The sequence below is a fragment of the Mycolicibacterium sichuanense genome (assembly GCF_033741125.1).
In the GTDB taxonomy this organism is placed as follows: Bacteria; Actinomycetota; Actinomycetes; order Mycobacteriales; family Mycobacteriaceae; genus Mycobacterium.
In genome coordinates this window covers 57,672-114,824 of record NZ_JAWQPU010000005.1, presented here as the reverse complement: position 1 = coordinate 114,824, position 57,153 = coordinate 57,672, and the positions used below count along the sequence as shown (strand labels likewise).

The window sequence follows — 57,153 nt, the reverse complement described above, 5'->3', positions numbered from 1 at the left end:
GAAGTCGCCGATGCCGATTCGCGAGCGCAATCGGGCCGCTACCTGACGACCGCGCAGGGTTTGCGACTGCCCGACACCGACCACTCCCTCAAGGCGGGTTCGCGCGGGCCGACCCTGCTCGAGGACTTCCACCTCCGCGAGAAGATCACCCACTTCGACCACGAGCGGATTCCGGAGCGGGTCGTGCACGCACGCGGCGCGGCGGCGCACGGCGTATTCGAGTCGTATGGCGCCGCGGCGTCGGTGACGAAGGCCGGGTTCCTCGCCAAGGGCGTCACGACGGAGGTGTTCTGCCGGTTCTCCACCGTCCTCGGGTCCCGTGGTTCGGCTGACACCGTCCGCGACACCCGCGGGTTTGCGGTGAAGTTCTACACCGACGAGGGCAACTTCGACCTCGTCGGCAACAACATGCCGGTGTTCTTCATCCAGGACGGCATCAAGTTCCCCGACGTCATCCACGCCTCGAAACCCCAGCCCGACCGCGAGATTCCGCAGGCGCAATCCGCACACGACACCTTCTGGGACTTCGTCTCATTGCATACCGAGGCCACCCACCACGTCTTCTGGAACATGAGTGACCGCGGCATTCCCCGCTCCTTGCGGACGATGGAAGGCTTTGGCGTACACACCTTCCGGCTGGCAAATGCGCGCGGTGAGACCAGCCTGGTGAAGTTCCACTGGAAGCCGATCGCCGGAGTGCATTCGCTGGTATGGGAGGAAGCCCAGATCGCCGCGGGCGTCGACCCGGACTTCCATCGCCGCGACATGGCCGACGGCATCGAGGCGGGCGCACCGCTGGAGTACGAACTCGGGCTTCAGGTGATGCCCGACGACGGCAGCGACACCTACGAAGGCATCGATCTGCTCGACCCCACCAAACTGGTTCCCGAGGAATTGGTGCCCGTTCAGTTGGTCGGCCGACTCACCCTGAACCGCAATCCCACCAACTACTTCGCCGAGACCGAACAGGTCGCGTTTCACACCGGCAATCTGGTTCCCGGAATCGAACCGACCAACGACCCCCTGATGCAGGCCAGGCTGTTCTCCTACCTGGACACTCAGCTGACTCGTCTGGGAGGACCGAACTTCACGCAGCTGCCGATCAACCGGCCACACTGCCCGGTCAACGACATGCTGCGCGACGGCATGCACCAGAGTGCCATCCACACCGGGGTCGCCCCATATCGGCCCAACGGCATCGACGGCGGTGAGCCGCTGGTGGCCTCCGCCGAAGAGGGTGGCTACGTGCCCACGCCTCGCCAGGTCGACGGACCGGTGGCCCGCGAACAGCCCGTCTCGTTCGAGGACCACTTCACCCAGCCGGCGATGTTCTACCGCAGTCTCAGTGCCATCGAGAAGGCACACATCGTCGAGGCGTTCACCTTCGAGCTCGGCAAATGCTACGAGAAGTCGGTCAAGGAACGCGAGCTCGAGGTGCTGGCCAACGTCGACACCGAGCTGTGCCGCCAGGTGGCCGATGGACTGGGACTGCCTGCACCGCAGGGCAACCCACCGACGGGAGATACGGTGTCGGCGGCGCTGTCGCAGGTCGTCACCACGCCGGGGCCGGTCGCCGGGCGCAAGGTGGCCGTGATCGCCGACGCCGGTTCCGATCTCGCCGGCATCTCGGCGCTGACCAAGGCGCTGGAGCGCAAGGGTGTGACGGTGCTGGTCACCGCACCCGTCGGCGGCACGTTGCGGGCTGGACGGCGCGCCGTGGTGGTCGATCGCACCTTCGCCACCGCGCGGTCGATCGAGTTCGACGCCGTCGTCGTCGCCGCGGGCACTACGCCAACTCCCGACATCAAACTGGTGGTGCTGCTGCAGGAGACGTTTCGGCACTGCAAGGCAGTTGGCGCCTGGGGAGACGGCGTCTCGCTCCTCGACGCTGCCGGCATCGACCGGGCTGCTGCCGGGGTGCTCATCGCCAGCGACGCCGACAAGGCGTTCGGCAGCGACCTGACCACCGCGCTGGGCCTGCACCGGGCGTGGGCCCGCGCCGACGCCGTGATGGCCTCGGCGGTGCCGCCGGCCAAGGTGCCCGTGAAGTCGGCAGCGCCGGTCACGCACACCGTCGCGAAGAAGAAGGCGGCCCGCCGCGCTCGCCGTCCCTCTGCGTGATGAACGTGGTGTAGCCCGGTGGCAACCGGGTACGTGTTCGGCAGGGGGCCAACCAATGGAGGATGAAGTGGCTAAAGGTGTTGCGACGGTATGGATGCCGGTCGAGGACATGGGTCGCGCGGTCAAGTTCTACGGTGAGACCCTTGGCCTGAAGGTCAAGGACGAGGGTGACGACTGGTCGGAATTGGATGCCAACGGCGTCTCGATCGGTCTGAATGCCCGCGAGCAGACCCACGGCCAAAGCGGTGGGGGCGCGATCCTCACCCTGCAGCCCGAAGGCAGCCTGTACGACGAGATCGTCCGGCTGACCGACGCCGGAGTGACGTTCGTCGGAGAGGTCAGTGAGCACCCGTGGGGTCGCATCGCCTGCTTCAAGGACTCCGAGGGCAACGATCTGCAACTGTTCGAGTCGCCGTCCAGCGAATAGGGCTCGACGACGGTGAAATGCCCTGGGAGACAGTCGATCGACTGTCTCCCAGGGCAGTTCCGTCCGTCGGTGACTACTGGCGTTGCGCCCGCGCCTCGGCACCCGACTCGCCGGAGCCGAAGTCGTCGTCGCTGCTGGACCTGCCGACGTAGCTGCCGTCACCCTGGCCGTGCTTGCCGTCCCGCGCTCCGGCGACGCCCGGATCGGACTCGATGTCCGACTCGGCCTTCTGGTCCTCGGCCGCCCTGTCGTCGTTGGCTGTGGTCATCGCTGCTCCTGTCGAATTCCGTTGTATGCCAACACCTACCCGTGCCTACCCGCCCGAAACGCGTTCTGGTGTTTCGTCGGCCCGTTGCGGGGTAATGGCACGAGGTGACGTCCCTCTGGCTCGCTGACCGCGTCGTACAACCCATGCCCTTCCGAAGTGGGCTGTCCGGGGACACCTCGGCCGACGTCGTCGTCGTGGGCGCCGGCATCACCGGACTGATCACGGCGGTGCTGCTGGCGCGCTCGGGCAAGGACGTCCTCGTCCTCGAGGCGCGCACCGTGGGTGCGTGCGCCACCGGGAACACCACCGGCAAGATCAGCCTGCTGCAGGGCAGCAAGCTGTCGAAGATCGCCGCCAAGCACGACACCGCCACGGCCACGGCGTACGTGGAGGGAAACCGCGAGGGTCAGGCCTGGCTGCTGCGCCACTGCGAGAGCCGGGGCGTCGCCGTCCAGCACGAAGACGCCTACACCTACGCACAATCCAGCACCGGACTCGACACCGCCCGCGCCGAGCTGAGCGCCGCCCGCGATGTCGGCCTTGGCGTCGAATGGGTGGACCAGGCCGACGTGCCCTTTCCCTTCCGCGGCGGCGTTCGCCTGCGCGAACAAGCCCAGTTCGACCCGATGACGCTGTTGGAGAGCCTGGTCGCCGAACTCGTCGAACATGGCGGGCGCCTCGCGCAGGGGGCCCGCGTGCACCACGTCTCCCTCCTCGGGGGCACGCCGCGCATTGCCGTTCGGACCGCCGACGCCGGTGAGATCACCGTTCATGCCCAGCAGCTCGTCCTGGCCACCGGAACCCCGATCCTCGACCGCGGCGGGTTCTTCGCCCGGCTCAAGGCCCAGCGGTCATACTGCCTGGCGTTCGACGTTCCTGGTGACGTGACCCGGGGGATGTTCCTCTCCACGGACTCGCCGACGCGTTCGGTGCGCTACGCCCCGACGGCCGCCGGTGACGTGCTCGTAGTCGGTGGAGCCGGCCACCCCGTCGGCCGGAAGTCACCGTCGAAGGCGCTCGACGAGTTGAGCGGGTGGGCCAAGCTGCACTATCCCGGGGCCGAGCAGACGCACTCGTGGTCCGCCCAGGACTACTCACCCGTCGATGAATTGCCCTACGTCGGACCGATCCTGCCCGGTCTCGACGACATCTACGTGGCAACGGGTTTCGACAAGTGGGGCATGACCAACGGCGCCGCGGCCGGGCTGGCCCTGTCCAGTCGAATCCTGGGTGGCCGGATGGACTGGGCGAGCGCCTTCGCGAGTTGGAGCCCGCACGAACTGGCCGGGCTCGGCACGCTGGCGCAGTGCAACCTCGAGGTCGGGTTCAACCTCGCCAAGGGGTGGGTGACGCCGATGGCCGCGCCACGGGGGACCCCGGCGTGCGGTGGCGTGGTCCAGGGCCCGCCGTGGCACCTGCGTGCCCGAAGCACCGTCGACGGCGTCGAGCACGTCGTGTCGCCCGTGTGCCCGCACCTCGGAGGGATCGTCACGTGGAATGACGCCGACGAGGCGTGGGAATGTCCATTGCACGGATCGCGGTTCGCGCCCGACGGCACGCTGCTCGAGGGACCCGCGACCAATGACCTGGCGCGTTCGGCCGAACCGATGGGAGAGACGCGATGACCGTGACGCGAGACATCGACGCACCGCGCGAGCGGGTGTGGAAGGTGCTGGCCGACGGCTGGAGCTATTCGGGGTGGGTAGTCGGCAATAGCCGGATCCGCGCCGTGGACCCGCAGTGGCCTGCGCCGGGCTCTCGGATACTGCACTCGATCGGCGCCTGGCCGGCCGTCATCGATGACGAGACCGTCGTCGAACAGTGCGTGCCGGGGGAGCAGCTGGTGCTGCTGGCCAAGACTCGGCCGGCCGCCGAGGCCCGAATCACCATGGAGCTCAGCGATACTGCGAGTGGTGGCTGTCGGGTGTCGATGACCGAGGTCGCGGTGACGGTGCCGCTGCGGTGGGTACCCGACGCCGTGCAGCTGCTCGGTGTAGCGCCCCGGAACCGGGAGTGCACCTGGCGGTTGAAGATGATCGCCGAACGCAACGCGCCCCCGGCCGAGGGCACCTAGGCGCGGGGGCGCCCCTGGCGGCACGTGGTTGGAACCGCCAGGGGCTGGAACGCGCGCATTCCGGACTGCACGACGTCCTTCCCTTGCAGCTACCCGGATCTGCGCCGGCTATGCACCGGAAACCTGTTGCTTCGCGACGACGGGCCGGCCGTCGGGGCACCGGGTGATCAGGCCCAGGTCTTCGAAGGCGTCGAGCCAGCCCTGCATCGGCCACCACTGCCACCGGTCGTGGAAGATCGCAGCGTTGCGCACCACGTCCTCGACGTGTTCGATGGGCGGATCGGACACGGGGTGGTACTGGTGGAAGGCGTCGGCACCGCCGACCCAGCGCATCGGCACTCCGAGGGCTCCCGCGGTCTGACCGAAGTCGGTGTCCTCGGCGCCATAGCCCCGATAACGGGTGCAGAAGCCGCCGATCCGCTCCCAGGTGCTGGCGGCGAGTGCGAAGGACAGCGACCAGAACAGGTGACGATCGTCGGTGGTGATCACGTCTGAAGGCGGCGGTGCCGGTCGCGCGGGGTGCGGATCCGTCAGCGGGGCGAGGTCGGTCGGATATCCCCGCGGCCCGGGCGGCGGCAGATAGGTCACCGCACCGCACAGCAGGGCATCTCGATGGTTGGGGTGTGCGGCCGTAGTGCGGTAGCGCGCGACGAGGGAGGTGCCCGGGATGCAATCCACGTCGAGGAAGATCAATAGTTCGGCGCCAGCCGTGATCGCCGCGGCGGCACCGGCATTCCTGGCCGCGGCGATCGGCAGCGGCCCCTCGGGGTTGTCGAACGGCACGACGACCGCGGAACTGCCTGCGGCAGCGACGATGTCGGCGACGGCAGGGTCGTCGATCGCGACCACCACGTGCTGGTCGGGCACCGTCGTGCCCCCGGCGAGTCCGTCCAGTTGACGCCGCAGGTGGGCGTCGCGACCGTGGACGATCGTGACCACTGCGGTCCTCACGCGGCCGGCTCCGGGGCATACCGACGGGCAGTCGAGGCGATCGCCTCGGCAGCGCGGTCGGCGGCGCCGCGCGTCTGCCAACGTTCCCATGCCGCAGGGTTCAGTGCGAGCGCCTGGTCGATCACCCGCGGCCACGCACCCGGCGACGGCCATGCGTCGAGCACCTGCGCCATGCGGTGGCTGCGCAGCGTCTGGGCCGTCGCGCGCTGTTCGTCGAAGGGCCGGTGTTCCGGCAGGATCACCGCGCGCCGCTGGGCGGTCGCCACGTCGGCCACCAGACCCTGACCGGCATGGGTCACCACCACGTCGGCCGCGCAGATGTCCTGCCACGGGTCGGCGCGCCACGGCCGGCCCGGCAAGCCGATCGTCGACCACTCGAACTGGGGTGTCGCGGCGGCGGAGGCATCGACCATCGATTGGTCGACGTCGCCGCCACCGGCGCCACCGACGACCAGGATCCTCGGCGCTTCGCCGGACGAACGGTCACGCATCGGCTCGCGCCCGTCGAAGCGGCTGATGCCACCCACGTAGGTGGTCTTGTCGGCGTGGCAGCGCAGCCAGTCCGGTTCGTACAGATCGCGCGGCCAGGCTGCGATGATGTGGTCGGCCAGCTGGTGTACCAGCCGGTGGGGCGTGTCGGTGCGCTCACCGGGCAGTGCCATCACGATCACCGGAACGCCGAGAAGCCTTGCCAATGACGCAATCTCGACCGACACGTCGACGATGATCGCGTGTGGCCGGACCTCGGCGATCCAGCGGGCGACCAGCGCCATCCGCTGGCTGAGCCCGGTGTGGTGATGCGGCGCCCAGTGCAGCGCCCCGTGTGCGGTCGGCTCCGGCGCCGATGCGGGGTCGTCATCGCGGGGTAGCGTCAGGATGGCGTCGAACGGATGCGGCCCCGGGACGTCCAGTGACGTCAGGGCGGTGACCGGCTGACGCAGTCGGGTGGTGATGCTGACGGCCCGATTGAGGTGTCCGCGGCCGCAATGATGGATGTAGTAGCCGATCACGAGATCCCTCGCCTGCCTCTTCGATCATGTGGTAGTAGATGGCCTCATAGGCCGCGACCATGGCGCCCGCCGAGCAGCGGGTGACCGCGTGGCGGTGCACCGCGGTTCGCGACAGGCCCTCGGCAGAGGCGATTGCGTCTGCCATCGCGTCGACGTCGCCCGGTTCGACCAGCCGGCCCCCGGCGTCGGTGACGACCTCGGGGATCCCGCCGCGTGCGAAGGCGACGACCGGCGTCCCGCAGGACATCGCCTCGGCGACGACCAACCCGTACGGCTCGTCCCACACCGGGGTCACCAGGGCCACGGCCGAGCGCCCGACGAGCTCGGCCAACTCGTCATGGCGAAGGTGGCCGACATGGCGGATGCGATCGGAGAGCCGTGGTGCGATCTGGTCGCGGTAGTACTCGTCGTGGTGCACGGGACCCGCCAGCACCAGGCTCCGGCCGGCGCGCTGGGCGGCGTCGATGGCCAGGTGGGGTGCCTTCTCTGGAGTGATGCGCCCGAACCAGACCAGATCGTCACCACCGGGGCCCAATGGCCAGAGCCTGCTGTCGACGCCGTTGGGGACCAGGCTCATGGTGGGCACCGCGTGCTGCCACGACTTCGCCGTGTGGCGGCTCACCGCGGCGAAGTGGGTGCCCGAGCCGCCGGTCACGTGCAGCGCGGATTCCAACCACGGCGTCGGGGGAGTGTGCACGGTCGTCAGCATCGGCGTGCTCAGCAGGGGAGCCATCGCGACGGGCAGATGGTGCAGGCTGTGATTGTGGATCAGGTCGAACGGTTCGGCCGAGCCAGTCGCCAAGTGCATCATCAGCGTCAGATAGGCGTGATGGTCGGCCATGAACGCGGGTGCCGACGCCGAGGGGTCGGCCGCCGCCGCCGATGACAGCGTCAGGTCGCGCACGCTGAGCGAGTCGCATCCGAGTTCGGAATCCGAGCCCGTCGCAGCGAACAGCGCGACATGATGTCCCAGCGCAGTCAGCGACCGCGCGAGATGCCAGACATGGGCCTCCAAGCCGCCGGCGAACGGCTGGCTGATCGGAAAGCGGTTCGAGGCAATCAAGGCCACCCGCAACGGGGTGTTCACACCCACGCCTGGGCGCAGACCGCCGGAACAGAGGCGACACGCAACACATTGGACTCCTGCAAACGGGCACGCGAGGACGTGACCGCTGCGGATCCCGCCGACGTCGCGACGACCCGGATGTAGCCAGTCCCCGCAATGCTTGAGGCAACTTCGGAGTCGCAGATACCCGTCCTGGGGCGGCGGAAACCCCCGGTGTCCCAACTCTCCTCGGGGGCCGGACGGCGCGGGGCGACGGGCGTCGCGTCACCCAGGGTCGACGACGACCTCGTCGGCGGATTCGTCTGGCGCGGAGCCGGTTTGGTGGGCGAGCGCAGTCTTGGGCATCGCCACCACCGCCGCCGCGGTCGCCACGGCGACGACCAGGACGCCGAGGAACACCGCGGCGGTGCCCGCCTGGATCGCCGTCGGGCCGACCGACCGGATGTCACCGGCGCCAAAGATCGCATTGGCGATCGCGCCGAACACGGCGACCCCGACCGCGCTGCCCAGTGACCGCGCGAACATGTTGCTGCCCGTCACCACGCCCCGTTCGCTCCAGTCGACGCTCGACTGCGCGGCGATCAGGGTCGGCACCGCGAGAAGGCCCATGCCGCCGCCGATGACGAAGCAGACCGTGGCGACGACGGCGACGTTTGGTCGGTGCGCAAGCGCCACCAGTACCGATGCTCCGGCGATCACCAGCACGACGCCGGCGATCGCCGTGCTCTTGAACCCCCAGCGCAAGTAGAACCGGCCCGCGATGCTGGCGGTCGCCGGCCAGCCGATCGTCAGCGCAGCCAGCGCGAGGCCGGCGACCAGCGGTGCCGTACCCAGGGCACCCTCGAGGTAGGTCGGCACGTAGGACGTCAACCCCATGAGGATGGCGCCAACGCCGAACGCGACCAACGTCGTCGCGCACAGCAACCGGCGGGAGAAGACCCACAGGGGCAGGACCGGTTCGACGGCCCGGCGTTCCACCACCACGAACACCACCAACAGCACCGCGCCCGCCGTGAAGGCGCCGATGCTGGGGGTCGACGACCACGCCCAGCTCTGCCCGCCGCCGAGGATGGCCAGGATCAGCGACGTCATCGCCAGCGCCAGCAACAGCGCGCCCAGGGTGTCGACCGTCCGACGGCGACGGGTGATGGTCTCGTGGAAGTGCCGGTGGAACATCCAGGCCGCTACCAGGCACAGCGGGATGTTGATCAGGAAGACGCCGCGCCAGATGCCCAGCTGGGAGAACACGCCCCCGAGCATCGGGCCGACGACCGAGGAGATGGCCCAGACGCTGGCCAGATATCCCTGCACCCTGGCGCGCTCGGCGACGGTGTACACGTCGCCGACGATCGTCATGGCAGTCGGCTGGACGGCGCCTGCCCCGAGCCCTTGAACCGCCCGGAACACGATCAACGCCAGCATGTTCCACGCCGCCGCGCAGGCAATCGACCCGATGAGGAACAGTGCGATACCGGTCAGCAGGATCGGCTTGCGACCGAAGACGTCGGAGAGCTTGGCGAAGATCGGCGTCGTGACGGCCTGGCCGAGCAGGTAGGCGGAGAAAAGCCACGGGAATTGGTGGAACCCGCCGAGCTCGCCGACGATCGAGGGCACGGCAGTGGCCAGCACCGTGGAATCGATGGCGACCAGTCCGGTGCTCAGCATCACCGAGATGAGGACCGGGCCGCGCTCGGACCGGAAGCCGACCGCCGTCGTCGAAGTCACTGCCGTTCACTCCGATCGTTGGACACCGAGACGAAGGTACGCCGCACCGGCAGCCGCCCGATTCCGCACGAACCGCCCGGCCGGGATCCGGGGTGTGCTTTGTCACCTGCCGGCGCCCGGTCGGTGGCACCGCCGGTGAGCCCGCTGAGACCGCGATCACCCTGTCCCACAAGGTGTCTCGAGCATCGTCGGGCAGCCTCGTGACACGGCTGCGCATGGTTGGCGGACACGCCGGCACGAGTTGACGAACTGGTGAACACAGGGCAACCTCTTGGTGTGATCGAGTCGAGCGAGCGGACGGTCATCGACCAGGTGGTCGACAGACTTTCCCAGAAGTACCCAGGCGTCCCTGGCGAGAAGGTCGTCGACGTCGTCAACGACTGCTACGCCCGCTTCGACGGGCGGCCAATACGCGATTACGTCCCGTTGTTCGTCGAACGCGGCGCACGCGCCAGGCTGGCTCAGCTGTCCGTTTAGCCGCGGGTCACTTCCGAAACCGCGCAGCAAATGATAGAAGTATTTCTACGCTGCGCGGCAGGGAGGACACCCATGAAGACTCTGATCATGGTCGCCACCGCGATCTGCGTTGCCGTTGGCGCCGCGCCGTGCGCTGCCGCCGACGAGGCCAGCTATTTGGATCAGCTCCAACCGCGATTCGCCACCCTGACCGGTCATCAGTTGGTGAGCGAGGGTTACAAGGTCTGCCGCTACGTCGGGGTGGGGCGGCCAGCCGGCGATGCCATTCCGATGGTCACCAAGGACCTGGAAGTGGGTGTATCTCCCGCGCTGGACATCATCGCCGCAGCGCTGGTGCAGTTGGACTGCTGACCGCCGCGCTAGCGAACAACCGAGTCAGCGTCATGATCAACCTCGAGTGGCACGTGGCCGCCCTCCGACGGCCCTCCTCGAACCTCCTTGGCAGCCCCACCCAGGGTCGCGATGTCGTAGACACGTGCAGCTGAATCGTGGTGCGAGGAGGCCCGCGGGACGCGCGGGAGCGGAGAGGTAACGATTCGCAACCCGAACGATTGCGAAACGATCGTGAGGTCGGAACCCCCCTTTCAGGCAAATTAGGGTGGCTTAGTGCGTCGCCGAACCGCCCTCAAGCTCCCATTGTTGATGGCGGCGGGTGCTGCGTTGACGCGGGTCTCGCCGGCGTCGGCCGACGTGGGGCGGTGGTCGGCCGACCGCGCCAACAGTTGGTACCGGGGGCAGGGCTGGCTGGTCGGGGCGAACTACCTCCCGGCGACCGTCACCAACCAGATCGAGATGTTCCAGCAGGGCACCTACGACCCACGGCGAATCGACGCCGAACTGGCCATCGCGCGGTCGATCGGGTTCAACACCATGCGGGTGTTCCTGCACGATCTGCTCTGGGTCCAGGACCAGGGGGCGTTCCAACGCCGGCTCGCCCAGTTCGTCGCCATCGCGGCCAGCCATGGCATCAAGCCGCTGTTCGTCCTGTTCGACTCGTGCTGGGACCCCCACCCCAAGCTGGGTGCCCAACACGCCCCGGTGCCCGGCGTGCACAATTCCGGCTGGGTACAGAGCCCAGGTGCCGACCGTCTCGACGACCCTCGCTACAGGGTGACCCTGCAGCAGTACGTCACCGGCGTGATCAGCCAATTCCGCAGCGATCCAAGGGTTTTGGGCTGGGATCTGTGGAACGAACCGGACAATCCTGCGAAGGTCTACCGCAAGGTGGAACGCAGCGACAAGTTGGACGCGGTCACCGCGCTGCTACCGCAGGTGTTCCAATGGGCCCGTGCCGTCGACCCGGCGCAACCCCTGACCAGCGGGGTGTGGCAGGGCAGCTGGGGTGCGGGCAACCGCAGCACCATTGCCGGCATCCAGCTCGACAACTCCGACGTGGTGACCTTTCACTCATATGCCAAACCCGCCGACTTCGAGGCGCGGATCGCCGAGCTCGCGCCCCTCGGGCGACCCATCATCTGTACCGAGTACCTGGCCCGCACGATGGGCAGCACCATCGAGGGAATCTTGCCAATCGCCAAGCAGCACAACGTAGGCGCGTACAACTGGGGACTGGTGGCCGGCCGGAGCCAAACCTATCTGCCGTGGGACTCGTGGGATCACCCCTACGCCGACGTGCCCAAGGTCTGGTTCAGTGATCTGCTGCAGCCCGACGGCCGGGCCTACCGGGACGGCGAGATCCAGACGATTCGACAGCTGACCGGGGTGGCGGGCCAAGCCACCGGATCCTGACCGCCGACCAAGGATCGCGCTGAGCAATACCCTGGCACGCGACCGGCAGGTGTTCGTACTCTCGGCACCCGTGAACTCCGCCGCCATCTCCCGTCGCCGTGCATTGCAGCTTTTCGGCCTGGCCGGGGGTGCCGCGATGCTCGCCCCCGCCCTGGCCGCTTGTGGCTCCTCCGACAACGGTCACGCGCTGGCCGGAAACGCGCCGCTGACGGGCAAGTTCGACGGCGTGACCCTCAAGGCGCTGGTGAACCAGCCGCACGTCACGTCCTTCCGCGACATCCTGGCGCCCGCCTGGGCGAAGGCCACCGGTGGCACCCTCGAGGTGACCGCTGCTCCCTACGATCAGCTCACCAGCAAGCAGATCCTCGACGTGCAGAGCGGCACTGGCGAATTCGACGTCTTCGACTACTTCTACTTTGGCCTGGGTGACCTGGTCGACGCGGGCGCGCTGGTCGACCTCACCTCGTGGATCAACGACAACAAGACGGGCATCGGGGTCGACGGCTACCTCCCGTCGATCTACGATCCGTACACGCTGTTGAACGACAAGCGCTACGGGTTGCCCTACGACGGCGACGTCCACATCCTGTTCTACAACGCCGAACTGCTGGACCGATACCACGTGCAGCCGCCCACGACGTGGGATGAATACGACGAGATCGCCGCCAAGATCACCAAGGACGCGCGGGGCGCGGCCTACGGTGCCATCGTGTCGGGTCAACAGGTTCCGATGATCCTGGGCTGCTCCTACATCAACCGGCTCACCGGGTACGGCGGTGAGCTGGTCGGCGCGGACGGCAAGCCCGCGCTGACATCGGGTGCGTCCATCGCGGCGCTTCAGCATCTCGTCGACGTCGCACCCGCCGCGCTGCCCACGCCGTTGCAGGTGGGATTCGATCAGGCCAACACCGCGTTCCTGACGGGCCAGGGTGCGCTGCTGGACACGTGGACCGACATGGCGCTGCGCGCCGAGGATCCTACCGCCTCGAAGATCACCGGCCGCTGGGGTGCGGTGTCGCTGCCCGTGGGGGGTGCGAACAAGACCCCGCGTACCGCGCTGGATGCCGGTTTCGGCCTGGGCATCTCGACGGCGTCGAAGCACCAGGACGCCGCGGCGGCCTTCATCAACTGGGCCACCGCCGCCCCGCAGAATCTCACCGTCTCGTCGACCGCCGGGGCCGGCATCGACCCCGTGCGCGGCGAGGTGCTCGGCTCGGACGGCTACGCCAAGGTCGTCACCAAGGCGATCGGCCCGATCCGCGAGGGCCTGAACGGACATCCGCTGGTGTGGCCCAAGCAGGCCGGTGCACCGAAGGCGTTGCAGGATCTCGTCGATCAGCTCGCGCTGGCGATCGCGGGCACCCAGACGGTGCACCAGTCACTCGAGAACGCCCAGAAGAGCTGGGAGAGCGCTGCGACATGACGCGACGCGTCCCGCTGTGGCTGGCCCTGCCCGCCATCGCCGGACTGGTGTTGTTCCTCGTGTACCCGACGGCGTACCTGGTGGCCCTGGCGCTGACCCACTCGTCACTGGCCCACCCGTTGCGTGCGTTCTCGGGCGCGAACAACTTTCAGTCCGCGCTCGCCGCACCGGCGTTCACGCCGTCGCTGTGGCGGTCCACGTTGTTCGCCGTGGTGGCCACCGTCGCCACGACGGGGTTCGGCCTCGTCACCGCTCTGCTTCTGCGGGTGCGTGGAGCGCGTTTCGGCGTCGTCGGGGCCTTGCTCCTGCTGCCGCTCGTCACCGCGCCCGTCCTGATCGGGGTGGCCTGGAAGCTGCTGTTGGCACCGGTCGGTGGCGGGTTGGCAGGCGCGTTCGCGGCACTGGGACTGCCCGGGTTCAATCCGCTGGGGTCGGGTGCCGGCGCGTTCGTGGTGCTGCTCGTCATCCACGTGTGGCAGTGGACCCCGTTCGCCGTGCTGATCCTGTTCGCCGCACTGGGGGTCGTGCGACCCGAACTCGTCGAATCCGCACGCATCGACGGCGCCGGGCCATGGCGTGCGTTCACCACGGTGACCTGGCCGGCGATCGCCCCCACCGTGTGGGCGGTGGCGGTCCTGGAACTGGTCATCGGGTACAAGGTCTTCGATCTGATCGTCGTCATCACCTCGGGTGGGCCGGGGTTTGCGACGACGCTGGCGCCCTTCGTGATCTACCAGACCGGGTTGCGCGGCAGCTTCGACATGGGCACCGCCGCAGCGCAAACGCTCATCTTCGCGATGATCGTCGGGGTGGTGGCCACGGCGCTGACGGCGGCGCGGGCGCGCGTGGTCGAGGGCGAACGATGACGCAGACGCGGCCCGGACCGCGTCGCTGGGCGTGGGCGGCGTTGACCGTGATCACGGCCGTCGTACTCGTCCCGATCGCCTACCTGGTGTCGCTGTCGCTGCGGTCTCCCAACGACGTGCTGAATTCGTCCCTGCTGCCCACGCAGCCGACCACCTCGAACTTCCTCAAGGTGTTCGACACGATCGCCCTTGGCACGATGTTGCAGAATTCGTGGGTCTCGGCGGTGGGCGCAGCGCTGTTGGCGGTCGTGATCGCCGTTCCGGCAGCGTATTTCACGGCCCGTCGGTTCGGCGGCGAGCGATTGCTGACGGTGCTGCTGGCCAGTTACTGTGCGCCCCCGATCGTGGCGATCATCCCGTTGTTCTTCCTGCTGCGCCGCCTTGGCCTGACCAACGACGTGATCGGGCTGATCGTGGTCAACGGCGTGGCCAACGTCCCGGTGGCCGCATGGTTGCTCGACGGATTCGTGCGCCGCATCCCCGTGGAGATCGACGAGGCCGCCGTCGTCGACGGGTTGTCGGTGGCTGGCGCATTCCGCAAGGCGATCCTGCCGTTGCTCTGGCCGGGGATCGTCGCGGCCCTGCTGGTGGTGTTCTTCCTGAGCTACAACGACTTCCTGTTCGCCGTGTACCTGGCGGTGACGAAGGAAAGCCAGACCCTGACGGTTGGCCTCTCGCTGTTCCAAGGCGATCGCAACGTTCAGTTCGGCCAGCAGGCCGCGGCAGGTCTGCTGGGCATCCTGCCCGTCTACGCACTGGCGCTGTTGGCACAGCGCTACCTCGTCGGCGGCCTCAGTACGGGAGCGACCAAGTGAGCATCGTCGAACTCGACGGCATCGCAAAGGCATTCGACGGCACCACTGTCGTCGACGGTCTCGACCTCCGGCTGGAGGACGGGTCGCTGACGGTTCTCGTCGGGCCGTCGGGGTGCGGCAAGTCGACCACGCTGCGCATCGTCGCCGGGCTCGAATCGGCTGACCGCGGGGCGGTGCGCATCGACGGCAGGGACGTCACCAGGGCCACGCCGCGGGAACGCGACGTGGCGATGGTCTTCCAGAACTACGCCCTCTACCCGCAGTTGAGCGTGAGCGGCAACATCGCGTTTCCACTGCGCAACGCCGGGGTGCCCAAGGCCGACGCGCTGCAGCGGGCCCGCGAGGCCGCCGAACGCGTCGGCATCACCGCGCTCCTGGACCGCAAACCGCGACAACTCTCCGGAGGCCAGCAGCAGCGGGTGGCGATCGCGCGTGCCCTGGTCCGCACACCGTCGGTATTCCTGTTCGACGAGCCGCTGAGCAACCTGGACGCCAAGCTGCGGGTGGAACTGCGTTCCGAGATCCGGCGACTGCAACAGGAATTGGGCATCACCGCCCTCTACGTCACCCACGACCAGGAGGAGGCGATGACCATCGCCGACCAGCTGGTGGTCTTGGAGGGGGGCCGCATCGCGCAGCGCGGAACCCCGGAGGACCTCTACCGCCGGCCGGCCAACACCTTCGTCGCCGGCTTCATCGGGTCACCTAGCGCCAACTTGGTCTCGGGTCGTGTCGCCGACGGTGTCTTCGAGGCCGACGGTCTGGTGTGGCCGGGGCCCTCCGGCCCCGAACGCGACGTCACGATCGGGGTCCGGCCCGAAGACCTCCTCGTCGAACCGGCCGGTGACTCGGGTGGTGGCAATGGCACCGTGGAACTCGTCGAGCTGCTCGGGCCGCGGTACGTGGTGATCGTCGTCGTGGGACCCCGACGCCTGACGGCGGTCGTCGAGGCCGCCACCGTCGCAGGCTGGAGCGCGCCGCCGAAGCCCGGTGACGCGGTAGCCGTGCGGATCAGGCCGGGACGTGCGCATGCCTTCGACGCGTCGACGGCGCAACGGTTGTCCGACGTGGATTAGATTCGCGGCGAATACAACTCACTGACCAGCGTCCGCCAGATCATAGGGTGTGCTGGCTCCCCGGTTCCCGAGTGAAGGATCAGCCATGCCGCCGCGCACCCCGTGGACCGCACCGTTGGACGATGCCGAGACGACGCACTGGGATGGGGTGGCCACCGCGGTCTCCCGTACGCTCGCGTCCGACGCGCTGGCGAGGGATCGTGCCAACCAGCAGCCCGACGCCGAGTTGAAGCTGCTCAAGGAATCCGGTCTGGTCGACCTGCTGATCCCGCGCGAGCACGGCGGCCACGGCGGGCACTGGTCCAGTGCGCTGCGTGCCGTCCGCATCCTGGCGCGCACGGACGCCTCCATCGCGCAGATCCTCAGCTATCACTACGTCAACCATGCGGGGATCGTGTTCTTCGGTGCACCGCAGCGATGGGAACACTGGTTCGCCGCCTCCGCCAACGGACACTGGCTCTGGGGTGACTCCGTCAACCCGGTCGACCCCGACCTGCTGCTCACCGCCGACGGATCCGGATACCGACTGAACGGTCGCAAGAGGTTCTCCACCGGGGCCTCCACCGGTGACGTGACCCTGGTGATGGCGGCCGAGGAGGGGGCCGATCGGATCCTGGCCTCGGTGATCGAGCACGACCGCGCCGGGGTGACCTTCGTCGATGACTGGGATGCACTCGGCCAACGTCTCTCGGCAAGTGGCAGCGTGGAATTCGACGACGTCGCGATATCGGCGGACGACGTCCTCGGCGTGGTCGGCGAGGAGCCCTATTCGACCCTGGTCACCCCCGGTGTGCAACTGGGCTTCGCCAACCTCTATCTCGGCATCGCCGAGGGCGCGTTGCAGACCGCCCGTGAGTTGACGCTTCGGCGGCGGGGAGCCTGGCTGCTGAGCGACGTCGAGCACTACTCCCGGGATCCTTTCGTGCAGCGCGTGTTCGGTGAACTGCTCGCCAGGGTCGCCGCGGTGGAGGCATTGGCGGATCGCTGGAATGCCCGCTACGACCGGGTGATCGCGCGCGGTGCGGAGGTGACCGCCGCCGATCGGGCCGACGTCGAGATCGGCATCGCGCAGCTGAAGATCGTCGCCACCGAGACCGCCCTCGAGGTGGCACACCGCGTGTTCGAGGTGACCGGGTCGAGTTCGGCCCGCAGCGAGGTCGGCCTGGATCTGTTCTGGCGCAACATCCGTACGCATTCCCTGCACGACCCGATCGACTACAAGAAGCTCGAGGTCGGGGCGAACTATCTCACCGGGGACGTTCAGCCGATCACGCTCTACACGTAGCGGTCGGGTGCGATTTCGATCTGGCCGACTGCAAGCCTGGTACACCGCCGGTAGCCGAGCATCATCGAGGTCATGACCCTCACCGACACTGCGCCGTCCGCCTCCACCCCGCTCGCGGTCGATCCGGGCCGGCCGCCCGGGGTCGTCAGCGGCACCAGCCCGCTGGCCGACGGATTTCGCAGCCGCTACTTCACCGATGCGGACTACCGCCGCTTCCACGACCGCGCCCCGCGTTACGACGCCGAGAACGCCTTCTTCGCAGAGGACTTCGCCGAGCTCGTCGAGCTGGGCTATCTGAAGGCGCCCCTGCCGGAGCGGTTCGGTGGCGCCGGTCTGTCGCTGGCCGAGCTCGCCGTCGAGCAGCGCCACCTCGCGTACTGGGCTCCCGCCACTGCGCTGGCGGTCAACATGCACCTGTACTGGGCTGGATCGGCGGCCGAGGCCGCCGCGCGCGGCCTGGCCGACGTGGACTGGCTGCTGGCCGAGTTGGCGGCCGGACGCACCTTCGCCGCCGGTCATGGGGAGCACGGGAACGACGTCGGTCTCGACGATTCCCAGGTGAAGGCGGTTCCCCAGCCGGACGGCTCCTATCGCATCACCGGACGCAAGGTCTTCACCTCGCTGTCGCCGGTGTGGGACGAGATCGGCATCCACGCCCGCGACGACTCCGATCCGGACAATCCCGTCATCGTGCACACGTTCGTCGACCGCAACGCCCGGGGGGTGCGGATCGAGGAGACCTGGGATGCACTGGGCGTGCGAGCGACGTCGAGCCACGACACCGTGTTCGAGGACGCGATCGCCGAAGCGCACAAGACGGTGGCCACGCACCCCGTCGGGCCGGTGTACCCAGAGTACGTCGGCGCCCTGCTGAGCTGGTACCTGCCGCTGTTGTCGAGTGTGTACCTGGGCATCGCGCGCCGGGCGCTCGATCTGGCGATCCTTGGCGCCCAGAGCCGAACCTCGTTGCGCCAGGGCATCTCCCGGCATGCGCAGAAGCCCGCCGTCCAGCGTCAGGTGGCACAGGCGGAGATCAAGCTCGAGGCCGTCGCGGCGCTGGTGGACTCGGTCACCACCCCGCGTGCCGGTGATTGGGCGGCGCTGCGCCCGCTGGCGGCCAAGGAATTCGCGACCACGACGGCTCGCGAGGTCGTCGACATCGCGATCCAGGTGGTGGGCGCCTCGTCGGTGTCCCGCCGACACGAGCTCGAGCGGCTCTACCGCGACGTGCGCACCGGGTCGTTGCACCCGCCGAACACCGATGCGGTCCTCGAAGCGCTCGGCGCCGTGGCACTCGGACAGGGCTAGGACCATTCAGGGCCGGGAATGTCGTGGCCCGCGACGCGGTTGGTCTGCACGACGCCCAACCGGTGAGGTCTCGATGTGAAGTTCTTGTTGCTCACGCTCATCTCCCATACCGACGACCCCGTGACGGGGGAGCGGAGGAGCCCCGCCCAGCGGCTGCGTGACGTCGTCGAGAAGGCGGTGGTGGCCGAGGAGCTGGGTTTCGACGGCTTCGCCGTGGGGGAGCGGCACGAGGACCCGTTCATCTCGTCGTCACCGCCGGTGGTGTTGAGCAACATCGCGGCCCGCACGTCGACCATCAGCCTGTTCACCGCGGTCACCACGCTGAGCCTGCTCGATCCGGTCCGCGCGTTCGAGGACTACTCGACGTTGGACAACCTGAGCGACGGTCGCCTCGAACTCATCATCGGCAAGGGCAACGGCGCGGCGCAGGCCGAGTTGTTCCACGTGACGACCGACGATCAGTGGGACCGCAACCGCGAGGGCTACGAGTTGTTCCGCCTGCTCTGGGAGAACGACCGGGTGACGTGGGCGGGAAGGTTCCGGACCAATCTGCTGAACGCCAAGGCGCTGCCCCGGCCAATGCAGTCCCACATCCGAATCTGGCACGGGAGTGCCACCAGTACCGACTCGGTCGAATTGGCGGCCCGCCATGGTGATCCGATCTTCTCGGCGAACGTCACCCATCCCATCGAGCCCTACGCCGATCTCGTCGCGCACTACCGGCAGCGCTGGGAGCACTACGGTCGGCCGCCCGAGGAGGCCCTGGTGGATGCCGGCACGGCCGGCTTCCACGTCGCGCCCACCTCGCAGCAGGCGCTCGCGGCCTACCGGCCGATCTTCGAGGCGCGCCTCGCGGCGCAGCGCCGGATGGGACTGCCGGTGGTGTTCGAATCGATCGAAGACCTCGTCGAGCGCAGTTCCGCCCTCGTCGGCAGTCCCGAGCAGGTGATCGACAAAGTGGGCCGCTACCACGAACGGCTGGGCCACGAGGTAATGCATCTCAGTGCCGACGTCGACGGCCTTCCGCCCGGCGATCAGCGTCGTAGCCTCGAGCTGTTCCAGTCCGCCGTCGCTCCCGCGCTGCGTGAGCGAATCCCCAGTCGGCCGTTGGTCGCTCAGAGCGGCTGACGGTGCCCGTGACCATGCCATTGGTACGACGAGAAGTCCCAGCCACGAAGGAGTTCGCATGACCACCACCGCGGGGACGACCGCTGAGACGTTCGAGGCCGAATGGAACGACTGGCACGCCGAGCGCGAGCGGTACTACGGCGACCCGCTCGGGTGGGTGAGCATCACCGGACTGCACTGGCTCGGCGACGACTTCGAAGAGGTCGCCGATCTCCCTGGCCGGTGGCGTGCCGACCGGGACGCGGTCTACGTCGAGGGCATCGACGGGATCGATCGACTCGAACCCGCCGAGGGGGCACCCGGAACGATCGTCGAGGCGGGGGATCGCCGGATCGAGGTCATCCGCCGCACCGGTTCGGTGGCATTGCGAGTCCACGACCCCAAGTCGCCACACCTGCTGGCATATAACGGCATTCCGACCTACCCGCCAGCCCAGCGGTGGCGCGTGACCGGCACGCTCACACGCTACGCGCAGCCGACCTCGGTGACGACGGGTGCCGTCGTGGAGGGGCTCGAGCACCATCACACCGCCGTCGGCGTCATCGACTTCGAGATCTCCGCTGCGCCTGCGCGTCTCGTCGCGTTCGGTCGCCAGGACGGCAGCCTGCACGTGCTGTTCACCGACGCCACCAGCGGTGTGACGACCTATCCGGCGTCCCGGTCCCTGGCGGTCTCGCAACCCGGAGCCGACGGCACGGTGACGCTCGACTTCAACCGAGCGTCGAACCTTCCCTGCTCGTTCACCGACTTCGCCACCTGCCCGGTGGCACCGGCGGAGAACAGGCTCACCGTCGCCATCGAGGCAGGGGAGAAGAACCCGCGCTGACGAAGGGGCGCCGCGCAGCGGTCAGCTCGGCGACGCAGTCGTGGCGAACATGCCCGCGCCGGCGACGATCAGTACGCCGTCGATGACGAGCACGTACAGGCGCGGCCGAAGGTTCCTCACGAGGCGACGCGTGATGAACGGGCCGACCATCAGGGCCGCCCCGATCACCAGTCCCTGCAGGACCAGTCGCGCCGAGAGTACCCCGAACTCGCCGAAGGTGAGCAGCTTGGCCACGTAGAGCACCACGGCACTGGCGGCCTCCGTGCCGAGGAAGGTGCCTCCGGACAACCCGAAGCAGGTGAACACCGGGACGCTGAGGGGACCGGTGGACAGCACCAGGCCGGTGAGGAAACCCACGACGGCACCTGCGATCGCCAGGTGCCACGAGCGCACCCGCCAGGCCCGTGCCGCCGCCACCCTGCGCACGGGGATCATCGCCAGGAAGAACAATCCAAGGAACCCGTCGACGATCCGCGGTGAGATCGTCAACAGGGTGTGCGCGCCCAGGACCGCCGCGGGGACGCCCGGTGCGGTGTAGATGGCGACCGCGCGCCAGCGAATGTCGCGCCACCACGCGATGACTCGCGCGGCGTTGCCAAGGACCGAGGCGATCGCCATCATGGGCACCGCCGCCCTCGGTCCGTAGAGCACCACCAGAACGGGAAGCAGCACCAGGGACGATCCGGTGCCGACCACGCTGCCGAGCGCACCGGCGGTCAGGGCGAGGACGAACACGAGCAACGAAGCCAGCACGGGCAGGACCTTCTCGCCGGCGTGGGGCACCCCGGCGGAGATCCTCCAGGCTTTTGTCCGTTCAGATGACCGCACGTCGTCGGGACGTGCGGTGGCGCCGCTCGGACCAGTCGCGCACCGCACCGCGGCACGCCGGAACCCTAGGCGCTATCACCCCTAGGGTAAACGCATTCCGGCACCGCGCCCCGTTCCGGGGAAAGAATCCCAGCGATTTCATAGCTCTGCCATCGGATCTCGAGGGGCCATGGTGGAGGCAGACCCCGTCGTCGCGCATCGTCTCCTGCCCAGGTGCCGCGATTCGGCGGTGACCGACTGGAGTAGCCCATGACAGACCTCGGTCTGGCGGTGCGACCGGAATCCGACACCGGTTCCACAGCCGCCGGAACATCGTCGGCCGGCAGGGACGTGTTCCTGCCGCCCGACGATCGACCACTCGGTGGCCTTGCCCGGTTGTGGCGGCGGCTGCACTGGCCGCTCGGCGTCTACACCACGCCGGTGGTGATCCTCGTCGTCTGGGAGATCCTCGGCGTCGCCGGGGTGATCCCTCCGCTCTATGCACCTGCACCGACCGACATCGCGAACACCGCGGTGCAGCTGTGGCGAGACGGTGTGCTCGGCCCCGACCTGTTGATCTCGTTGCAACGTGCGGGCATCGGTCTGGTGCTGGGTTTGACGGTGGGCATCGTCACCGGCGTCCTCGGCGGATTCCTCCGGCGTGGCGAGTACCTGTTCAACGGTCTGGCCCAGATCCTGAACACCATCCCGCTGCTGGCGGTGCTGCCGCTGATGATCGTCTGGTTCGGCATCGACGAGCTGACCAAGGTGCTGCTGATCGCGTTCGGCGCCGGGGTCCCGATGTATCTCAACCTGTTCGCCGCGATCCGCGGGGTGGATCAGCGGCTGATCGAGATGGCCCGCACGACGGGAGCAGGACGGGCGCGAATCATCGGGCGGGTCCTGCTGCCCGGTGCCCTCCCCGGATTCCTTGTCGGATTGCGCTTCTCGCTGGCCTACAGCGTCCTGGGCCTGGTGGCCGCCGAGACCGTCAACGCCGATCAGGGCCTCGGCTTCCTGGTCACCCAGGCGCAGACCTACCTTCAGACCAACCAGGTGTTCGTGGGTCTGGTCATCTATTCGGTGCTCGGCCTGCTGGCCGACCAAATCGTCCGCATCCTCGAGCGGGTGCTGCTGCGGTGGCGACCAAGCTTCGAGGCATCGTGAGCGCTCCAACTCCGACCGCGGTGCGCCAGCAGACGGGCGTCCAGGCAGAACAGGTAGTGCGGCGGTTCGGCGATCGCGCTGTCCTGGACCATCTGGACCTGACCATCGGCGACGAGGAACTCGTCGTGCTACTGGGCCCCTCGGGCTGTGGCAAGAGCACACTGCTGCGACTGCTGGCCGGCCTCGACCAGCCCGACGGTGGCCGCATCGAGGTGCCCGCCAAGCGTGCCGTCGTGTTCCAAGGTGACAGGCTGCTCCCCTGGCAGCGGGTCCTGGCCAACGTGACCCTCGGCCTGCGCGGCCCGGATGCCGATGACCGAGCCCGCCGTGCGCTGGCCGACGTTCATCTGTCGGGTCGTGAAAGGGCCTGGCCCAAGGAGCTTTCCGGGGGTGAGGCCCAACGCGTCGCACTGGCCCGGGCGTTGGTCGCCGAACCAGAGCTCGTCCTCCTCGACGAACCCTTCGCGGCGCTGGACGCCATCACCAGGGTCAGGATGCACGAGTTGGTCCGCGAACTCCGTCGCCGGCACCACGCGTCGATGCTGTTGGTCACCCACGACGTCGACGAGGCGATCGCACTGGCCGATCGCGTCGTGGTGATGAGTCACGGGCGAATCGGAAGTGCGCATGACGTCCGGCTGTCGGCGGCCGATCGCGAGGCCAGCATCGCTCGCGAGGAACTTCGGCTCGAACTGCTCGCCGACCTCGGTCTCGCCAGCGGCCACGCCAAATAGGAGAGAGAAGACATGTCCCACAGATCATTTAGCCTCGTCGGCACGGCCGTCGCACTGGTCGCGTCGACCGTTCTGGCCGCGTGCAGTTCCCCGTCGGCTGGCCCGCAGGGCGCGCTGAGCAAGCCGAGTACGTCCGCGGCCGCCCACCCCGAGTGGAGCCAGTACACGTTCACCCTCGGTGACAACGGTGGGGACGGTAGCGAGGAACTCGCGAAGGTCACGGGTGCGTTCGACGACGCGCCGTACAAGGTGAAGTTCGCGCGTTTCGACTACGGTCCACCACTCGTGCAAGCGGCCGCCTCTGGCGACATCGACCTGGGCAGTGTCGGCACCGTTCCGCCGATCACCGGTGCCGCCCAGGCGTACGGCTTCAAGATCGTCGCGACGCAGCGTGGGGCCGATCCGACGAAGGCGGCCGAGAACATCCTGGTGCCCAAGGGCTCTCCGATCCAGAATCTCGATGACTTGCGGGGCAAGAGGATCGCCGTTCCACAGGGCAGTTCCGCGCACGGCCTAGCGTTGTTGGCGCTCAAGAGCGTCGGTCTGACACCGAAGGACGTTCAACTGGTGTACCTCAGCCCGGCCGCCGGAGCGTCGGCGTTCAACACCGGGAAGGTCGACGCGTGGTCCATCTGGGATCCGCAGTCCTCGGTCGCGGTGGGCCAGGGTGCCCGCATCATCGCCAAGGGCGTTCCGCCGATCGACCAGTCGAACAACTACTACGTGGCGACCGACAAGTCCCTCGGCGACCCCGTTCGGCGGGCGGCCCTGGCCGACGTGCTCACCCGTGTCGCCCGGATCTTCAACTGGGCCCAGCAGAATCCCGACGAGTACGCCAAGGCGATCTCGAAGGAGACCGGCGTGCCGCAGAAGGATGCGAGGGCGACCGTCGATTCGTTCCCGTTCAAGATCACCCAGTTCCTGCCCGAGGACGTAAAGGCCGAGCAGGCACTCAGCGATGCCTTCTTCGAGGCGGGCGAGATCAAGAAGAAGGTCGACCTCACGACCATCAGCGACAACCTCCTGCCCGATGGGTTCGACAGCTCGAAGTCGCCCTAGCACCAACGGATCACCAGAGACGGAGACCTACCCGTGAGCACCCCCCGGCGAGAGCTGCACCTCAACGCCTTCCTCATGGAAGCCGGACATCACGAGGCTGCCTGGCGCCTCCCAGAGAGCAATCCGCGGGCGGACTTCGACCTGTCCCACTGGATCGGGCTCGCCACCCTGGCCGAGGAGGCCAAGTTCGACTCGCTGTTCCTGGCGGACGGTCCGGCGCTCACCGGCAGTGGCGCGTTTCGGCCTCCCGGCCAGCTCGAGCCGTTCACCCTGCTGACCGCGCTGTCGCAGCACACGAATCGGATCGGCCTCATCGCCACGGTCTCCTCGACCTACAACGAGCCGTACAACCTGGCGCGCCGACTCGCGTCGGTCGACCACGTGAGCGGGGGACGGGCCGGGTGGAACGTCGTCACCTCCGCCGGTGCGGACGAGGCGGCCAACTTCGGGCTCGACGACCGTCCCGACCATGCCGCGCGCTACGAGCGCGCCGACGAATTCCTCTCCATCGCCAAGGCGCTCTGGGACAGCTGGGAGAGCGAAGCGACCCTGGCCGACAAGGAATCCGGCCGGTATGCCGACCCGGCTCGCCTGCACGCGATCGACCACGCAGGATCCCATTTCAAGGTCGCCGGTCCGCTCAACGTCGAACGTCCACCCCAGGGCCACCCACTGCTGGTGCAGGCCGGATCGTCCGAGGACGGCAAGAACTTCGCCGCGAGGCACGCGGAGGCCATCTTCACCGCGCACCAGACCTACGAGCGGGCGGCGGACTTCTACCGTGACATCAAGGCGAGGACCGCCGCAGCGGGTCGTCATCCCGACGGCGTGCTGGTGCTGCCGGGCATCGTGCCGTTCATCGGATCGACCGAGGCCGAGGCCATCGAATTGGCCCGCCAGTTCGACGACCTTCGCATACCCGAGTACGGGCTGTCGCAACTGGCCTGGAATCTAGAGGTCGACCCGTCGGTGTTCGAGCTCGATTCGCCGCTGCCCGAATTCATCCTGGCGCGGCCGAAACTGCAAGGCTCACAGAGCAGGTCGGATCTCATCATCGAGATGGCCGTGCGTGAGCACCTGACCGTCGGGCAGATCCTGTCGCGGTTGGGCGGTGGCCGGGGCCACTTCACCTTCGTCGGAACCCCCGAGCAGGCCGCCGACACGATCATCTCCTGGTTCGAGGGCGGCGCCGCAGACGGATTCAACGTCATGGCCCCCGCGCTACCGTCGCAGCTGGAGACATTCGTCGAACACGTGCTGCCGATCCTGCGCGACAAGGGCCTCTTCCGAGAGGACTACGCCGGCACCACGCTGCGCGAGCACTACGGTCTCGCCGTACCCGGCAACCAGTTCCACGTCACTGCCTGAAGGAGTCCGATGACCGAAGCCACGGTGTCCCAGACGCTCTCGACGGACGTCCTGGTGATCGGCGGCGGCCCCGCTGGCACCTGGGCGGCCATCAAGGCGGCGCAGGAGGGCGTCGACGTCGTACTAGTGGACAAGGGCCACACCGGATCCAGCGGAGCGACTGCTTCGGTCGGCACCGGGGTCTGGTACGTCGACGACGTACCCGAGCTGCGCGAGGCGGCGATGGCGAGCCGGGAGGCCCTGGGCGGTCATCTCGCCGAGCGTGACTGGATGAGCCGCGTCCTCGACGAGATCCACGCACGGATGGACGAGCTCGCCACGGTGCAGCGCTACCCGTTCCCGGTGGACGCCGACGGCCGGTCGCGGCGCGGTGACGTGCAGGGGCCTGAATACATGCGCCGGCAACGGACTCGGGTGCAACGCCTCGGCGTCCGCATCCTCGATCACACGCCGGCACTGGAGCTGCTCGTCGATTCCGACGGCGTGGTGTCGGGTGCGTTGGCGCTCGATCGGTCATCCGGTGGATCGGTACGCATCGAGGCGGGTGCCGTCGTCCTCGCCGCGGGCGGGTGCGCCTTCCAGTCCAAGACGCTGGGATGCGACGTCAACACCGGGGACGGCGCGCTGATGGCTGTCGAGGCCGGCGCGGTCCTGTCCGGCATGGAGTTCTCCAACTCCTTCGCCATCGCCCCCAAGGGAACGTCGCTGACCAAGACCGCCTACTACTCGTGGGCGACGTTCTACCGCGGTGACCGCAGCGTCATCGAGGGGGCGGGGAGCGCAAGGGGGCGCACGCTCATCGCCGAGACCTTGCGCGACGAACCGGTGTTCGCCCGCATCGACCGCGCCACCGAGGACGAACGACGCGCGATGCGCAGGGGACAGCCCAACTTCTTCCTGGTCTTCGACCGGCTGGGAATCGACCCGTTCACCGAGTTCTTCGAGATAACGCTCGTCGCCGAGGGGACCGTGCGCGGCACCGGCGGGGTGCGGATCGCCGACGTCGACTGCGCCACCGACGTTCCCGGCCTCTACGCCGCCGGTGACACCGCAACGAGGGAACTGATCTGCGGTGGGTTCACCGGTGGCGGCAGCCACAACGCGGCGTGGGCGGCCTCCTCGGGGAGCTGGGCTGGCCGCGGGGCCGCGACGTTCGCCAGGAACCGCGGTGCACGCCCCGACGGGCTGCGCGCGATCGGTGGCGCCGGGCTGCGACCCACCGGTCCCGTCGGACTGGATCACCGGGCGGTGACGGCCGCGGTGCAGCGGCGGGTGCTGCCGCACCAGGACAACTTCCTGCGTCACCCCGCCCACCTGACACCGGCCCTGGAGTCGCTGCACGATGTCTGGTCCGCCGTGCGGGAGAACCTCGGTGGCGCGGGCGAGGACGTCTTCCGGGCGCGGGAGGCCGCGGCGATGGTGGCGCACGCCCGCTGGATGTATCACGCCGCGCTGCAGCGCACCGAGACCCGTGGCATGCACAAGCGTATCGACCTGCCGCGACAGGACCCCGCCCAACGCCACCGGCTGCTCGTCGGCGGACTGGAGACGTTGTGGACCCGCCCCGAGACCGTCCGTACCGTCGGCGTGGACGGGAGGGCGGCGTGATCGAGGTCGTCTCGGCCGAGCGATGCATCGGTTGTGACCGGTGCATCGACGTATGTCCGACCCGGGTGTTCGACCGTGGACCCGACGGGGTGCCGGTCATCGCGCGCCACGACAGCTGCCAAACCTGCTTTCAGTGCGAGGCGTACTGCCCGACCGATGCGCTGTTCGTCGCGCCGCTGGCCACCCCCGTCGCGGCGGACTCGGCCCATCGCGACGCCCAGAGGCTGGAGGCCGCAGGGTTGCTCGGCGGCTACCGGCGTGAGCTGGGATGGGGTGGCGGCCGCGCGCTCGGGGCCCGCACCGCCGTCGGACCGGAGTATCCGGGATGATGTCGAATTGCGTTCTGGCCTAGTTTAATTGGGGTAAGCACAGCCCGACCGGAGTAGCTTCTAGCTTCGTGCCCAGACAACTCCACCTGCTGGCCTTTGGCAACACGAGGTCGGCGGGGCCGTGGCGTCATCCCGGGTTGGACAACAGCCCCGCCGGAACCCGGCGCCGGCTGGTCGACCGGGCGCGGATCGCCGAATCGGGCACCTTCGACGCGTTGTTCTTCGCCGACGGGCTGAACTATGGTCCGCCTGCCACGTGGGCGTACAAGACCACCGAGGACTTCGAGCCGCTGACGACGACGGCAGCGTTGTCGTCGGTCACCGAGCGCATCGGGCTGGTCGTCACCGGATCGGCCACCCTTGCACATCCCTACCACCTGGCCAGACAGCTGCTGTCCCTCGACCACCTCAGCGCAGGTCGCGCCGGGTGGAACCTCGTCACCAGCTTCGCCGCGGCCGCCGCCGACAACTTCAGCACGCGCGGGGTCGTCGACCACGACGAGCGCTACGCGATCGCCGAGGAGGCGCTCGAGGTGGTGCGCGCGCTGTGGGACGGCTGGGGTGAGGACACCATCCTGGAGGACCGCTTGGCGGGAATCTTCAACGACGTCGCCAAGATTCACGTCGCCGACCACCACGGCCGATACTTCGACGTTCGCGGTCCGGTCGGCGCCGCGCGCTCACCGCAGGGCCGGCCCGTCCTGTTTCAGGCCGGTTCCTCGAACACCGGACGCGGATTCGCCGCCCGGCACGCCGAGGTCATCTTCACCGGGCAGGGCACCCGCGCGCGGGCGCAGGACTTCTACCGCCGGGTCCACGACGAGGCCCTCGCCCTCGGTCGCGCCACCGCTCCGTTGATCACGCCGTCGCTGCGTTTCATCGTCGGGTCCACCGATGACGAGGTGCGCCGGATCGAGCGGGCCGCCTACGAGTACTTCAGTCCGCAGTATCAGGCGGGCTGGCTGTTGGAGGTGGACGTCGACGTCACCGGGGCGGACCTGGACGGACCGGTGCCAGCGTCGGCGTTTCCGGCTAGCACGCAAACCCACCAGACCGCGCTGGCCGGCTACCGGGCGTTGGCCACCGACGGCAACCCGACCGTGCGAGAGTTTCTCTACCGCACGGTGAACGGCTGGGGGGCCAGCGTCGTCGGCACACCCGAGCGGGTGGCCGACGAGATCGAGGACTGGTTCCACACACATGCCTGCGATGGATTCGTGCTGCAGGATTCTGGATTGCCAGGCCAATTCGAGGACTTCGTCGAACAGGTCGTGCCGCTGCTGCGCAAGCGCGGATCGTTCCGTCACGAATATCAGGGAACCACCCTTCGTGATCACCTCGGGCTGGTCGTACCGCCGCGGTTCGGGCGGTTGGCATGACCGGCGCACCGTTCATCCTGTCGGCCTTCACGATGTCCACCGTGTCCCATGGCAACTACGGGCTGTGGCGCCATCCCGACGACCGCACCTCCGAGTACACCGACGTCCGCTACTGGGTCGAATTGGCCAGGACGCTAGACGCCGGTGGCTTCGACATGCTGTTCATCGCCGACGCCGTCGGGCAGCTCGACGTCTATGGCGGAGACGCCGCCGCGGCGCTGTCGCACGCCGTCCAGACGCCGGTCACCGATCCGCTGCTGGTCGTCTCGGCGATGGCCGCCGCCACCACCCATCTCGGTTTCGGTGTCACGGTGTCGACCACCTACGAGGCGCCGTACCTGTTGGCGCGCAAGTTCTCCACCCTCGACCATCTCACCGGAGGTCGGATCGGCTGGAACGTCGTCACGTCGCTGCTCGATAGCGCTGCGCGCAACATCCTCGGTCGGGACCGTCAGATCCCCCACGACGAGCGCTACGCGATCGCCCAGGAGTTCCTCGAGGTCACCTACAAGCTCTGGGAGGGTTCGTGGGAGCCGGACGCGGTCGTGCGGGATCGCCGCAGGGGTGTGTACACCGAACCGTCGAGGGTGCACGGCATCGGACACGAGGGCACCTACTTCAGCGTGCCCGGCGCACATCTGGTCGAGCCGTCCCCGCAGCGGACGCCGGTGATCCTGCAGGCGGGCACGTCGCCGGCGGGCCGCGAGTTCGCGGCGCGCAACGCCGAAGTCGTCTTCGCGAGCGATCCTCGCCCGGAGGTGTTGCGCGCCAACGTCGAGGACGTGCGTCGCCGCGCAGTCGCCCACGGCCGTGATCCCGGCGCCATCAAGTTCATCACCTCGGTTGAGATCGTCACCGACACCACGGACTCCGCAGCACGCGCCAAGGCCGCCGAGCTGACCGAGCATCACGACCTCGAGGGCGGGCTGGTACTGCTCTCCGCACTGAGCGGGGTGGACTGGTCGCGCTACGGGGTGGACGAACCCATTCGCGCCTTCGACACCGACGCCAGCCGTTCGGTTCTGGCGGCGGTCCAGGATCCAGACAGCGCCGGCACATCACGCTGCGGGACTACGTCGGTGGACTGGGTGGTTTCGGAGGTCGGCTGTTCGTCGGTTCGGGCCGAACGGTCGCCGACGATCTCGAGGCCTACGCCGAGAACACCGGGGTCGACGGATTCAACGTCGTCTACCACCTGACGCCGGGCAGCTTCCAAGACGTCGCGGAGCACCTGGTCCCCGAGCTGAGGCGCCGCGGCCGGCTCCGAGAAGTCGGTGACCCGACCACGCTGCGGCAGAGACTGTTTCCGGCCGGCTCCGCCGGGCTTCCCCTCGACCACCCCGGCGCCGGCCACCGCGCGATTGGCGCCGAAGAAAGAATCTCCTCGATCCGATGACTGCCGTACACGTCCGGATCAAGGCATCGTGACACTTACGTCAAATTCTCGTTAACAGCCTGTGTGCCAACCGGTTACGTCCGGTTGGCCGGGTTGCGCTGAGCCCCGGAAAGGCAGGCACCGTGTCAACCACCTCGATACCGGGCGACGGCGAGGCCGCCGCCGCCGACGGCCGCGTCCTCACCACCGCCGAGTCGACCGGCCTGGAACGCGATGCGTTGGGGCCGTGGGGAGTCTTCGCCCAGGGGCTCGCGGCCGCGGCCCCCAGCGTGGCGCTGGCGGTCGTGCCGTTCTCCCTGTTCGTCGCGGCAGGCAGTGGGGCGGCCTGGGCCGCGGTCGTCGGTCTGGTGATCGTCGTGCTGATCGCCACGACCATCAGTTTCCAGGCCAAGCGCACGGTCTCCTCCGGCTCGCTGGGTACCTACACCGGCAACGGCCTCGGTCCGGGCTTCGCCTTCGCGGCAGGCTTCAGCCTGCTGTTCGGCTACATCGGCTTCGCCGTGACCGGAACGCTGGGCGGGGTGCTCTACCTGGACTCGTTCCTCGAATCGATCGGCCTGGGTTCGCAATCCGCGTGGTTCCGACTGCTGCTGGTGATCGTCGTGGTCGCCGCGGCGGTGTACCTGCCGTATCGGGGCGTGTCGGTGACGGCGCGTTACGAGCTGGCATTCGAACTGCTGGCGATCGCGTCGATCCTGGTGATCATCGTGGCGTCCTACGTCGGCTACGGATTCCACGTCGACTGGGACCAGTGGAACATCGCGCACCTGGGAAGCAGCGGGACGTTCATCGCGGCGGTCACCGCGGTGGGGTCCTACGCCGGGTTCGAGAGCGTGGCCTCCCTCGGTGCCGAGGCCAAGGACCCGCACCGCAACATCGCCAGGTCGCTGCTGAGGGTGGTGCTGCTCATCGGCGTGCTGTACATCTTCGGAACCTACCCGCAGATCCTGCACTTCGGGGCGATCGACGGAGACAAGGCGGTGCTGCCCCAGCTGGCCGATGCCGTCGGGGTGCCGTGGGTCGACTACGTCGTCAGCGCGGCAGTCGGCGTGGCGTTCATCGTGTTCGTGACCGCGGTGACCACCGCGGCCGCCAGGTCACTGTTCACCTTCGGACACGAAGGCGCGCTGCCGCGGGCCTTCGGCAGGGTGCACCCCAAGCACAAGACCCCCTGGGTGGGCGTGGTCTTCGTCGGCGCGCTGGCGCTGATCTTCTCGGTCGTCGCAACGTTCAGCACCGCCGGGCGATTGGTGTTCGACGTCTACGGTGGCTACGTCGCCAACTGGGGCTTCCTGATCAGCTACCTGCTGGTGGTGATCGCCACGCCGATCTGGCTGCATCGCATCAAGGCACTGACGCCGGTGCGGCTGGCGGTTTCGGCCGCCGCCACGCTAGGGCTGGCCTACGTCATCTTCAGCAACTTCTATCCCGTGCCGGAGTACCCGTTCGACATCCTGCCCTTCGTCTTCGGCGGGTTCCTGCTGGCGGCCGTCCTCTGGTATGCCTACCTAAAGCGCAGCCGGCCCGAGGTGGCCCGGCGGGTGGGCACCATTCAGACGCTATCCGAGGAGGAGCAGCGCCGTCTCGCCGACGAGGGCATCGACGAGGTGCTCGGGGAGGGTTCCGCCGCGAAGCCGGTGGTTCCGTGACGGTCCTCGACGGAGTCGGCGTCCGGCGGTGGTCGGCCGTGCCGCTGGACCCGGTACACCATCCGCGCATCGCCGACTTCCTCTCCACCACTGCGGGTTTGAGTGGCCGCAAGTTCGCCGCCGATTCCCGTGACGTCGCCGAGCAGCTGGCGTCGGCCTACCCCGAGGGAGCCGTCACGGTGCTCGATGCGGCCGGTCACGTCCGGGGCTACGCGGCACTGCATCAACCGCACGGCATCCAGCCGGAGATCGTCGCGGACTTCGTCTTCGATCCCGCGACGCCCAACTGGGTGCTCGACGACGTCGTCGACGTGACGGTGGACCGGTTCCTCCGGGAGGCGCCCGCGGTCCCCGGCGCCTTCCTCCGCGCCTTCGTCGGGTCCGGGCAGTCCCGGGTGATCGAGGCCCTGCAGCGTCGCGGCGCCCGGCGCGAGGCCCAGTTCATCCGCACCCGCAAGCCGCTCGACGACGTCGATCTGGCCCAGCTCGAGGGCGCGACCATCGACGGCCTGCGCGTGCTCAGCTGGCCAGAAGTGTTGCGCCACGGTCACTCCGAGAGCGTCCGCCGGCTGCAGTACGACACGTTCGCCGAGCACTTCGGCAACATGTCCAAGACGCCGGAAGGCTGGGAGCACCACCTGCACAGCCGGGCGTTCGCGCCCGACTTCAGCCTGGCCGCCGTCGACGCCGCAGACCAGGTGGTGGGTTACGTGCTCGGCTCGACCTACATCGCGGGACCGGCGGGGGCGCAGGAGATCAGCGCCCACACCGACTACATCGGCGTGCACCGCGAGCACCGCCGGCGCGGCATCGCCGAACTGCTCCTCGGAAAGATCTGGCTCGCGGCGCGACGGCGTGGACTCTCGCTGGCGTCGCTCGGCACGGACATCGAGAACCGCAGCAAGGCGCACCTGCTGTACGCCCGGCTCGGCTACGTGGCCGTCGAGCACTCCGCCGCCTACCGCATCGACACCAGTGAAGTGACCCGATGACCAGTACCACGACGTATCTCACCCCACCCACGGCCACCGTGGATGACCTGCGCGAGCGGTTCGCCCCGGTGTTCGCCTCGGTTGCGGCGGGCAACGTGGCACGCGAACGCGAGCGCACCCTGCCCCACGAGCAGGTCCGGTGGCTCAACGACGCCGGCTTCGGGACGCTGCGCATCCCACAGGCCCACGGCGGGCTCGGCGCGTCGCTCGAGCAGACCTTCGCCCTGCTCGCCGAGCTGGCCGAGGCCGACGCGAACGTCGCCCACATCTGGCGCAATCACCTGGCCTTCGTCGAGGACCGACTCAACGCGCCCGCGTCGGACGCCAATGACACCTGGCTCAAGCGGTTCCTGGCCGGAGCGTTCGTCGGCGGCGGGTGGACCGAGGCCAACGGTCTGACGCTGGCGAACCTCGCCTCGACCGTGACCCGCGAGGGTGACCACTGGGTGGTGACGGGGTCGAAATACTATGCGACCGGCAGTCTCTACGCCGACTGGCTCGACGTCCTCGGACGCGGTGAGGACAGTGAGCTGTGGACCGCGCTGGTCCGCGCCGACGATCCCGGCGTGACGTTGATCGACGACTGGCGGGGCTTCGGGCAGCGCGCCACCGCAAGCGGTTCGGCACGGTACGACCGCGTCCGCGCCGACGAGGGTGACGTGTTCCCGGCCGCGGAGCGCTTCGGTTACCAGTCGCACTTCTACCAAATCGCCATGCTGGCGGTGCTGACCGGGATCACCCGCGCGGCGCTGCGGGACGGGAGTTCGGCGCTGAAGGGCCGCGGCCGCAACTACCCCCAGGGGCTGAGCGAGACCCCCACCGACGATGCCCAGCTGCTCCAGGTGATCGGGCAGGTGTCGGCCGACGCGTTCGCGGCATCGGCGGCGCTCGACCGGAGCAGCCGGACGCTGGACGTCATCGTCTCCGGACGCATCCACGGGGACGAGGACGGGGCGAGGGGCAGGCTCGTCGACGCCGAAGTCGCCATCTCCCAGGCGCAGCTGGTCATCATCGCGGCCGCACTGCAGGCGACCACCACCGTGTTCGACGCGCTGGGAGCATCCGGAACCTCGGAAGCGCTTGCGCTGGACCGACACTGGCGCAATGCGCGCACCCTGGCCTCGCACAACCCGCGGGTGTACAAGGCGCGCATCCTCGGTGACTGGCTGATCAACGGCAAGGACCCGGTGCCCAACCTCGCGACCCGCGGTCGCGGCGGACAGGGCAACTGAGGCGTGGTCGAGGAATCACCACGACCGATCATCCTCAACGGGTTCTCGATGAACACGGTGTCGCACGTCAACTACGGCCTGTGGCGCCACCCCCGCGATGCGGCAGTCAACCGGTCGTTCTCGGCGTCGTCTCGAAGGACGGATGATGGCGATCGGTATGGGGACGTTCCACCCAACTACTCCATCGACTTCACTTGGACCGCTGGCGATTTCCGCCGACGTTCGCGAAATCAATTGTTCTGCACGCTCTTAGGTTCGCGGCGAGGGAAACCGTCGAGCCCGGCGCCCGGTCGGCCGTAGCGTCGGTGACGGGATGAGGCCGGTCGGCGCATGACGGCGGTCGCCTGACAGAGCCCGTTCGACACCAAGACCGACGACGACATGGAATGGATCTCATGACCGACTACACCCTGCCGGACCTCGACTACGACTACGGGGCCCTGGAACCGCACATCTCGGGTCGGATCAACGAGATCCACCACGGCAAGCACCACGCCACGTACGTGAAGGGCGTCAACGACGCAGTGGCCAAGCTCGAGGAAGCTCGCGCCAACGACGATCACGCTGCGATCTTCCTCAACGAGAAGAACCTGGCGTTCCACCTCGGCGGTCACGTCAACCATTCCATTTGGTGGAAGAACCTGTCGCCCAACGGCGGTGACAAGCCGACTGGTGAGCTCGCTGCGGCGATCGACGACCACTTCGGCTCGTTCGACAAGTTCCGGGCACAGTTCGCCGCCGCGGCCAACGGGTTGCAGGGCTCGGGTTGGGCGGTTCTTGGCTATGACACGCTGGGTCAGCGCCTGCTCACCTTCCAGCTCTACGACCAGCAGGCCAACGTGCCGCTCGGCATCATCCCCCTGCTCCAGGTCGACCTGTGGGAGCACGCGTACTACCTGCAGTACGAGAACGTCAAGGGAGATTACGTCACGGCGTTTTGGAACGTCGTCAACTGGGCTGACGTACAAGCACGATTCGCGGCGGCGAGTTCGGCGCACGGCCTCGTCTTCTGACGCGGCAGACGACCGGCGGAGCGCTGAGGACCACCCTGGGGCCCGTCCCGTACTTCGGGCCGGGTCCCCGGGTGGAGCCGACGAGAGGTCGACGCGATGGCTGACGACGAGAAGACGCGGTGGCGCGCAGAAGACCCTTCAGGCCATCGCGTCGACAGTCTCCCGCAGCGGACCCGCGCCCGACGATCCATGACCGGGCGTCGCGGCGTTCACCGACCGGATCCGGCCGGGCTGCCTAGCCGGACCGCCCCGGCACATAGCGGCGCGCGATCGGCAACCACGCATCCAGAGCAGCCGAGCCCTCATGGTCGGAGTCGAGCAGGTACAGACTTGGCGCCGGGCAACTCGCACCGATCTCGACCAGTACCGGGCGCAACGTCAATTCCGGTGCTAGCGAGTGGGCGAGCGACCCGCCGAGCATCAACGGGAAGGTCGGGATCTGTCCGAGTTCACCGGCGCCGAACTGGTCGAGGAACAGCTTGAGCAGCCCGGTGTAGGTCGCCTTGAAGGTCGGAGAGGCGACCACCAGCAGATCGGCCGACGCGACGATGGCCTTGGCCTCGGCGACCTTCGGATCTCCCCAGCCCAGCAGGCCCGCCCCCAGGTCGACGACGTCGACGACGTGCTCCGGGGGCGCGCCCGTGAGCTCCGTCGCGACCAGTTCGGCAGCTGCTCTGGTGCGCGACCGCGGCTTCGGGTTACCCACGACGACGACGGCCATCTCAGAAGAATCCGTTTTGCGGAAGCGGTGTCCCGTTGACCAGTTGGGACCCGATCGCGGTCGCCTTGAGGAATGTCGGATTGTGCGTCGATATCGTGCGGATGTTGCGCCAATGCCGATCGTGGCCGTAGCGCACCTGCGTGGCAGACGCACCGCCCACGTCGAGCAGGCGGGCGGCCGTCGCATAAGAGAAGCGGTCCACGGTGACCTTCGCCTGTGCCGCGGCAAGCTGAGCTGCCAGTGCGGCATCGGGATCGAACACACCGCCGCGCTCACTGTCGGAGGCCACCTGCAGCGCCTGCGCGGCCGTCAGCACGATGGCCCTGGCGGCGAAGGCGTCGGCGGCGATCTCGCCGACGACCTGAAGTACCTGCGGGTCGTCCGACGGCAGGGGCTGGCTGGCGTGGCTGAAGTTGCGCTCGCGCCTGCGGGTCAACGCCACCGCGTCCGACCGGACGGCGGCGAGCACTCCCGCGGTGAGTGCCTGCAGGTAGAGCTGATAGAAACCGCCGTAGTAGGTGGGCTTGGGTTCGGCGTCGCGGGCATCGACGCGCTGCGCCTCGTCGCCGTGGACCGCCACGTCCACGAATCGCGTGGTGCCGGTCCCAGTCAGGCGCTGACCGAAGCCGTCCCAATCGTCTTCGACCGTGACACCCGCCCGGTCCACGGGAACGGTCACGCGGTAGGACGCGCCGTCGGTGTCGACGGCTTGCACGTTCACCCAGTCCGCGAACAGCGTCCCCGTTGAATAGAACTTCACGCCGTCGAGCCTGAATCCGCCCGCGTCGTCGGGGGTCAGGACGGTGTCCAGGTGCGTCGCTCCGGCCGTGCGGCCCACCGGCAGCCTGTTCTGCTCGCTGACGGCGTTGCCGAAGAGTCGGCCGTCGGACACCAGACCCAACCACCGCCGGCCGGAAACTGGATCGGGATTGTGCAGTTGCTCCTCGACGAAGCCGAAGTGCGCCCGCAGGATGTGCGCCACGTTGGCGTCGGCAGCGGCCAGCTCGATCACGACGTCGAAGAGTTGGGGGAGGGTCGCTCCGGCTCCACCCAGGTCCACCGGGAGCCTGAGCTTGCCGATGCCGGCGTCGCGCAATCGGCCCACCTGTTCGCGGGGCAGGATCCGGTCCTGTTCGCGGCGTTGCGCGCCCTCGGCGATCTCGGCGAAGTGTTCGGCGAACGCCGGCCATCTGCCCGTCGTCACACCGGCGTCGGGGAGGGTGCTGGTCACGAGAGTTGCGAAGAATCGGCGGCATGCACGTCACCGGACGTTAGAGGGCGGTGTCGCGCACACCGAGTGTTTGGGCCAACCTGATTCTTTCGGGACCGGCGCCGATGAGGGCTGGCTGCCACGGTGATGACGCGAACGTGCTGAAATTGTCCGGAAGTCGGCGGTTCACGAGAGGGGTCAGCGATGGGCAAGGTCTATGGCAACGTAAGCGAGCTGGTCGGGCGTACGCCGCTCGTCCGGCTCAACAGGTTGACCGAGGGGCTCGGCGCTCAGGTCGTGGCCAAGCTCGAGTTCTACAACCCGGCCAACAGCGTGAAGGACCGCATCGGGGTCGCCATCATCGATGCCGCAGAACGGTCCGGGGAGCTGAAGCCGGGTGGCACCATCGTGGAGGCCACCAGTGGCAACACCGGCATCGCGCTGGCAATGGTCGGCGCTGCACGCGGCTACCGGGTCATCCTCACGATGCCCGAGACCATGTCCACCGAACGCCGCGTCATGCTGCGCGCCTTCGGTGCCGAGATCGTTCTGACTCCAGGCTCCGAGGGCATGGCGGGCGCGGTGGCCAGGGCCAAGCAGATCATCGCCGACACCGAGAATGCCGTGGCCGCCAACCAGTTCGCCAACCCCGCCAATCCGGCAATCCACCAGAGCACCACCGGAAACGAAGTCTGGGACGACACGGACGGGGAGGTGGACATCTTCGTCGCAGGCATCGGCACCGGTGGCACGATCACCGGCGTTGGCCGAAACCTCAAGGCCCGCAAGCCGTCGGTGAAGATCGTCGGCGTGGAACCCGCCGATTCCCCAATCCTGAACGGGGGAGACGCCGGTCCGCACAAGATCCAGGGCATCGGCGCCAACTTCATCCCCGAAGTCCTCGATCGCGATGTCTACGACGAGATCATCGACGTGCAGTTCGCCGACGCCATCGCCGTGGCTCGAGACCTCGGCACCGAGGAGGGCATCCTCGGCGGCATCTCCACCGGTGCCAACGTCTGGGCCGCTCTCGAACTCGCCAAACGCCCGCAGAACGCCGGCAAGCTCATCGTCACCGTCGTGTGTGACTTCGGCGAGCGGTACATCTCGACGGCGTTGTTCGATCACATCCGGGAGTGATCGCGCCATGAGCTTGCTGTCCGCGTTGCGCGAGGATCTGCAGAACGCACGGATTCACGATCCAGCCGCCCGCGGCGACCTCGAGAATGCCCTGGTCTACTCCGGCCTGCACGCGATCTGGTCCTACCGCCTGGCTCACCGCATGTGGGCCAGGCCGGCGTTGCGCGGACCAGCCCGGATCCTCACGCAGTTCACGCGCTTCCTCACCGGCATCGAGATTCATCCGGGCGCCACCATCGGCAGGAGGTTCTTCATCGATCACGGCATGGGCGTCGTCATCGGCGAGACCGCCGAGATCGGCGACGACGTGATGGTCTACCACGGTGTGACCCTCGGTGGGCGCACCCTGCTCCAGGTCAAGCGCCATCCCACCGTCGGCGACCGCGTCACCATCGGGGCAGGGGCAAAGGTCCTCGGGCCGCTGAACATCGGCCACGACAGTGCGATCGGGGCGAATGCGGTCGTGACCCACGACGTTCCCGCGGAGTCGATCGCGACGGGAATTCCCGCGGTCGTGCGCCCCAGGACCGACAAACAGCGTGAGCAAGGGGTGGACCCCACCACCTACGTCGACCCTGCGATGTACATCTAAGGCCGTCATGGCCCCGGCGCCGCTGCGGCGTCAGGCGGCGATCCTCTCCAGGCGACGTACTCGGGGAATGATCTCCTCGGCGAAGCGGCGCATCTCGGACTCGAACGGCTGGAACTGCAGCATGAACGACGCGATTCCAAGATCGCCGAAGCGCAGGATTCGTTCGGCCACCGTGTCGTAACTGCCGACGAGTCCGGCGGCCGTGCCTCCGTTGGTGCCGACGTGCGGATTCCGTGCGAAGGTCTTGAACATCTCGGCATTGGGGTCGGCATTCGAGAGGACGGACTCGGTCTCGGCGACGTCCCGGCCGGCCAACTCGAAGGCATGGGCAAGTTCGTCGGCGGCCTCGCGATCACTCTCGCGGCCGATCACGAACGCGGCCAACCCGAATCGCAATCGTCCGCCGGTGCGGCGGCGTGCGGCGACGTCGTCGACGAGGCGCCGTACGTCCTCCTCGGGCTGTCCGTTGATGAACCAGACATCGGCGAAGTCAGCCGCCAGGCCGCGCGCGGCCTCGGACTCGCCGCCCACGTAGATCGTCGGCCGGTCACGATGCCGGCTCGCCGGTTTGAGTTGGTAGTCCTCGACGTGAAAGTGATTCCCGTGGAACGTCGTTCGTCGTCCAGCCAGCAGTGACTGCACGATGGTGAGCCACTCCCGGCCGTAGGCGTAGCGCGCGTCGTGTTCGAGGAACGGCAGGCCGGCGCGGGCGATCTCCGGCTTGAACCACGCGTTGACGACGTTGATGCCGAACCGGCCCCCGCTGATCTCCTCGATCTGCAGTGCCTGCTTGGCCAGCACCACCGGGTGGTAGAGCGCCGGCTTGATCGCCGTGATGATCTCGATGTTCTCGGTCAGCGCGGCGAGTGCGGCGCTGGTCGTCCACGCCTCGAGTTGATCGTAGTGATCTCCGGCGGGGTTCACCTCGTGCTGTGCCACCAGCGTGGCATCGAACCCAAGGCGGTCCGCTTCGACGATCTGGTCCCTGGTGCGGGCCCACGACGCATCGACGGGCTCCCCGGGGTGCTGCCGCGCGCCCCAGGTGCCATACACCAGGGCCCAGACTCCGAAGCGCAGTGCAGATCTGGTCACGACGGCCTCCCGGAAGCGACGAGTGGGGCGGACCTCGACGGTAGGACGGTGCGCTCGTCGGCGTAGATGGTTGCGGTCACCGTGATTTGGTCGACGGCGCCGCCGACGAAGGTCTAGACCACGCGTTGGACGGCGAGGAAGTCGGGAGTCCGGCGAAGGCGAAAACCAAGCTTCTCGTAGAGCCGGATCGCCGTGACGTTCGAGGCGGCCGCGTGGAGGAACGGCGTCTCACCGCGGCCGCGGATCTGGTGGGCCACGGCGTGCACCAGCCGAGTCGACAGACCGCGGCCTCGAAACGCCGCGTCGGTGCACACCGCGCTGATCTCGGTCCAACCGGGCGGATGCAGGCGTTCACCCGCCATGGCGACCAGGCGTCCCCGGTGGCGAATCCCCAAATACGTGCCCAGCTCGATGGTCCGAGGAAGAAATGGACCGGGCCGGGTGGCGGCGACCAACGCCAGCATCTCCGGCACGTCTTCGACGCCTAGCCGTACCGCCTCTTCGTCGGGGACGGCCGCCATCCCATCGTCGACGAGCTGCACGCCCGGGTTGTGCTCCACGACCTCCCAGCCGCGCGGTGGGTCACCGAGCACGCCGGTGAGGATGACGACGTCGCCAAGGCGCGTCGCCGCGGCGAGGTCGTCCCAGTCGTTCGGATCGGGCGCCCCGGCGAAACCGGCGAACGCCGCCACCTCGGGCGGGTATCGCCACGCGCGTCGCCTGCCTCGAGCGAAGAATTCGTGCGGACCGGTCAACGAAGCGAAGACCGGATTGTCCAGGGGATGCGGTCCGGCCAAGGCGGGTTGATTCCTCGACGCGGTGATCACTCCAGCCGGAAGCCCACCTTCAACGTCACTTGGAAGTGAGCCACCTGACCGTCGGCCAGCTCTCCGCGCACCGACTGCACCTCGAACCAGTCGAGTCCACGCAAGGTCTGCGACGCGCGGCTGACGCCGTTCCGAATGGCGGCGTCCACGCCGTCCGGTGACGTGCCAACGATCTCGACTACTCGGTAGGTGTGCTCGCTCATGGTGGGAGTGAATCTCAGCGCCGCCAGCGCGCACAGCCCTTGGACTCGGCCAGATTCTAGGAGCAGTTGCCGGCAGCCACATGGGTAGTTCTTGGCCATGACTGCATCCACATTCGCCCGGGGCGACATCAACGCCGACGAACTGCAGAGGAGACTGGCGTCGACGGCAGCCCTCCGCGTCGTCGACGTCAGGACGGCCGCCGAATTCGAGACTGCCCACACACTGCGCGATGGCGTCCGCGCTGGCGAAGCTGCCCTACAACCGGGGGCCCGAGCAGGACGCCGGCCGCCTGGTGGACGCGCTCGGCGATGCGTAGCTGGGCGAGTTCGGCTCGTGCTGATCCGAAGGTGGGGCGAACGGAAGGCGCTGATGGCCCGGCGCCGGTCCGACGGCGCACGGCCAGAGTGGGGCAGTGGGCGGGTGGAATAATGCCGGGGCCGGTACGTTCGAAGAGGTCATGAGCACCACCCCGCTGGCAGTACTCGATCTGGTGCCGATCTCGTCGGGATCCACGCCGACTCAAGCCTTGCTCAACAGCGTCGATCTCGCGCAACAGGCCGAACGGCTCGGGTACGCGCGGTACTGGTTCGCCGAGCACCATCTGAACCCCGGCGTCGCGGGCACTTCGCCCGCGGTGCTGCTCGCCCTGACTGCTGCTCAGACGTCCACCATTCGATTGGGTTCGGGCGCCCTGCAAATGGGACACCGCACCGCGTTGTCGACGGTCGAGGAATTCGGTCTGCTGGACGCGGTGCATCCCGGCAGGTTCGATTTGGGTCTCGGGCGCTCCGGAGGCAAACCCCTGGCGACACCGGCCTCGACTGCGGAGGTACCGCAGGTGGTCGACGGACGTGCGCCGAATGGCCTGCCCATCCCGCCGCCCTTCGACCCGACGCCGCTGCTGAAGTCGCCGCGGATGGCCATGCAGAAGGCGCTCCTTCAGCTTCCGGACGCAACGTCGCAGGACTACGGCGAACAGGTCGACGACATCCTCGCTCTGATCGCCGATTCGTATGCGTCCGGCACCGGCGAGCGCGCGCACGTCGTGCCCGGCCGCGGTGCCGATCTTCAGGTCTGGATTCTAGGCAGCAGCGGGGGCGAGAGTGCCACCGTGGCGGGTCGCAACGGGCTGCGCTTCGCCGCATTTTATCACGTCGCCCCCAGTCGGGTCCTGGAGGCCACCCACGGCTACCGCGCGGCCTTCCGCCCGTCGGCGGAACTCGCCCAGCCGTACGTCGCCGTGTCGGCCGACGTGGTAGTTGCCGAGAATGAGTCCGAGGCAAGGGAACTGGCCACGGGCTACGGACTCTGGGTACGCAGCATCCGGACCGCCGAGGGTGCGATCGAGTTTCCGACCCCCGACGAGGCGCGGCGGCACGTCTGGTCGGACGCCGATCGCGCTCTCGTCTCGGATCGGGTGAGCACCCAGTTCGTTGGATCCGCGGTGCAGGTCGCCGATCAGCTCGAGCAGCTTCGAGACGCCACCGGCGCCGATGAACTAATCATCACCACCATCACGCATGATCACCAGCACCGCGTGCAGTCCTACGCGCTGCTCGCCGAGGAGTGGGCCCGGCGGGGGACTTAGAATCACCGCACACCAAATAGTGCCCGTGGGTGCGGATCTGGTCGAGCATTCGGACATGGGGCAGAGCAGATCCGTGGCAATCGTGGGTGCCGGACAAACCGGTGTGTCGGCAGCAGTTGGATTCTTGAACGCAGGCTTCGACGTCACGCTGCTCAGCGACCGTGATCGCGCTGCGCTGCGCAACGACGGTCCGGCCACCGGTACGGCGGTGACCTTCGCCGTGGCCCAGGCTGCCGAGCGAGAGTTGGGCCTCGATGACTATCTCGGTCGCGCTCCGCGGGTCACCGGGCAGAGCACCCAGGTATTCAGCGGTGCGGGGGCCGAGCGGCGGGATGACCTCGACTTCGACGTCGAATACGACGGAATCCGTGCGGCGGGCGTCGACACCCGGCTCAAGGTGGACGACCGCATTGGCGAATTCCTCGCCAGCGGTGGACGTTTCGTAGTCACGGTCATCACCACCGACACACTCGACGACGTAGCCGCGGCTCACGACCTCACGCTGGTGGCGACTGGGCGTTCTGGTTTGTCGGAGTTGTTCGCCGTCGACCACTCTCGCACGGTCTACGACCGTCCGCAGCGGTCTCTGCTCATGCTCACCGTCGCCGGCCTTGGGCACGGCACCGATGTCTTCGCCCACCGCGGACCGGCCGGCGGCGAACACAACACCTTCGCGATCGATTCGGAACAGGGTGAGCTGTGGTGGGGCCCGTATCTGCACAAGGACGCCGGACCGGCGTGGTCGTTCCTGGGCTTCGCCAAACCGGGGAGCGACTGGGCGCGGCGCTTCGAGGGGGCGCACGACGTTGCCTCCGCACACCGCATCGTCAACGAGGTTCATCGGGACTACGTCGACTGGGATGTACCGGAGATCGCCTCGACGACGGTCATTCCTGGAGATCGGCACGCATGGCTGCGTGGCGCGGTCACGCCGACCGTGCGCCATGCGGTGGGCGTCACGGTGAGCGGCCACCCGGTGCTCGCCCTTGGTGACACCGCGATCGCGTTCGACCCCATCGGCGCTCAAGGAGCCCAAGGCGGTCTCATTCAGTCCGCGCAGTTGGTCGCCGCTGCCCGCGACTACTCGGGCCCCTTCGACGAGAATTGGCTCCACGACCGGTTCGAGCACTTCTGGAGCACGCGGGGTGCCGCCGCGGTCCTGGTCACCCGGTTGTTCCTCGGTGATCCCGAGTTCGCACCGTACGGCCAGCTGTTCTTTCCGGCAGCGGCGGCCAGCCCGGAGTTTGGCGCGGCCCTGTTCGGTTTGCTATCCGATCCGAATCCGTTGCTGCGCATAGGTTCACGCGCAGCGGCTCGCCGGTTCATCACCGACGTGTCCGGTCACCCCGCCGACGAGCTGCTGGCGCGGGTGCCCGCCGCGAGTTTCCGGTACTCGGCCTACGGGCGGCAGGACGCGGTATCGACTTCGGTGGCCTAGCACCTGACCACTCGCCAGCGTGCGTGTACTCGGCAACCTCTACGGCGTGTCGCCCGCAGACACGCTCGCTCGTGGAGAGGGGGCCGGAGTAGCTGGGGAGCTGAACGCACCGCGCCACCGGCGCGCCGGGTGGCGATCGGGGAGTTCGGGCCCGGCGCCGAAGAGCTTGTCGCGCAGCGTCCCCGGGGCGTACTCCGTCTGAGCCAGGCCCCTTGATCTGAGCTCGGGCACGACGTGGTCGATGAAGTCCTCGAAGCTGCCCGGCGTGGTGATGTAGCGGATGTTCAGGCCGTCGATGCCGGCATCCTGCCACTGCTCGAGCACATCGGCGATCTGCTCGGGGGTGCCGACGACGCGGGTGGACTCCTGCTGCTGACGGATCAGGTCGGCGATGGTCGGGTTGGTACCGGGAGGCGCAGCGGCGATGAGGGATTCGATGGTGCTGCGGGTGCCTTGAACACTGGCCGCGAGATCTCCGATGGGGGTGTCGTGGTCCAGTCCGCCAAAGTCGATGCCGATGCCACCGCTGCGGTGCGCGATCAGTCCGTCCACGCTGAGGAACTCGTCGAGTTCGGCGGCCCGCCGCTTGGCCTCGGCCTCGGTGGAACCGACCACGAAAGCCAATCCCTGGAAGAACTTGACGTCCTCACGCCGGCGTCCGGCGGCGACCGCGCGGTCGCGGGTGTCGTCGATGACCAGGCGGGCTCCGTGCGGCGACGCTGCGTTGATGAACACGCCTTCGGCATGTCGTGCGGCGAACGAGCGTCCCGCGGTGGACGTTCCGGCCTGAAAGAGCACCGGCGTCCGTTGTGGGGAGGGGAAGCTGAGGTGCGGGCCCTGCACCGAGTAACGCCTGCCGACGTGGTTGATCTCGTGCACCCGCTCGGGATCGGCGTGCACACCGCGTTCCCGATCACGGATGAGTGCGCCGTCGTCCCAGGAACCCTCCCATAGCTTGTAGACCACCTCGGTGTATTCCTCCGCCCACTCGTAGCGGGCGTCGTGCTCTTCGCGTTCGGGGAGCCCGAAGTTGCGGGCCGAGTTCTTCAGCGCACTGGTCACGACGTTCCAGCCGATGCGGCCCCGCGACGCGTGATCGAGGGTGGAGATCTTGCGCGCGAACGAGAATGGATGGTCCTGGAGTATCGAGCTGGTGATCACCAGACCGAGGTGCTCGGTGGACAGGGCCAGCGCCGAGACGATGGCCGAGGGGTCGTGGTTGGGGATCTGCAGTCCCTCCCGCACGTAGGTGTCCCAGCCACCGCGATAGTCGTCGTAGACCCCGACGACGTCGGCGAAGAACACCGAGTCGAACGTGCCTCGCTCCAGGAGCTTGACCAGGTCCACCCAGACGTCCAGCTGATCGAAGTCCACGCTTCGCGTCTGTGGGTTCCGCCACGAACCGTAGGACACGTGGGTGGCGGTGTTCATGGTGAATGCGTTGAGGATCAGCCGCGGCCGGGTCACGAGAACCTCCAAACTCAGTTCGTCGGCAGGACTTCGGCGGCCTCGTCGAAGTCGTCGTCGACGAGGACGACGGTGCGCCGCTCGCGGTCGAGCAGGGAGGCGGCCACCGAGGCGCGGTACCCCGAGGCGCAGTGCACCCAGATCTCGCCGGTGGGAACCTCGCCGATGCGCTCGAGCAGTTCGTGGACCGGAATGTTCACCGCACCGCGGATGTGGCGGTCGCGGTGTTCGTCGGGCCGACGCACGTCCAGCACGACCGTGGAGTCGTCGTCGAGGACGTCGGCCAGCTCCCCGAAGTCGGCGACGCGGTAGGCACGCAGCTCGTGGCCCGCCGCCAGCGTCTCGACCGGTTCGGTCGCCGCCCCGGTCACCCCGTCGACGCCGATCCGGACCAACTCTCGTCGTGCCTCGGCGATCTGGTCGTCATCGTCGCCGATCAGGGTCAACGGTGCACCCCAGGCATGGAGCCAGCCGAGGTGGGTGACGAACGAATCCGACAGTTCGAAGCCGAGTGCTCCGCTGAGGTGTCCGGCGGCAAACGCAGTGCGGTGACGCAGGTCGACGATCCACTCACCGGCGTCGATGCGGCGGCGCAGCTCGACCGGGTCGACGGGCGTCGGCACGGACAGGTCGACGGGGTCGGGGCCGCAACGGTTGATGACACCCATGTGCGCGTAGTAGGCGGGGTACGCCGACAGGCCGGCTAGCAGTTCCTCGACGTAGGTCTGCTCGTCCTGGGTCAGCGCAGGATTGTCCTGCCGCTGCTGGCCGATGGTGGAGGCATCGCCGCTCGCGGGTGTTGCCGCACAGAAGCTGCCGAAGCCGTGGGTGGGGTAGACCGCGGCCTCGGCGGGCAATTGGTCGGCCAGTCGGCGCACCGAGTGGTACTGGGCATGGGTGAGATCCTCGGTGTGTTCGTCCCCGAGGAGATCGGTGCGCCCGGCACTTCCGTAGAGCATCGACCCGCCGGTGAAGACCGCCAGGACGGTCCCGGCAGCGTCGCTGAGCGCATAGCTGGTGTGGTGATGGGTGTGCCCGGGAGTGTGGATGGCCCGCAACCTGAACGGCCCCGCGTCGATCACGTCACCGTCGGCGATGGCGCGACGCTCGAAGGCCACGTATTCACCGGCGGGTACGACGTACTCGGCGCCGGTGACGCGCGCCAATTCCAGGCCGCCGCTGACGTAGTCGTTGTGCACGTGGGTCTCCAGCACGTGGGTGACCCGCGACTGGCGCTCGGCAACCGCATTCAGCAACCGGTCGATGTCGCGCTGCGGGTCGATCACCACCGCAACCCCGCCGGCGCTCACCAGATAGCTGCGGTCGCCCAGTCCGGAGGTCTCGACGATCGATACGTCCACCGCGCTCACCCCAACGACGGTGCCGAATCGCGGCGTCCGCGCACAGGCTTTGCCTCGGCCTGAATGCAACGACTGGCGAGATCAACCCTTCTTGACGAGGTCCCGCGCCTCACCAACGTCCGCGGTGAACGACCTCCGAGTACGGCCGGCGATCCGGTCTGGCGATCGGTACCAGCGGACGATCGGCGGGACGTCCGATTCCAAGGAGGTAGGAGACGAGATAGCCGTCGGGGACGCCGAGGATGGCCCGCGCCCGGTCTTGGTCGCCAACCGCGGAGTGGCCGGTACCGATGCCGAGATCGGTGGCGGCGATCGTCATGGCCAGGGTCGCCTGCCCCAGGTCGTACTGATCGATGAGTTTGGTGCGTTCGTCGGAGGGTTGCGGCACGATCAGCGCGATGGCGGCCGGTGCCTTTGCGATGTGGGCAGCTCCGCGCCAGACCGTCGAAAGCGCTTGCAGCTGAGCGGGGTCGGTGACGATGACGAAGTCCCAGTGTTGGCGGTTCGACGCAGATGGTGCGCGCCACCCCGCCTCGGCGATGCGGTCCAGATCAGCGTCGGAAATGGCGTCCGGCAGATAACTTCGCACGTTGCGGCGGGCCCGGATCGCGTCCCACGTCTCCATTGCGTCCTCCGTTCGTTGGGTACTCAGATCATGTACTCGAGCTGCAATCGACGCTCGTCCACGTCCATCCGTGCGGCGCCTAGCAGAGTCTCGGCGACCCTCCTGGCCTGGACGCGCAGTTCGGGCACGGCGATGGTCTCCCAGTAGGTGCCTCGCAGCATCGGGCCGAGCGCCAGCAGGACCGGGGACCGCTCGCCGTCGGCGGTCACGATGGTGTGGTCGGCGTCCACGCGGACGCCCATGTCGGTGGCATCGGGCGCCACCAGTCCGCGCCGCAGCAGGTTCTGCAGCAGCGGCGAGCGCGTCGCGGTGAACTTCGTCGCCGGGCCGGTGGCGTTGATCACCAGGTCCCCTGTCAGGGTTCGGCCGTCGGCCAGGCGCACCGCGACGGCGTCGCCGTCTGCCTCGAGGGCCTCGATGCTCGCGGCGTGGACCCGAAGTTGGCCGGTGAGTTGGGACCCGGTGATCTGCGCGCCGATCGCGGGTGCGATCCGGTGGCGGAAGACGTTCCAGCGCGCCGCGTGATCGCTGGCGAAGGCCCGTCGCTCCTGCGGGTCCCACTGGCTCCAGATCCGCTGGGTGTGGGGTCGCAACTTGTCGACGATGATGGCCGGGTTGGCGTTGCGCTCGTGCAGCAGGGCGCAGTGCTTCTCGACGAGCGCCACCAGTTCGTCGAGGCCCAGTGCCGGGAGGTCGACGTCGGGCGGCGGGAAGTCCGGGTACTCGATGCCGCGAAAGTGCGTGTGCGGGAACCATCCGTGCCGAGAGACCGCGTCGATGCTGCCCAGCCAGCCCAGCGCGCGCAGGGTGATGATCGCGTCGACGGTGGTCAGACCGGTGCCGAGCAGGACGATGTGCCCGTCGTGCCCGGGCAGGCGGTCCTCCCATCTCTGCCAGGGGTTGCCGACCCAGGCGGGGTGATCGGCGAGGGCCTCGGCACCAGGTAGGGGAGCGGGGGCCTCGTTGCCGGTAGCGAGGACCACCCGGTCGGCCTCCAGCGCCGACCCGTCCGCGAGGTGGACCAGCCCGCCGGATCCGACGGGTTCGACGTCCACGACGTCGGCCTGCAGGGTCTCCGACGTGACCGGCGTCATGGCGCCCGGGCTCTGTAGGTGGTGCTGCACGATGGCCCGTAGGTAGTCGCCGTAGATCTGGCGGGCGATGAAGCGCTCGCGCAGCTCGATTCCCGGCGTCGACTCGAATTCCGAACGCGTGCGCAGCCATTCGAGGAAGTGGTCGGGTTCGTCGGGGAAGGCGGACATGTTGCGGGCGGCGACGTTGAGCAGGTACTCGGGTCGGCGCAGTCCATACGCCACACCGCGGCCGACGGGGTGGGCCCGGTTGACGACGGTGACGTGCAGGGGATTCTCGCTCAGCCGAGCGAGGTTGACCGCGGTCATCGCCCCGCTGAAGCCGCCGCCGACGACGACGATGCGCGCAGGGCGGGATGCATTCGTTGACCGTGGCTCCACTCCCGCCGACCCTAGACGACGAGCGCGGCGCAAAGGTCCCTTGTAATCACGCTGAACAGATGGTGGGTGCGATCACCGCTCACCGTTCGGTGCACGCCCGCGCCACGCCCGGTACCCGCGGTGGGCGGCGAATGCCCCGATGACCGCCGTCACGCACCAGACGCCGATGGCGGTGTACGCCAGTGGAGCCGACAGATCGCCGATCGAGGCGCCGAGCGCGGTGTAGACGAACGCCCGCGGCGCCGACCCGATGAACGAGCCGACGAGCATCTGCCACAGCGGAACACCCAACGCGCCAAACGTGTAGGACGCCAACGCATCCGAGATTCCCGGCACGAATCGCTGACCGACGACCGCCCACAGTCCGCGCCGCCGCACCTGCTCGTCCAGGCGATCGGCCCGCTCGGCCCCGAGCAGTCCGCGGGCGCTCTCGCGGCCGGCCCGCCTGCCGAGCAGGCTGGTGATGCCCGCGGTCCCGACCGCGGAGAACAGCGTCACGAACGTGCCGAGCAGGGGTCCGAACAGCACCCCGCTGCCGGCGGCGAGGATCGGCCCCGGCACGAAGACGGCACCGAGCACCGCCGAGACCAGCACGTAGGTCAGCGGCGCCGCCGGGCCCGTCGCGGCGACGACGCGGCGGACGTCGTCGACGTCGACGACGTGGCTCACGCCCACCAGGTAGAACATCGCGAGCAGGAACGCGAAGAACAGCCCGAGACGGATGAGGTGGGGCCGCCGCGACGGCGGGGCGGGGCCGTCGTCTCTCACCAGTTGCTCGGGGCGTAGTCCTTCAGGAAGCAGCCGTGGACGTCCTCGCCGGCCTCGCCGCGCACGATGGGGTCGTACACCCGGGCGGCGCCGTCGACCAGGTCCAGTGGGGCGTGAAAGCCTTCTTCGGCGAGCCGCATCTTGGTCGGGTGGGGACGTTCGTCGGTGATCCAGCCGGTGTCGACGGCCGTCATGAGGATGCCGTCCTGCTGCAGCATCTCGCCGGCGCTGGTCCGGGTGAGCATGTTCAGCGCGGCCTTGGCCATGTTGGTGTGCGGATGCCCGGGGCCCTTGTAGGCGCGGCTGAACTGACCCTCCATGGCCGAGACGTTGACGACGTACTTGCGCCGGGCCTGCGCTGCGGCCATCGCCGGGCGCAGCCGACTGACCAGTATGAACGGCGCGGTCTGGTTGCACAGCTGGACTTCCAGCAGCTCCATCGCGTCGATTTCGTGCACGCGCTGGGTCCAGCTGTTCACCGAGGCGGTGTCCGGTAGCAGCCCGCCCGCGTCGATCGCGATGCCCGCTGCGACGCGCTCCGGGGAGGCGCTGCGTGCGGTGAGAGCCAGCTGCGTGAGGGCGTGCGGGGTCTGGTGCTCGGCGAGGCTGCCGGCGAGCGCCGCGGGGTGGGCGTCGCTGACGTGGTCGAAGGTGATCACGTCCACGAGCTCGGGGGGCGTGGTGCGCTCCGCCTCGACCAGTGCGGCATACGAACCCGGGGAGCGGCGCACCGTCTGCGCGGCGTTGTTGATCAGGATGTCCAGCGGCCCCTGGGCGGCCACCGCGTCGGCCAGCGAAACCACCTGAGCCGGGTCGCGCAGATCGATGCCGACCACGCGCAGGCGGTGCAGCCAGTCGGCGCTGTCCTCCATGGCGGCGAACCGGCGCACGGCATCGTTGGGGAAGCGCGTGGTGATGGTGGTGTGGGCGCCGTCGCGCAGCAAGCGCAGCGCAATGTACATGCCGATCTTGGCGCGGCCACCGGTCAGCAGTGCGCGGCGGCCGGTGAGGTCGGTACGGGCCTCGCGCTTGGCCCTGTTGAACGCGGCGCAGTCGGGGCAGAGCTGGTGGTAGAAGGCATCGACCTGGGTGTAGTGGTTCTTGCAGGCGTAGCAGGCTCGCGAGCGCAGCAGCGTGCCCGCGGTGGCGCCCGCCGCGGTCGACACCAGTGGCAGACCCTGCGTCTCGTCGTCGATGCGGCCGGGGGCCCCGGTGGCGGTGGCGGCGATGACCGCGCGGTCGGCTGCGGCCACCGCATCGCGCTTGGCGTGGCGGCGGGCCTGCTTGACGGCCTTGAAGATGCCCGCTGTGGCCCGGCGTACTGCGACCGCGTCGGGGTGCTCGGGCGGCAGCGATTGCACCTCGGACAGCACCCGAAGGCACGTCCTGAGCTCGTCCGGATCGATCGCGGTCACGCAGGAAGGGTAATCGCAGGTTGGGCAAACCTCCGATTCGCGTGGTCTAGGCGCGAGACGTCACGGCGAACCCACGTTGTGCGCGACGGCGGCTTCGATGAGGGCCTCGAACGCCCGGTCGTCGAGATCGTCGTGCTCGCCGATGTCGATGGCGCGCCGGACGTTGCCGTCGAGGCTGGAGTTGAAGAGCCCGGCGGGATCCTCCAGTGCAGCCCCCTTGGCGAAGGTCACCTTCACCTTGTCCTTGTACGTCTCACCGGTGCAGAGCATTCCGTCGTGGTACCACGTCGGGACACCCCGCCACTTCCATTCCTCGACCACGTCGGGGTCGGCCTTCTTGATGGCGGCCCGGATGCGGGCGAGCACGTCCCCACGCCAGTCGCCGAGCTCGGCGATGCGGGCGTCGATCTTCTGCGACGGCGAGTCCTCGGTCATCGGCGCTCCTGAATCTTGATCATGTTGCCTGCCGGGTCGCGCACGGAACAGTCGCGCACGCCGTAGGGCTGTTCGGTCGGGGGCTCCACGATCTCGGCGCCGCCCTCGCTGAGTCGCGCGAAGACGCCGTCGAGGTTCGCGGTGGCCAGGAGCAACATCGCGTAGGTGCCCTTGGCCATCATCTCGGCGACGGTGCGGCGCTCGTCGTCGGTGATGCCGGGGTCCACGGCGGGTGGTGTCAAGACGATCGCCGTGGTGTCCTCCTCGGCGGGGCCGAGCGTGATCCAGCGCATCGTGCCCGCGCCGACGTCGAGGCGGACGTGGAATCCGAGGAGGTCGCGGTAGAACTTCAACGACTGCTCGGGATCCTCGTGCGGAAGGAAGGTGGCGTGGACGGTGACGCGTGGATGGGTCATGTCGATGACGATAGGTAGGGCACTACCGCCAGGGCTTCTCGATTCCTGACCGGTTTGGTGACCTGCTTGGCGACGCACGACGGGATGCCTGCCGTTGCCTGCGCCGTCTGATCGCGGTACGTGCTCGGCGAGACGCCGACGAGCTCGGTGAAGCGGGTGCTGAACGTGCCGAGCGAGGAGAAACCCACCCGGAAGCAGACCTCGGTGACCCCGAGGTCGCCTCGACGCAGCAGCGTCATCGCGCGTTCCACCCGCCGCGTCACGAGGTAGGCGTACGGCGATTCGCCGTACGCTGCCTTGAACCGTCGACTGAGGTGGCCTGCGGACATGCCCACCCCGCGGGCGAGTGTGTCCACATCGAGCGGCTGGGCGAAGTCGCGGTCCATGCGATCTCGCACCCGGCGCATCAGTTTGAGGTCGCGCAGCCGGTTCGTCGCGGCGGGTCCGCTAGTCACCCCTCGATCGTGCCAGAGCACGGGATGGAAGGCTTTCAGGATGTACGCTCCCGCCCACTTCGCGGCCGACGACGACGCGGTCGACGACCTGCTGTCGCGGCAGCGCGCGGCCGATCTCGTCACCGCGGGGCCCGCGGGGCTGGAGGCGACCATGCTGCCGTTCGTCTACGACCGCGACGCGGGCACTCTTGCGGGGCACTTCGCCCGCAACAACGAGCACTGGCGCCACGTGGACGGCTCGCAGGCCCTGGTGATCGTGCGCGGGCCGGACTGCTACGTCACCCCGTCCTGGTACCCGTCCAAGGCCGAACACGGGCGGGTGGTGCCCACCTGGAACTACGTGACCGCCCACGTGCACGGCACCGTGACCATTCGCGACGACGTGGTGTGGCTGGCTGATCTGGTCCGCCGGCTCACCGACCACCACGAGCGGACGCGTGCGGTGCCGTGGTCGGTGGACGACGCGCCGGAGAAGTTCGTCGCGGGCCAGCTACGGGCGATCGTCGGGGTCGAGGTGGCGATCGACCGGATCGAGGCGAAGTTCAAGCTCAGCCAGAACCGTCCCGCGGCCGACGTGGCCGGTGTCATCGCGGGGTTGCGGGCCGAGGGGGATGACGAGGGCGCGGCTGCCGTGGAGGCTCAGCGCCCCAGCGCGAGTACGTAACTCGACCGCCACGAATCGTCACACCGAAGAAACAAAATTGGTATACCGTTCGGAAATCGCTGGGTGACCGAGGCTCAGCGTCTCCGTTCGAGTGACGAGGGTGCCCCGCCGGATGACGACTCCTGCCAGCCCGCTGTTGGATCCCGCTGCCGAGCTGCTCGACGAGCGTCAGCGAGCCGTCGTGCAGCGGGTGTCCGACGCCGAGCGGGCCCACATCCTGGCGCTGCCGAGCAACGATCCGCTTGATCCCAAGCTGCGGTTCCGGGTCGAGGCGACTGGCCCGGAGCTCTTCGGTCAGCCCGCGGCTATTCGGGCGACGTTGCAGCTCAACGCCCATCCGTTGGACGCGATCGCCGAGCGGCTCAGCAACGGTGTCGACCGGGTCATGCTGGTGGGTTGCGGCGATTCGCTGGCGGTGATGGTGGCCGCTCGGGTGGCGCTCGAGGCCATGCTCGGGGTGCCCTGCGAACCCGTGCAGAGCCTGGAGTTCGCGTACTACCAGGCGGGTCTGGTCGACGCGTCGACCGCCGTCGTCGCGCTGTCCAGCTCGGGGGAGACGACGCGGACGGTGGAAGCGCTCTTGATGGCGCAACACCGCGGATCGTATACCGTTGCCATCACCAACACCGCTGGTTCGACGCTGCAGTCCGAGGCCGCCACCGCGCTGAAGATCGAGGCCACCCGCGTCGGCTGGCCCACCCAGTCGTCCACGGCAGCACTGGCGTTGCTGCTCGAGCTCGCCATCCGCGTCGGCGAGCGGCGGGTGCCCGCCGAGGCGGCGGCGTGGCGCACGGCCTTCGACGCCCTGCCCGACCTGATCACCGGGGTGCTCGAGGGGATCGACTCCCTCGTCGCCGGCATCGCCGCCGGCGAGGTCGCGGCCGGCGTGCAGAACGTGCTGTTCTCCGGCGGGGGACCGAACCTGGCGACCGCGATCGTCGGTGCCGCCAAGGTCAAGGAGTGCACCACGCTGCACGCGGTGGAGATCCAGGTGGAGGAGTACCACCACTACAACTCGCAGAAGGCGGGCGAACCGCTGTTCCTGATCGCCCCGACCGGACCCACCGTGCCGCGGGCCGTCGACACCGGGCGTGACGCGCTGCGCTGGGGTGGTCGGCTCTACGTGCTGACCACCGAGGGCGAGCACGCCTTCGACGCCTTCGAGGCGTCCGGGGCTCGGGTGATCACCCTGCCCGACGTGCCGGAGGCGCTGTCGCCCTTGGTCTATCTGCCGCCCGTCCAGCTCGTCGGCTATCACCTCGGGCTGAGCAGCTACGCCGCGGCGGCCGCCGGTGAGTGAGGCTCCGCGACTGGTGTGCATCGGCAACCTGACGATCGACGAGGCGGTGTCCCCGTCCGGCGAACACGTCGAATCCGTTGGGGGCGACGCCCTCTACGCCGCCCTGGCCGCACGCTTGGTCGCCGGGGACCCGAGGATCCTGGCGCCGATGGGCGTCGACGCTCCGCCTGCGCTGCTCTCGGCGCTGCACCTGGCCGGCACCGAACCGGAGTCGCTGCCGCGACGCGATCTTCCCTTGGTGCGCAACGTCGTTCGCTACGACGACACCGGCGGCCGCACCTGGCAGCTCAGCCACGGTGTCGAGCACTTCGAGTCCATGTCGGTGCATCCGGCCGACGTCGGTCCCGAGGCGCTGGGGGCACCCGGAATCTTGGTCTCGGCGATGGCCCTGCACGCGCAGCTCGAGCTGGCCAGCTGGTTGCGGGCGCACACCGCGGCCACCATCTACTTCGATCCGCAGGAGGACTACCTCGCCGGCAACCTGGAGGCGCTGCTGGACGCCGTGCAAGCCTGCGACGTCTTCCTGCCGAGCGAGATCGAGGCCGCGGCGCTGGCCGGCACTGGTGACATGGTGGCTGCGGCGGCTGGCTTCCTGGCACTGGGGCCGCGTGTGGTGGTGATCAAACTGGCCGCGGCGGGCTGCCTGCTGGCGACCAGGGAGCGCCCCCAGGCCGTGCTGCTGCCCACCGAGGTGGTCGAGCCGGTAGACAGCACCGGCGCGGGGGACGCGTTCTGCGGTGCCTTCGCGACCGAACATCTGCGCAGTGGCGATGCCAAGGCCGCCGCGGCCGCCGGTGCCGCCGCCGCACGTGTGGCGGTCAGTGGTGCCGGGGTGAGCGCGCTGCTGGCCGCGGTGTCGAACGGGGCCGACCGATGACCAGGATCACCGTGCTCAACCCCAATACCTCCGGCGCGCTGACGGATACGATAGTTGCTGCAGCACAGGTTGTTTCGGGACGGGGAGTCACCGTCACGGGCGCCAACCCGGCAGTTGGCGTGCCCAGCGTGGAGAGCCACGCAGAGGAGGCCGTCGCTGCGGTCGGGGTGCTCGATCTGGTACGCCGCCACCAGGCGCAGACCGACGCATTCGTGGTCGCCTGCTTCGGTGACACCGGCGTCGCGGCGGCCCGCGAGGTGGCCACCTGCCCGGTCGTCGGGATGACCGAGGCGGCCCTGCAGACCGCCTGCCTGGTGGCGCACCGCTTCGTCGTGGTGACGATGCCCGCCCGCACCGTCGCCCACAGCGAACGCGTCGTGCGTGCCCTCGGCCTCGAGCACCGCTGCAGCGTGGTGGCCGTCGACGAGCCCGTCGCCGGACTGGTGGGCGGCTCCGCCCATCTGCTCGACGCATTCGCCGAGGCGGCCCACACCGCCACGGCCACCCACGGCAGCGAGGCCGTGGTCCTTGGCTGCGCCGGTCTCGCCGACCTGGCCGGCCCGCTGTCCCGTGCGGTGGGCCAGCCGGTGATCGACGGGGTCGCTGCTGCGGTCGGCATCGCCTCCGGTCTGGTCGCCATGGGCCTGAACACCTCCCGCGCCAACACCTTTGCCGCGGTGCCGGGCCTTCCGCCGTTCGGCCCGACCGAGGGGGATCGGTCGTGACGGTGTTCTTCCGCGACGTCCTGGTCTACGACGCCGCCGCACCCGAGGCGATGACCGGACCCGTCGACGTGCTCGTCGACGGTGACCGCATCGCGGCGATCGCCGACGGCCTGCCCGTGCCGTCGGATGCCCGGGTGGTCGAGGGAGCCGGCCGCCACCTGCTGGTGCCCGGACTGATCAACGCGCACTTCCACTCTCCGGCCAACCACCTGAAGGGTTCGGTCCGCAGCCTGCCGCTCGAATTGTTCATGCTCTTCGAGTCGCCGGCCGATCCTGCGCTGACACCCACCCCGCGCGAGGCGTACCTGCGGACGATGCTGGGCGCCATCGAGATGCTGCAGCGCGGCATCACCTGCGTCCAGGACGACGCCTTCCTGATGCCGTTCCCCGATCCGGACGTCATCGATGCCGTGGCAATGGCATACCGCGACAGCGGGATTCGAGCGTTCCTCGCACTGGACCAACCCGAGCTCACCGAGTCCGAGAAGCTGCCGTTCGTCGACGAGCTCGACCCCACCGTGCGCCGGACGTTCGCCGAACCGGCCCCGGCGCCGGCCGCGCAGCTGCTCGAGGCCTACGACCACCTGATCGGGACGTGGCACGGCGCGGCGGATGACCGCATTCGCGCCGCCGTGTCGATCTCCGCGCCGCAGCGTGTCAGCCTGGAGTACTTCGCCGCGCTCGACGATCTCGCCGAGCGCCACGGCGCGCCGCTGTACGCGCACATGCTCGAGACCAAGGTCCAGCGCACGCTGATGACCGAGCAGCGCCGGTTCGCTGGCCGGTCACTGGTGCAATACACCGCAGCCGCGGGGCTCTTGAAGCCGCACACCAACGTCATCCACGCCGTCTGGGTGGACGACGCCGACCTCGACGTCATCGCCGGGTCGGGCGCGACCGTGGTGCACAACCCCGTCAGCAACCTGCGGCTCGGCAGCGGCGTGCTGCCGTGGCGCGCGATGCTGGAGCGCGGCATCCCGGTGGCACTCGGCACCGACGAGGCGATCTGCGACGACTCGGTCAACGTCTGGAC

Annotated in this window: 55 protein-coding genes and 1 pseudogene (2 of these 56 running past the window's edge); 36 read left to right on the top strand and 20 right to left on the bottom strand. The window is 68.6% G+C overall.

The annotated features are described in order from the left end of the window. A protein-coding gene (locus SBI80_RS16475) for a catalase (protein ID WP_318975882.1) crosses the window boundary here: on the top strand, positions 1–2,121 show its 3' portion. 69 nt of this gene lie to the left of the window's left edge; 2,121 of the gene's 2,190 nt are visible here — the last part of the coding sequence; its start codon lies beyond the left edge, outside the window; it ends in the stop codon at positions 2,119–2,121. A 67-nt stretch (positions 2,122–2,188) separates the two neighbouring features. Further along, a complete protein-coding gene (locus SBI80_RS16470; protein WP_318975881.1) occupies positions 2,189–2,548 on the top strand; it encodes a VOC family protein in 360 nt (119 codons plus the stop codon). Between the two features lie 73 nt (positions 2,549–2,621). Here SBI80_RS16470 and SBI80_RS16465 read toward each other — a convergent pair whose 3' ends face one another. Further along, positions 2,622–2,816 (bottom strand): hypothetical protein, encoded by a 195-nt coding sequence (locus SBI80_RS16465; protein ID WP_318975880.1) that lies wholly within the window; start codon positions 2,814–2,816, stop codon positions 2,622–2,624. 104 nt (positions 2,817–2,920) lie between these two features. Between SBI80_RS16465 and SBI80_RS16460 the strand changes: the two genes are divergently transcribed. After that, entirely contained in the window at positions 2,921–4,441 is a 1,521-nt protein-coding gene (locus tag SBI80_RS16460) for an FAD-dependent oxidoreductase (protein ID WP_413232735.1), read from the top strand. After that, positions 4,438–4,890: an SRPBCC family protein gene (locus SBI80_RS16455; protein WP_318975878.1), complete on the top strand. Its 453-nt coding sequence runs from the start codon at positions 4,438–4,440 to the stop codon at positions 4,888–4,890. Before SBI80_RS16460 ends, SBI80_RS16455 begins: the two co-directional genes overlap by 4 nt. Before the next feature lie 108 nt (positions 4,891–4,998). Here SBI80_RS16455 and SBI80_RS16450 read toward each other — a convergent pair whose 3' ends face one another. The 4 genes from SBI80_RS16450 to SBI80_RS16435 all read right to left on the bottom strand — a co-directional run bounded on the left by SBI80_RS16450 (position 4,999) and on the right by SBI80_RS16435 (position 9,582). Beyond that, positions 4,999–5,841 (bottom strand): glycosyltransferase family 2 protein, encoded by an 843-nt coding sequence (locus tag SBI80_RS16450; RefSeq protein ID WP_318975877.1) that lies wholly within the window; start codon positions 5,839–5,841, stop codon positions 4,999–5,001. Next, on the bottom strand, positions 5,838–6,614 hold the full coding sequence (locus tag SBI80_RS16445) for a glycosyltransferase (RefSeq protein ID WP_318975876.1): 777 nt from the start codon (positions 6,612–6,614) through the stop codon (positions 5,838–5,840). Before SBI80_RS16445 ends, SBI80_RS16450 begins: the two co-directional genes overlap by 4 nt. Positions 6,615–6,696: 82 nt before the next feature. After that, positions 6,697–7,938, bottom strand: coding sequence for a glycosyltransferase family 4 protein (locus SBI80_RS16440; protein ID WP_318975875.1), 1,242 nt, complete (start codon positions 7,936–7,938; stop codon positions 6,697–6,699). Positions 7,939–8,181: 243 nt separating this feature from the next. After that, positions 8,182–9,582: an MFS transporter gene (locus SBI80_RS16435; RefSeq protein WP_318976230.1), complete on the bottom strand. Its 1,401-nt coding sequence runs from the start codon at positions 9,580–9,582 to the stop codon at positions 8,182–8,184. Positions 9,583–9,918: 336 nt separating this feature from the next. On the opposite strand from SBI80_RS16435, the gene SBI80_RS16430 reads away from it, so the two are divergent. From SBI80_RS16430 to SBI80_RS16380, 11 genes are all read left to right on the top strand, one after another. Beyond that, positions 9,919–10,119: a three-helix bundle dimerization domain-containing protein gene (locus tag SBI80_RS16430; protein WP_318975874.1), complete on the top strand. Its 201-nt coding sequence runs from the start codon at positions 9,919–9,921 to the stop codon at positions 10,117–10,119. 72 nt (positions 10,120–10,191) lie between these two features. Further along, a complete protein-coding gene (locus tag SBI80_RS16425; RefSeq protein WP_318975873.1) occupies positions 10,192–10,470 on the top strand; it encodes a hypothetical protein in 279 nt (92 codons plus the stop codon). 255 nt (positions 10,471–10,725) lie between these two features. After that, the gene (locus SBI80_RS16420; protein ID WP_318975872.1) at positions 10,726–11,868 is read left to right on the top strand and encodes a cellulase family glycosylhydrolase; all 1,143 of its coding nucleotides are present in this window, start codon (positions 10,726–10,728) and stop codon (positions 11,866–11,868) included. A gap of 70 nt (positions 11,869–11,938) precedes the next feature. Beyond that, a complete protein-coding gene (locus SBI80_RS16415; RefSeq protein WP_318975871.1) occupies positions 11,939–13,291 on the top strand; it encodes an ABC transporter substrate-binding protein in 1,353 nt (450 codons plus the stop codon). Further along, on the top strand, positions 13,288–14,157 hold the full coding sequence (locus SBI80_RS16410) for a carbohydrate ABC transporter permease (protein ID WP_318975870.1): 870 nt from the start codon (positions 13,288–13,290) through the stop codon (positions 14,155–14,157). The genes SBI80_RS16415 and SBI80_RS16410 overlap by 4 nt, the downstream gene beginning before the upstream one ends. Next, on the top strand, positions 14,154–14,972 hold the full coding sequence (locus SBI80_RS16405; RefSeq protein ID WP_318975869.1) for a carbohydrate ABC transporter permease: 819 nt from the start codon (positions 14,154–14,156) through the stop codon (positions 14,970–14,972). The genes SBI80_RS16410 and SBI80_RS16405 overlap by 4 nt, the downstream gene beginning before the upstream one ends. Beyond that, positions 14,969–16,048: an ABC transporter ATP-binding protein gene (locus tag SBI80_RS16400; protein ID WP_318975868.1), complete on the top strand. Its 1,080-nt coding sequence runs from the start codon at positions 14,969–14,971 to the stop codon at positions 16,046–16,048. The genes SBI80_RS16405 and SBI80_RS16400 overlap by 4 nt, the downstream gene beginning before the upstream one ends. A gap of 85 nt (positions 16,049–16,133) precedes the next feature. After that, positions 16,134–17,333, top strand: coding sequence for an acyl-CoA dehydrogenase family protein (locus SBI80_RS16395; RefSeq protein WP_318975867.1), 1,200 nt, complete (start codon positions 16,134–16,136; stop codon positions 17,331–17,333). A 72-nt stretch (positions 17,334–17,405) separates the two neighbouring features. Then, positions 17,406–18,641, top strand: coding sequence for an acyl-CoA dehydrogenase family protein (locus tag SBI80_RS16390; protein ID WP_318975866.1), 1,236 nt, complete (start codon positions 17,406–17,408; stop codon positions 18,639–18,641). A 75-nt stretch (positions 18,642–18,716) separates the two neighbouring features. After that, a complete protein-coding gene (locus SBI80_RS16385) occupies positions 18,717–19,769 on the top strand; it encodes an LLM class flavin-dependent oxidoreductase (protein ID WP_318975865.1) in 1,053 nt (350 codons plus the stop codon). 58 nt (positions 19,770–19,827) lie between these two features. Then, on the top strand, positions 19,828–20,595 hold the full coding sequence (locus SBI80_RS16380; RefSeq protein ID WP_318975864.1) for a DUF1684 domain-containing protein: 768 nt from the start codon (positions 19,828–19,830) through the stop codon (positions 20,593–20,595). A gap of 21 nt (positions 20,596–20,616) precedes the next feature. Here SBI80_RS16380 and SBI80_RS16375 read toward each other — a convergent pair whose 3' ends face one another. Further along, positions 20,617–21,378: a TSUP family transporter gene (locus tag SBI80_RS16375; RefSeq protein ID WP_318975863.1), complete on the bottom strand. Its 762-nt coding sequence runs from the start codon at positions 21,376–21,378 to the stop codon at positions 20,617–20,619. Between the two features lie 294 nt (positions 21,379–21,672). Here SBI80_RS16375 and SBI80_RS16370 point away from each other — a divergent pair, with 294 nt between their 5' ends. The 12 genes and pseudogenes from SBI80_RS16370 (at position 21,673) to SBI80_RS16315 (ending at position 35,328) form a co-directional block, all read left to right on the top strand. Next, positions 21,673–22,569, top strand: a complete 897-nt coding sequence (locus SBI80_RS16370) for an ABC transporter permease (RefSeq protein WP_318975862.1) — start codon at positions 21,673–21,675, stop codon at positions 22,567–22,569. Next, positions 22,566–23,303 (top strand): ABC transporter ATP-binding protein, encoded by a 738-nt coding sequence (locus SBI80_RS16365; protein WP_318975861.1) that lies wholly within the window; start codon positions 22,566–22,568, stop codon positions 23,301–23,303. Before SBI80_RS16370 ends, SBI80_RS16365 begins: the two co-directional genes overlap by 4 nt. A 12-nt stretch (positions 23,304–23,315) precedes the next feature. Continuing rightward, a complete protein-coding gene (locus tag SBI80_RS16360) occupies positions 23,316–24,362 on the top strand; it encodes an aliphatic sulfonate ABC transporter substrate-binding protein (RefSeq protein WP_318975860.1) in 1,047 nt (348 codons plus the stop codon). Between the two features lie 33 nt (positions 24,363–24,395). After that, complete coding sequence (locus tag SBI80_RS16355) at positions 24,396–25,730, top strand: LLM class flavin-dependent oxidoreductase (protein ID WP_318975859.1); 1,335 nt, start codon at positions 24,396–24,398, stop codon at positions 25,728–25,730. Between the two features lie 9 nt (positions 25,731–25,739). Continuing rightward, the gene (locus tag SBI80_RS16350; protein WP_318975858.1) at positions 25,740–27,338 is read left to right on the top strand and encodes an FAD-dependent oxidoreductase; all 1,599 of its coding nucleotides are present in this window, start codon (positions 25,740–25,742) and stop codon (positions 27,336–27,338) included. Then, positions 27,335–27,667, top strand: a complete 333-nt coding sequence (locus SBI80_RS16345; RefSeq protein ID WP_318975857.1) for a 4Fe-4S binding protein — start codon at positions 27,335–27,337, stop codon at positions 27,665–27,667. Before SBI80_RS16350 ends, SBI80_RS16345 begins: the two co-directional genes overlap by 4 nt. 68 nt (positions 27,668–27,735) lie before the next feature. Continuing rightward, the gene (locus SBI80_RS16340; RefSeq protein WP_318975856.1) at positions 27,736–29,046 is read left to right on the top strand and encodes an NtaA/DmoA family FMN-dependent monooxygenase; all 1,311 of its coding nucleotides are present in this window, start codon (positions 27,736–27,738) and stop codon (positions 29,044–29,046) included. Further along, positions 29,043–30,442: pseudogene (locus SBI80_RS16335) on the top strand (NtaA/DmoA family FMN-dependent monooxygenase). Before SBI80_RS16340 ends, SBI80_RS16335 begins: the two are co-directional and overlap by 4 nt. 137 nt (positions 30,443–30,579) lie before the next feature. Beyond that, the gene (locus SBI80_RS16330; protein WP_318976229.1) at positions 30,580–32,091 is read left to right on the top strand and encodes an APC family permease; all 1,512 of its coding nucleotides are present in this window, start codon (positions 30,580–30,582) and stop codon (positions 32,089–32,091) included. Then, positions 32,088–33,083, top strand: a complete 996-nt coding sequence (locus SBI80_RS16325; RefSeq protein ID WP_318975855.1) for a GNAT family N-acetyltransferase — start codon at positions 32,088–32,090, stop codon at positions 33,081–33,083. Before SBI80_RS16330 ends, SBI80_RS16325 begins: the two co-directional genes overlap by 4 nt. Continuing rightward, positions 33,080–34,315, top strand: coding sequence for an acyl-CoA dehydrogenase family protein (locus tag SBI80_RS16320; protein ID WP_318975854.1), 1,236 nt, complete (start codon positions 33,080–33,082; stop codon positions 34,313–34,315). The genes SBI80_RS16325 and SBI80_RS16320 overlap by 4 nt, the downstream gene beginning before the upstream one ends. A 395-nt stretch (positions 34,316–34,710) precedes the next feature. Then, the gene (locus SBI80_RS16315) at positions 34,711–35,328 is read left to right on the top strand and encodes a superoxide dismutase (protein ID WP_318975853.1); all 618 of its coding nucleotides are present in this window, start codon (positions 34,711–34,713) and stop codon (positions 35,326–35,328) included. 235 nt (positions 35,329–35,563) lie between these two features. Here SBI80_RS16315 and SBI80_RS16310 read toward each other — a convergent pair whose 3' ends face one another. After that, positions 35,564–36,049: an NADPH-dependent FMN reductase gene (locus SBI80_RS16310; RefSeq protein WP_318975852.1), complete on the bottom strand. Its 486-nt coding sequence runs from the start codon at positions 36,047–36,049 to the stop codon at positions 35,564–35,566. Between the two features lies 1 nt (position 36,050). Beyond that, the gene (locus SBI80_RS16305) at positions 36,051–37,280 is read right to left on the bottom strand and encodes an acyl-CoA dehydrogenase family protein (protein ID WP_318975851.1); all 1,230 of its coding nucleotides are present in this window, start codon (positions 37,278–37,280) and stop codon (positions 36,051–36,053) included. A gap of 183 nt (positions 37,281–37,463) precedes the next feature. Here SBI80_RS16305 and cysK point away from each other — a divergent pair, with 183 nt between their 5' ends. Next, positions 37,464–38,399: a cysteine synthase A gene (cysK, locus tag SBI80_RS16300; RefSeq protein WP_318975850.1), complete on the top strand. Its 936-nt coding sequence runs from the start codon at positions 37,464–37,466 to the stop codon at positions 38,397–38,399. 7 nt (positions 38,400–38,406) lie between these two features. Next, complete coding sequence (gene epsC, locus SBI80_RS16295) at positions 38,407–38,991, top strand: serine O-acetyltransferase EpsC (protein WP_318975849.1); 585 nt, start codon at positions 38,407–38,409, stop codon at positions 38,989–38,991. 30 nt (positions 38,992–39,021) lie between these two features. Here epsC and SBI80_RS16290 read toward each other — a convergent pair whose 3' ends face one another. The 3 genes from SBI80_RS16290 to SBI80_RS16280 all read right to left on the bottom strand — a co-directional run bounded on the left by SBI80_RS16290 (position 39,022) and on the right by SBI80_RS16280 (position 41,113). Beyond that, the gene (locus tag SBI80_RS16290) at positions 39,022–40,083 is read right to left on the bottom strand and encodes an LLM class flavin-dependent oxidoreductase (protein ID WP_318975848.1); all 1,062 of its coding nucleotides are present in this window, start codon (positions 40,081–40,083) and stop codon (positions 39,022–39,024) included. Between the two features lie 113 nt (positions 40,084–40,196). Further along, positions 40,197–40,907 (bottom strand): GNAT family N-acetyltransferase, encoded by a 711-nt coding sequence (locus tag SBI80_RS16285; RefSeq protein ID WP_413232745.1) that lies wholly within the window; start codon positions 40,905–40,907, stop codon positions 40,197–40,199. Continuing rightward, the gene (locus SBI80_RS16280) at positions 40,907–41,113 is read right to left on the bottom strand and encodes a dodecin (protein ID WP_318975846.1); all 207 of its coding nucleotides are present in this window, start codon (positions 41,111–41,113) and stop codon (positions 40,907–40,909) included. The genes SBI80_RS16285 and SBI80_RS16280 overlap by 1 nt, the downstream gene beginning before the upstream one ends. A gap of 458 nt (positions 41,114–41,571) precedes the next feature. On the opposite strand from SBI80_RS16280, the gene SBI80_RS16275 reads away from it, so the two are divergent. Both SBI80_RS16275 and SBI80_RS16270 read left to right on the top strand, forming a co-directional pair. After that, the gene (locus SBI80_RS16275; protein ID WP_318975845.1) at positions 41,572–42,702 is read left to right on the top strand and encodes an LLM class flavin-dependent oxidoreductase; all 1,131 of its coding nucleotides are present in this window, start codon (positions 41,572–41,574) and stop codon (positions 42,700–42,702) included. Positions 42,703–42,757: 55 nt separating this feature from the next. Continuing rightward, on the top strand, positions 42,758–44,140 hold the full coding sequence (locus SBI80_RS16270) for a styrene monooxygenase/indole monooxygenase family protein (protein ID WP_318975844.1): 1,383 nt from the start codon (positions 42,758–42,760) through the stop codon (positions 44,138–44,140). 39 nt (positions 44,141–44,179) lie between these two features. On the opposite strand, the gene SBI80_RS16265 is transcribed toward SBI80_RS16270, so the two are convergent. The 9 genes from SBI80_RS16265 to SBI80_RS16225 all read right to left on the bottom strand — a co-directional run bounded on the left by SBI80_RS16265 (position 44,180) and on the right by SBI80_RS16225 (position 52,554). After that, positions 44,180–45,607: an LLM class flavin-dependent oxidoreductase gene (locus SBI80_RS16265; RefSeq protein WP_318975843.1), complete on the bottom strand. Its 1,428-nt coding sequence runs from the start codon at positions 45,605–45,607 to the stop codon at positions 44,180–44,182. 14 nt (positions 45,608–45,621) lie between these two features. Further along, on the bottom strand, positions 45,622–46,968 hold the full coding sequence (locus tag SBI80_RS16260) for a rhodanese-like domain-containing protein (RefSeq protein WP_318976228.1): 1,347 nt from the start codon (positions 46,966–46,968) through the stop codon (positions 45,622–45,624). Between the two features lie 109 nt (positions 46,969–47,077). After that, the gene (locus SBI80_RS16255) at positions 47,078–47,593 is read right to left on the bottom strand and encodes a nitroreductase family protein (protein ID WP_318975842.1); all 516 of its coding nucleotides are present in this window, start codon (positions 47,591–47,593) and stop codon (positions 47,078–47,080) included. Positions 47,594–47,616: 23 nt separating this feature from the next. Continuing rightward, on the bottom strand, positions 47,617–49,065 hold the full coding sequence (locus SBI80_RS16250; RefSeq protein WP_318975841.1) for an FAD/NAD(P)-binding protein: 1,449 nt from the start codon (positions 49,063–49,065) through the stop codon (positions 47,617–47,619). A gap of 72 nt (positions 49,066–49,137) precedes the next feature. Beyond that, positions 49,138–49,752, bottom strand: a complete 615-nt coding sequence (locus tag SBI80_RS16245; RefSeq protein WP_318976227.1) for a TVP38/TMEM64 family protein — start codon at positions 49,750–49,752, stop codon at positions 49,138–49,140. A gap of 77 nt (positions 49,753–49,829) precedes the next feature. Beyond that, the gene (locus SBI80_RS16240; RefSeq protein ID WP_318975840.1) at positions 49,830–51,248 is read right to left on the bottom strand and encodes an SDR family NAD(P)-dependent oxidoreductase; all 1,419 of its coding nucleotides are present in this window, start codon (positions 51,246–51,248) and stop codon (positions 49,830–49,832) included. A 60-nt stretch (positions 51,249–51,308) separates the two neighbouring features. After that, positions 51,309–51,683 carry a DUF1801 domain-containing protein gene (locus SBI80_RS16235; protein WP_318975839.1) on the bottom strand — a complete coding sequence of 125 codons (375 nt, stop codon included), beginning with the start codon at positions 51,681–51,683 and terminating at the stop codon, positions 51,309–51,311. Next, positions 51,680–52,099 carry a VOC family protein gene (locus tag SBI80_RS16230; RefSeq protein ID WP_318975838.1) on the bottom strand — a complete coding sequence of 140 codons (420 nt, stop codon included), beginning with the start codon at positions 52,097–52,099 and terminating at the stop codon, positions 51,680–51,682. The genes SBI80_RS16235 and SBI80_RS16230 overlap by 4 nt, the downstream gene beginning before the upstream one ends. Further along, positions 52,096–52,554, bottom strand: a complete 459-nt coding sequence (locus SBI80_RS16225) for a helix-turn-helix transcriptional regulator (RefSeq protein WP_318975837.1) — start codon at positions 52,552–52,554, stop codon at positions 52,096–52,098. Before SBI80_RS16225 ends, SBI80_RS16230 begins: the two co-directional genes overlap by 4 nt. A gap of 40 nt (positions 52,555–52,594) precedes the next feature. Between SBI80_RS16225 and SBI80_RS16220 the strand changes: the two genes are divergently transcribed. From SBI80_RS16220 to SBI80_RS16200, 5 genes are all read left to right on the top strand, one after another. Then, positions 52,595–53,218, top strand: a complete 624-nt coding sequence (locus tag SBI80_RS16220; protein WP_318975836.1) for an FMN-binding negative transcriptional regulator — start codon at positions 52,595–52,597, stop codon at positions 53,216–53,218. Positions 53,219–53,330: 112 nt separating this feature from the next. Next, on the top strand, positions 53,331–54,518 hold the full coding sequence (locus tag SBI80_RS16215; RefSeq protein ID WP_318975835.1) for an SIS domain-containing protein: 1,188 nt from the start codon (positions 53,331–53,333) through the stop codon (positions 54,516–54,518). After that, positions 54,511–55,395 (top strand): carbohydrate kinase family protein, encoded by an 885-nt coding sequence (locus tag SBI80_RS16210; protein WP_318975834.1) that lies wholly within the window; start codon positions 54,511–54,513, stop codon positions 55,393–55,395. The genes SBI80_RS16215 and SBI80_RS16210 overlap by 8 nt, the downstream gene beginning before the upstream one ends. Continuing rightward, positions 55,392–56,120: an aspartate/glutamate racemase family protein gene (locus SBI80_RS16205; protein WP_318975833.1), complete on the top strand. Its 729-nt coding sequence runs from the start codon at positions 55,392–55,394 to the stop codon at positions 56,118–56,120. The genes SBI80_RS16210 and SBI80_RS16205 overlap by 4 nt, the downstream gene beginning before the upstream one ends. Beyond that, positions 56,117–57,153: the 5' portion of an amidohydrolase family protein gene (locus tag SBI80_RS16200; RefSeq protein ID WP_318975832.1), read on the top strand. The gene runs 469 nt beyond the window's last position; 1,037 of the gene's 1,506 nt are visible here — the first part of the coding sequence; it begins with the start codon at positions 56,117–56,119; its stop codon lies beyond the right edge, outside the window. The genes SBI80_RS16205 and SBI80_RS16200 overlap by 4 nt, the downstream gene beginning before the upstream one ends.

What these genes read in the sequence shown, in the direction of transcription:
- SBI80_RS16445 (WP_318975876.1), bottom strand. Translation starts at nt 6,614, where the DNA reads ATGGCGCTGGTCGCCCGCTGGATCGCCGAGGTCCGGCCACACGCGATC.
- SBI80_RS16215 (WP_318975835.1), top strand. Translation starts at nt 53,331, where the DNA reads ATGACGACTCCTGCCAGCCCGCTGTTGGATCCCGCTGCCGAGCTGCTC.
- SBI80_RS16270 (WP_318975844.1), top strand. Translation starts at nt 42,758, where the DNA reads ATGGGGCAGAGCAGATCCGTGGCAATCGTGGGTGCCGGACAAACCGGT.
- SBI80_RS16425 (WP_318975873.1), top strand. Translation starts at nt 10,192, where the DNA reads ATGAAGACTCTGATCATGGTCGCCACCGCGATCTGCGTTGCCGTTGGC.
- SBI80_RS16390 (WP_318975866.1), top strand. Translation starts at nt 17,406, where the DNA reads ATGACCCTCACCGACACTGCGCCGTCCGCCTCCACCCCGCTCGCGGTC.
- SBI80_RS16275 (WP_318975845.1), top strand. Translation starts at nt 41,572, where the DNA reads ATGAGCACCACCCCGCTGGCAGTACTCGATCTGGTGCCGATCTCGTCG.
- SBI80_RS16245 (WP_318976227.1), bottom strand. Translation starts at nt 49,752, where the DNA reads ATGTTCTACCTGGTGGGCGTGAGCCACGTCGTCGACGTCGACGACGTC.
- SBI80_RS16410 (WP_318975870.1), top strand. Translation starts at nt 13,288, where the DNA reads ATGACGCGACGCGTCCCGCTGTGGCTGGCCCTGCCCGCCATCGCCGGA.
- SBI80_RS16220 (WP_318975836.1), top strand. Translation starts at nt 52,595, where the DNA reads ATGTACGCTCCCGCCCACTTCGCGGCCGACGACGACGCGGTCGACGAC.
- SBI80_RS16350 (WP_318975858.1), top strand. Translation starts at nt 25,740, where the DNA reads ATGACCGAAGCCACGGTGTCCCAGACGCTCTCGACGGACGTCCTGGTG.
- SBI80_RS16380 (WP_318975864.1), top strand. Translation starts at nt 19,828, where the DNA reads ATGACCACCACCGCGGGGACGACCGCTGAGACGTTCGAGGCCGAATGG.
- SBI80_RS16465 (WP_318975880.1), bottom strand. Translation starts at nt 2,816, where the DNA reads ATGACCACAGCCAACGACGACAGGGCGGCCGAGGACCAGAAGGCCGAG.
- SBI80_RS16230 (WP_318975838.1), bottom strand. Translation starts at nt 52,099, where the DNA reads ATGACCCATCCACGCGTCACCGTCCACGCCACCTTCCTTCCGCACGAG.
- SBI80_RS16310 (WP_318975852.1), bottom strand. Translation starts at nt 36,049, where the DNA reads ATGGCCGTCGTCGTCGTGGGTAACCCGAAGCCGCGGTCGCGCACCAGA.
- SBI80_RS16235 (WP_318975839.1), bottom strand. Translation starts at nt 51,683, where the DNA reads ATGACCGAGGACTCGCCGTCGCAGAAGATCGACGCCCGCATCGCCGAG.
- SBI80_RS16255 (WP_318975842.1), bottom strand. Translation starts at nt 47,593, where the DNA reads ATGGAGACGTGGGACGCGATCCGGGCCCGCCGCAACGTGCGAAGTTAT.
- cysK (WP_318975850.1), top strand. Translation starts at nt 37,464, where the DNA reads ATGGGCAAGGTCTATGGCAACGTAAGCGAGCTGGTCGGGCGTACGCCG.
- SBI80_RS16280 (WP_318975846.1), bottom strand. Translation starts at nt 41,113, where the DNA reads ATGAGCGAGCACACCTACCGAGTAGTCGAGATCGTTGGCACGTCACCG.
- SBI80_RS16360 (WP_318975860.1), top strand. Translation starts at nt 23,316, where the DNA reads ATGTCCCACAGATCATTTAGCCTCGTCGGCACGGCCGTCGCACTGGTC.
- SBI80_RS16370 (WP_318975862.1), top strand. Translation starts at nt 21,673, where the DNA reads ATGACAGACCTCGGTCTGGCGGTGCGACCGGAATCCGACACCGGTTCC.
- SBI80_RS16395 (WP_318975867.1), top strand. Translation starts at nt 16,134, where the DNA reads ATGCCGCCGCGCACCCCGTGGACCGCACCGTTGGACGATGCCGAGACG.
- SBI80_RS16205 (WP_318975833.1), top strand. Translation starts at nt 55,392, where the DNA reads ATGACCAGGATCACCGTGCTCAACCCCAATACCTCCGGCGCGCTGACG.
- SBI80_RS16405 (WP_318975869.1), top strand. Translation starts at nt 14,154, where the DNA reads ATGACGCAGACGCGGCCCGGACCGCGTCGCTGGGCGTGGGCGGCGTTG.
- SBI80_RS16320 (WP_318975854.1), top strand. Translation starts at nt 33,080, where the DNA reads ATGACCAGTACCACGACGTATCTCACCCCACCCACGGCCACCGTGGAT.
- SBI80_RS16315 (WP_318975853.1), top strand. Translation starts at nt 34,711, where the DNA reads ATGACCGACTACACCCTGCCGGACCTCGACTACGACTACGGGGCCCTG.
- epsC (WP_318975849.1), top strand. Translation starts at nt 38,407, where the DNA reads ATGAGCTTGCTGTCCGCGTTGCGCGAGGATCTGCAGAACGCACGGATT.
- SBI80_RS16435 (WP_318976230.1), bottom strand. Translation starts at nt 9,582, where the DNA reads ATGCTGAGCACCGGACTGGTCGCCATCGATTCCACGGTGCTGGCCACT.
- SBI80_RS16455 (WP_318975878.1), top strand. Translation starts at nt 4,438, where the DNA reads ATGACCGTGACGCGAGACATCGACGCACCGCGCGAGCGGGTGTGGAAG.